Genomic DNA, 42,369 nt, shown 5'->3' on the forward strand with positions numbered 1-42,369 from the left:
GGGTCGATCCTTCCACGCCTCAGGCCGCGTGCGCAGAACGGCCGATCCCTTACCCGGCCGGGACCGCTCGAGCGGCCGGAGGAAGGGGTCCTCAGGCGGGACCGTGCGTGGAATTCCCATAGCCCCCACCCCGCCCCGGCCAGCGCCGTCAACCGGACACCCCGGGAGTGCCGACGGCCCGAGGGGTTCGCACCCCGCGGGCCGTCGGGTCGGGACCGCCAGGGACGTCTGCCCTGGCTCGCCGGGCGGTCATGCCGCGCGGATGATGCTCTCGCGGGCTGCTCGCTCAGCTCGTCGCTGCAGCAGCATCGCCCTCAGGCGGGTGACCTTCCGGAGCGCCTGTGCGCGCCGGACGTCGCGAAGCTGCTCGCGTCGATACTCGTTCTCTGCTGCATAGAACTGTGGTTCCATGACTCTTCCTTCCTCGTGGTGTGACATCCACTCTGTCGGTGAGGGCAGGGTCGGGGCTATGGGAATTCCACGCACGGTCCCGCCTGAGGACCCCTTACCCCCGGCCGCTCGGGCGGTCCCGGCCGGGTAAGGGATCGGCCGTTCTGCGCACGCGGCCTGAGGCGTGGAAGGATCGACCCATGACTCTTCCTCTTCGTCTTGGGTACAAGGCTTCTGCTGAGCAGTTCGGTCCGCGTGAGCTGGTGGAGCTGGCGGTGGCGGCCGAGGGTCACGGGTTCGAGTCGGCCACGGTCTCTGACCACTTCCAGCCGTGGCGGCACGAGGGCGGGCACGCCCCGTTCTCGCTGACCTGGATGGCGGCGGTCGGTGAGCGGACCAGCAGCATCCAGCTCGGAACCTCGGTGATGACGCCCACGTTCCGGTACAACCCCGCCGTGCTGGCGCAGGCGTTCGCCACGATGGGCGTGCTCTACCCGGGCCGGGTGTTCCTCGGCGTGGGGTCGGGTGAGGCGCTCAACGAGATCGCCTCCGGTTGGACCGGCCCGTGGCCGGAGTTCAAGGAGCGGTTCGCCCGGTTGCGTGAGTCGGTCGAGTTGATGCGCGCCTTGTGGACCCAGGACCGAGTCAGTTTCGAGGGTGAGTACTACCGCACCGTGGATGCCTCGATCTATGATCGGCCCGACGGCGCAATCCCGGTCTACGTCGCGGCCGGCGGTCCCATGGTGGCCAGGTATGCCGGCCGTGCCGGCGATGGGTTCATCTGCACCTCGGGCAAGGGTGCCGAGCTGTACGCCGAGAAACTGATCCCGGCTCTCGGTGAGGGCGCGGCCAAGGCAGGGCGTGACGTGCAGGGCATCGATCGGATGATCGAGATCAAGCTCTCCTACGACACCGACCCGGAGGCCGCGCTGGAGAACACTCGGTTCTGGGCGCCGCTGGCGTTGTCGAAGGAGCAGAAGCACGACATCACCGACCCGGTGGAGATGGAACGCGCCGCCGACGCGCTCCCGATCGAGCAGATCGCCTCCCGCTGGATCGTGGGCTCGGACCCCGACGAGGTCGTCGCCGGCATCCGCCAGTACATCGACTGGGGCCTGAACCACCTCGTGTTCCACTTCCCCGGCCACGACCAACGCCGCGCCATGGAACTCTTCGAGCGCGACCTCGCCCCCCGCCTCCGGGGCTGAGGCTTTCAACGCTCTTCCGGCACCAGGCAACCTTCAACGCTGATCCGGCAGAACACCACTTTCAGGCTCTCCTGACTGATCCGTGGGGCGTGGTTACGGACGCGGCGTTGCCGCGAGCGTCATCACGGATCCTCTCGGGCGCCCACGCGCGGGCTGAAGCGTGACTGGCGTGCCATGTCGGCACCTCTGTCACGCCGGTGGCCACCGTGGCGTGACGGGCGTGCCGACATGGCAGCTGAGTCACGCCGACGCGAGCCTGGGCGAGGCACAGCGTTGAGGAAATGACACCAACGGCACGTGGCCCCCGCTTGCGGGCGAAGGGCGTTGAGAAACTGACACCAACGGCACGCCAGCCCCGCAGGCGAGTGCCAACGGCCACCCAGTATCCGCTGACTGCGACCCACGGATCAGTCCGGAGAGCCCGCTTTCAACGCCGTTCCGTCAACGGTCCACATCTCGGACGCCCGGCGTCTCACTCTCGCCGGAACAGCGTTGAAAGCGGTGGGGTGCCGGAAGAGCGTTGAAAGCGGCGCGAGGGTCAGGCGGCGCGGCGCTCGGGGCGCCAGTAGGCGCAGAAGTCGATGCGGTCATTGCGCACGCCCGAGCGTTGGGCGACCTTGCGGACGTCGAGGGCCATCGAGCCTTCGCCCGCGGTGTAGACGTAGTCCGAACGCCCGATCCTGGCGGCCCTGATCCCGCGTAGCGCTGCCTGGCCCGGCAGCTCGTGGGAGTCCCCGCGCACGAGCCAGCGCAGATCCAGCCCTGCCTCGCTGGGCAAGGCGCGCACGTCGTCGTCGTGCGGGACCTCGAGCAGGCAGGTGACGGGCACCCGCCCGTTCACGGATGCGAGGACGCCCTCGACGCCGGGGAGCCCGGTCTCGTCGGCGACGATCCAGATGCGGCCGCCCTCGGCGGCGGCAGTCTCGGCGTCGGCCGGCGCGAACAGCATCCCCTGGTCGAGGAAGCCCACCCGGTCGCCGGCAGACGCCCTGAGCGCCCACGCCGCTGCCGGGCCGTCGACCTCGCCCGACGGGCCGGCGTGCACCACGAAGTCGACGTCGAGCTCCCAGCGCCCCTCATGCTGCCGTGCCTGCCGGACCGTGTAGTTGCGGCACAGCGACCGGCGCACCTCGGGAATCGCGAGCCAGCGCTTGTACCAGCCGTCACCGGTACCGGATGGCAGCTCGAGACCGCCCCGATCGTTCGGGAGGAACAGCCGGAACCACTGGTCGAACCCGACGTGGCGGAACGAGGCGTCGAAGTCCTCACCGCCTGCCAGCCTCACCCGCACGAATGAGCTGCTCACCCGCTCCGAGCCCACCACCTGCAGCTCGTGGACGTGGCCGTCGGTAGGTCGCTGCGGCTTGCTGTCATCGCGCGCCATCAGCTGGTCGCGTCCTCGATCAGGGGAACGATGTTGTCGATCGCGTAGAGGGTGGAGAGCGGCCCTCCCATGGAGTAGGAGCTGGACAGGTCGCCGTCGAGCACCACGAACCGGCCGTCCTGAACCGCCGGAATCTGTTGCCAGAGCGGGTCATCGGTGATCTCGGTCGTCTCGATGAAGATCGGGAACGCGACGATCAGGTCGGCGTCGAGCAGGTCGAGCTGCTCGCTGGAGAGGTCCACGGAGAAGCCGCTGGAACCGACCGGGAGCGCCGCGATCTCCGGCGACTGCACGAAGCCGAGGTTCTCCAGGAAGCCGACCCGCTCGCTCCCCTCGATGTAGGCGCCCCAGCCCTCGGAGGTCTTGGTCGCGGCGGCGATCGTCTGCCCCTCCCACTCCGGGTGGCCCTCGGCGGCGGCGGCGAACGCTTCAGACACCTGGCCCAGCAGCTCCTCGCCCTCGTCGGGAACGCCCAGCGCACTCGCGATCAGGCCGACCTGCTGCTCCATCGTGACGAGGTAGGACTCGCCGCCCTCGGGCACCCCGACCGTGGTGGCGATCTGGCTCAGCCGGTCGTAGCGCGCCTGGTCACCGGAGCTCTTGACATCGAGGATCAGGTCGGGCTCCAGTGCGCCGATCGCCTCGAACGAGGGCTCGAGGGTGGCGATGATCTCGGGCGCCTCGTCGTACAGCCCCTCGGCCCAGGGGCCCACGCCCTCGCCGCCGAAGCCGAGCCAGTCGGAGGCTCCGACCGGCTGGAACCCGAGCGCCAGCGCGATCTCGGCGTCGCCCCACCCGATCGCGACGATGCGTTCGGGCTGCTCCTCGACCGTGACGTCACCGAACGCCGTGGTGACCGTGACCGGGAAGGTGCCCTCCGCCGTCGTGACATCGCCACCGCCGCCGGTCGTGGTCGGGTCCTCGGCGGGACCGCCGGAGGAGCATGCCGCGAGGGCGAGCAGTACTGCGGTCGCAGCGAGGACGGCACGGAACGGCTTCATGTGGAGCTCCTGGCGGGGACGTCGTGATGGGACCACTGGTCGCGGATTCGCAGACCCAGACGTGGTCTCGATGCGAAAGGTTAGCCTAACCTTATTCCTCGTGACCACCCACGTGAGTGCCGCGGATGCCGACGCCGCGCTCGTTGCTGATCGGCGCCGCGACCGGCCGGTCTCGCTCCGTGTGGTCGCGCTGCTGCTCGCCCTGGCGGCGCTCGTCGCCGTCGTGATCGCGAGCATCCTCGTGGGGAGCCGCGATCTCGATGTCGCCACCGTGGTCCGGGTCCTCCTCGACCCCGACGCGGCGGACCCGGGCGGCGTGATCCGGCTGAGCCGCCTGCCACGCACAGCGATCGGACTCGTGACCGGCCTGGGCCTCGGCCTGGCAGGCGCGTTGATCCAGGCGGTCACCCGGAACCCGCTGGCCGACCCTGGCATCCTCGGCGTCACGGCAGGATCCGGTTTCGCGGTGGCGATCGCGGTCAGCGTGCTGGGCCTGACGCGCCCGTCGCAGTTCATCTGGTTCGCGTTTCTCGGCGCGCTGCTGACCACGGTCGCGGTCTATGCGGTCTCGGCGTCGAGCCGCGGGTCGACCTCGCCTGCGCGACTGGTACTGGCCGGGATGGCGCTCTCGGCCGTGCTCAGCGGCATCGTCACCGCGATGGTGCTCGCCGATCCTCGCGGCTTCAACGCGATGCGCGCCTGGGAGGCCGGGTCGCTGGAAGGCCGCTCCTGGACCGGGTTCGGAATCATCGCCACCTGCATCGGGGTCGGCGCGGTGCTGGCACTGGCCCTGGGACCCTCGCTCAACGCCGTGGCACTGGGCGACGACATGGCTGCCGCACTCGGTGCGCGGGTCGGCACGATCCGCACCTTCGCGATCATCGCGGTCACCTTGCTCGCCGGTGGTGCCACGGCACTCGCCGGCCCGATCGCATTCGTGGGCCTGATGATCCCGCACGTGGCGCGCTGGATCGCCGGTCCCGACCAACGCTGGATCCTCACCCTGACGGCGCTGCTCGCGCCGATCCTGCTGCTCGCCTCCGACATCGTGGGCCGCATCGCGCTCCCGCTCGACGAGCTCCCGGTCGGTATCGTCACGGCGTTCATCGGGGCACCGGTACTGATCGCGCTGGTCCGTCGGACCAAGGTGAGCGGGCTGTGAGCGCCACGACGACCGCCGCCCGGGTCTCGGGCGAGTCCAACCCGATCCGCCGACGGCGCACGGTCACCCTGGTGCTTCTCCTCGCCACGGTGATCCTCGCCCTGGTGGGACTGCGCTTCGGCGACGACCCGATGTCGCTCGGTGAGGTGCTGGCCGCGATCGCGGCGGGTCCTGACGGCGGCTACCAGTCGACCGTGGTGCTGCTGTGGCGCGCGCCTCGTGTGGTGGGCGCGATCTGTTTCGGCGCCGCCCTCGGCATCGCCGGAGCGCTGTTCCAGACCCTCACGCGTAACCCGCTCGGATCGCCGGACATCATCGGCTTCACCACCGGCGCGTACACCGGCGCCATCATCTCGGTCACGGTGGTCGGGACCGCCTTCATGTCGACGGCGACCGGTGCCCTTCTCGGTGGGTTCGCCACCGCCGTCGTGGTGTACCTGCTCGCCTACCGCGGTGGCCTGAGCGGGTTCCGCCTGATCATCGTGGGCATCGGCGTGACGGCGATGCTGTCCGCATTCAACACCTGGCTGCTGCTGCGCGCCCAGACCGAGGTGGCGATGACCGCCTCGATCTGGGGGGCGGGGTCCATCAACCTGGTGTCGTGGTCGGCGGCCGCGCCGGTGCTCATCACGCTCGCGGTGCTCGCGCCGGTGGTGATGCTGACTGCGCCGAGCCTGCGCCAGCTGGAGCTCGGCGACGACGCGGCCCGCGCGCACGGCGTGGCGGTCGAGCCCGTGCGACTGCTGGTCCTGGCCGTCGGGGTGGCCCTGACCGCCACGGTGACTGCGGCCGCCGGCCCGATCGCCTTCATCGCGCTGGTCGCCCCGCAGGTGGCACACCGGCTGACCCGGAGCGCCGGGCTTCCGCTGCTCGGCTCCGCCCTCGTGGGCGGCATGCTGCTGCTGCTCGCCGACCTGGCGGCGCAGTTCGTGGTGCCGATGCCGGTGCCGGTGGGCGCCGTCACCGTGGTCGTCGGCGGGCTGTACCTGATCGCACTGCTGGTCGTCGAGGCAAGGAGACGCCGTTCATGACCGCCGCTCCCACGGACAGGCCGCCGTCGCGGCTCTTCACCGACGCCGTCACACTCGCCTACGACCAGCGGGTCATCTCCACCGACCTGTCGGTCAGCGTGCCCGACGATGCCTTCACGGTCATCGTGGGTCCCAACGCGTGCGGCAAGTCGACGCTGCTGCGCTCACTGGCCAGGCTGCTGCGCCCCACCACCGGAACCGTGGTGCTCGATGGCCGGGCCATCTCGAGCTATCGCGCCAAGGAGGCCGCCCGCATGGTCGGCCTGCTCCCCCAGACCGCGATCGCACCCGATGGCATCACCGTGGCCGACCTCGTGGGTCGTGGCCGGTTCCCGCACCAAGGTCTCGTGCGGCAGTGGACGCCCGCCGACAGCGACGCCGTGCAACGTGCGATGGCGGCCACCGATGTGACCGCGCTCGCGCACCGGCACGTCGACGAGCTCTCGGGCGGGCAGCGGCAGCGCGTCGGGGCAGCCATGGCGCTCGCGCAAGAGACGCCGATCCTGCTGCTCGACGCGCCCACCACGTACCTCGACATCGCGCACCAGATCGAGCTGCTCGACCTGTTCGCGCGGCTGCACCGGCAGGGCACCAGCGTGGTGGCGGTGCTGCACGATCTCAACCACGCCGCCCGCTACGCGACCCACCTGATCGCCATGCGCGAGGGTGCGGTCGTGGCGGAAGGCCCGCCGTCGCAGGTGTGCACGGCCGAGATGGTCGAAGAGGTGTTCGGTCTGCCGTGCGTGGTGATCCCGGATCCGGTGACCGGCACGCCGCTCGTGGTGCCGCGGAGCAGCCCGGAGCGCTGATGCCTCACTCGTGCCTGAGCATCACCACGCGCCGCAACCCGAGCTGGGCCAGGACACCGAGCGCGGCGACGACCACGAACATCGGGATCGGGTAGAGGAGGCCGAGCGCCCCGCCGCTGTCCGCGAACTGGAAGCCCTGCGAACCGAGCAGTCGGATGACGACGCTCGGGGCGGTGAGGTTCTCCTGCGAGCTGTTGACCACGTAGGAGGGCAGCAGCGACTGCGCCTGCGTCACCAGAAGCACCGCAGCGGCACCGAGCGCTCCGGCGCCGACCACGCCCCGCATCGACTGCGGCGCGCGCTGGCGCATCCCCGCAAAGAGGAGAGCCAGAACCACCACGGCGCCGACCACGACCGCCGGGCTCGGGATCTGTCCCACCCACGAGTCGAGCAGACCCAGGTCTCGGGTCGCGGTGAAGTGCTGGAGCATCAGCGGTCCCGGCCCGACGAACAACCAGGGCGCCAGCGGCAGCAACAACCACAGGCTCGCGTTCCCTGCGGGCCGGCACCATCCGATCGCGAACGCACCGATCAGGGCCACGGCGACCTGGATCAGGGTGCCGAGCGCGGCGGGCAGCCATGTCGAGATGGTGACCTGCAGCGAGGAGACCGTGGGGTCGGGCGGCGAGCTGAGGCTGCCGAGCAGCACCGGTGCGTGCAGCACCAGCATCACGACCAGCACGATCGCTGCCGCGATGATGCCCACGATCCCAGCGGTACCGGTGGGTCGCGACGGGCCGCCCGGCGCTACCGGATCCGCCACCGCGCCACCCTCGCGCACTCCCAGGTGCATCCGGCCGAGCAGCAACGCCAGCATCGCGACCATGCCGAGCACGCCCGCGAGCAGCAGCAGCACCCCGCTGGTGGCTGAGCCGCGCCCCCAGTCCAGCATCACGAATCCCTGCTGGTACGCGAGGTAGAGCGGCGTCATCGTGCTGTTCTCGGGGCCGCCGCCGGTGAGCACGAGCGGCAGGTCGAGCAGTTGCGGGCCGAGCGCGAGCATGCCCGTGAACCCCACCGCGAGCACGATGGCGACGCCGCGGCCAGGCGTGTCGCCGCCCAGCACCGCAGCGAAGGCGGTGGCGAAGGCGGCCGTCAGCAGCGGCAGCGCCGCGAGCGTCACCGAGACGATGACCAGCATCTGTGCGTCAGCTGGGCTCCGGATCCCCTCGCTCGCGAGGTACCGCGCGAGGCCGATCCCGAGCGGGACGAACAGCGCGCCGGTGACGCCCACGAGGATGCGGATCGGGCGAGCCAGTCCCTGCTGGGGTGTCATCCCCGCACCGATCGCGAGCCCCAGCACGGCCGCTGCGACTGTCACCGGCAGCACGGCCAGCAGGCTGAATCCGAGCGCCGGCATCAGCTGCGGCATCACGTCGGCCCAGTTCTGCAGCCCGACCGACTCCCCGGAACCCATGAACGGGTTGCCGCTCGAGGTGCTGTCCACCATCGTGGCGATCGTGGGGATCAACAGCTGCCAGATCACCAGCGCGTAGAGCAGAGCGACCCCGATCCAGCCAACCGCTCGCACGTTCGACGGCGGAGCGCCGCCCGGGTACGCGGCCGCGCCACCCGAGGTGGAGGCGTAGGGCGAGTAGGACGGTTCGCTCGGCGTGCCTGCGTGCTCACCGCCCGGCGCCGTCCCGTACGGGCCCGGGCCGGGCCGATAGGTGCCGTCTACGGGCTGGTGAGCACCGCCGTCGGGCTCGTTCGAACCGGGACCGGTGGGTGGCGCGGACATGGGGGTCCTCTCCGTCAACAGGGCCACCAACCTACGCAGGTGGTCAAGAACCGGCCATGGACAATGCTGCCCATGCGCGAGGATGGGCCGATGACGTGGAGCGAGTCGCAACCCGATGTGCTCGGCGGCGAGTGGAGCGCGCGCACCCTCGAGCTCACCGACGAGAACGGTCCGGGCATCGCTACGCTCGTGCACCGTGCTGACGCCGGGAGCCGGCCGCGCGCGATGCTCTACGTGCACGGGTTCGTGGACTACTTCTTCCAGGATCACCACGCGCAGGAGTGGATCGACCACGGCTACGACGTGTACGCGCTGGACCTGCGCGACTACGGCCGGTCGATCCGCCCCGGCCGCACCCCGAACTGGATCACCGACCTGCGCGACTACGACACCGAGATCGACGCCGCGCTCGCCTTCGTCAGGTCGCAGGGGCACGAGGTCGTGGTGCTCGACGGCCACTCCACCGGCGGCCTGATCGCCGCCCTCTACGTGCACGATCACCCTGGGTCGGTGGACGCGCTCGTGCTCAACAGCCCGTGGTTCGACCTCAACGCCTCCTGGTTCGAGCGGGTCGTCGCGACCAGGGCGATCGATCGGCTCGGCCTCACGCACCCCACCCTGCAGGTCGCCTCCCTCGGTGAGCCGTACGGCCGGTCGATCCACGCGAGCTCCGGCGGCGAGTGGGACTTTCACCTGCCGTGGAAACCGCACGAGGGGTTCCCGGTGCTGGCCGGCTGGCTGCGGGCGGTCCGACGTGGCCACGCGCGCCTGGCACAGGGCCTCGCGATCGTGGTCCCGGTGCTGGTGGCGACCTCGGGCCGCAGCGGCGACCGCACCAGGCCCACCGAGCAGGACCTCGCCGGTAGCGACGTGGTGCTCAACGTGCAGCACATGTGGAAGCGTGCGCCGCTGCTCGGACCGCGTGTGCGCGTGCTCCGCGTTCCGGGTGGGCGACACGACCTCACGCTCTCCGAGCCCGCCGTCCGCGCCCGCTATTCCGCGTCGCTGTTCGACTGGTTGGAGCGGGTGCTGCCCTGAGTGCGGCTCCCCTACAGTGACGTGCGATGACGCAGACCGTCGCGGCACCACCCGAGCAGCAGTCGTGGTCACAGCTGCTGGGGCTCGGACTGCTGCGCACGAGCTGGCGGCTGTTCGCCGCCCACTGGTGGCAGCTGGTCGCGGTCGCCGCCTGCGCGTACGTGGCGCACGACCTCGTGATGCGGCTGGCGCTGCTGGCCTACCGCGCTGGCGCGCTGCCGGGACTGCTGGTGTTCTCGCTCGTGCCGCTGGTCCCTCTGGTGGCGATCGTGCTGATGCTGCTGGTGCTGCGTCAACGGCAGGGGACGCGCGGCGGGGTGGCCGCGTTCGTTGCCGCGATCGGCAGCGTGCTGGTGCCGTTCCTCGTGGTCTACGAGAGCCAGGGCGATTTCACTGACGATCTGAGCGAGTTCCTGTACGGCGGCTTCCAGGACGTCGCCGACGAGCAGATGGCGCTGGGGTTCGCCGGCGAGGAGACCGACCCGAACGCCTACGACCACCTGGCTATCGACACCAGCGCTCCGCTGGTCCTGGCCGTGGTGGTGCTCGCCTTCCTGCTGCGCGCGGTCGGTGCCCGACTCGCGGCCAAGGACACCCTGTGGGAGGGCAGCGGCGCCAAGCGCGGGTTGCGCACGACCTTGCACTCGCTGGTCGGGTACGCGGAGATCGTCTGGATCGTGGTCGGTGCCGCCGTCATCAACACGACGATCCGGGGCCTTCACGACTGGTGGCAGGGACGCCGCCTCGGGCGCGCTCTCGCGGACTGGTGGGAGTCCGTCACGATCTCGCTCCCGACCTTCGGGACGATCGGGGAATGGCTCGTCACCGCCGTCGGGACAGTGCTCGACGGCGTGGTGACCGGCTTGGTCACTCCGCTCGCCTGGTTGGCGATCGGGGTGGTGATCTACGGCCTGTCGGCCGCCGACAGCATCTCGGAGGACGAGGTGGTCGATGCGGTGCGGCGGCAGTCGCGCCTGCAGAAGGTGACGCAGCGGGTCGACCCTGCTGTGGTCACGCTCGCGTGGCGCAGGATCGCCGACACCGAAGGGCACTTCGGCGCGCTGCTCGGCGGTGTGGCGATGATCCTGCGGTCGCGGTTCGCGCCGGTGCTGGTGTTCTGCCTGCTGTACACGGCGTTGTCGACCTGGCTGCCGTACCTGCTGTGGGATCTCGCCCGGACCTTGCTGAGCCGGATCGACTACATCGACTGGCTGGCACTGTACGGACCGATCCAGGCCGTCTCGCAGATCGTCGTCCTGTGCGTGACGGCCCCACTGCTCGCGGCGTTCGCCGACGCCCTGCTCACCCGGTTCGGCGCCCGGTCGCAGCTGCGGCTGGCCGATCAGGGGATCGGGAGCTCGATGTAGTCGGGGTTCAGGCTCGATGCGATGACGTGCACGGAGACCGGTTCGGCATCAGCCGGCACCAGCACGAGCAGCGCCTGCTCGGGCGGGATCTCGTCCGAGGGTCCGGGCGCCGCGCAGGCGTACCTGAACTCGTACCCGTCCACGAAGTTGTCCACGAAGTAGTTGGCGTAGAACTGGCGCCCTTGCGCATCGACGAGCAGGGCGTCGCAACTCACGGCCCCCTCGTGGGTGGACTCGGTGGCGAGGACTACCCGCCAGGCGTGAAACCCTGCCGGGGGCTGCCAGTCGCTGCCCGGCAGGGATGGGCTGTCCCCCAGGTCGGTCGCTTCCACGAGCGAGACCGTGATGCCGTGCATGCTCGCTGCGCCGGACTGGTCCACGGCGGCGGGCTGGCTCGGCTGGTTGGTACGCCAGGTGGTGCGGGCGTAGTCGGTGGCGATCCAGGCGGTCGCGAGCAGCCCGACCACCAGCACGGCGACCTGCGCCGCCAGCCAGATCCTGGCCCGCCGCTGCTGGGGCGACCGCACCGGCGCCGGCGGCACGGCCTCGCCCCACACCTGCGGATCCGGCGCGTTGACCTCGGCGATCCCACGCGGCGGGGTGGCGATCTCCGCCTCGGGACGCGGCTCCTGCTGACTCATCGGTCCCCCACCGCCAGGGTCTCCTGCTCGGCGATCTCCAGCACGTCCACCACGTCGCCGGCCTCGAGGTCGAGCGGGATGCGCGCGTACTGGGTGGGCATCGGACCGTAGATCTGGATGCCGGGATCGAACACCAACGTGAGGTCTTCGAGCGCATCCGGTGCCACCTCGAACGCCAGGTCACCGCGGATCCACACGTCGGGTCCGGCGAGCCAGGTACTGGAGAACGTGCGGTTGGAGACCGGGAACTCGCGCCCGTCGCCGGATCGCAGCACGAGGCGGGAGCCGCTCGGGACGCGCGGCTTGTCGGTGGTGGCGTAGGAGAGGTGGACGACCACCCACACACCGTCGGTCTCGGTGGGAGGCGGCGGCTCGAAGCGGCAGCACTGGACCACGCTGGTAGCCGCGTCCACCCCACTGACGTGCAGCGTGAACGGGTGGGCGCTGACGTCCTCGCCGATCTGGCCGGTGTTCGCGGTCGGCCCGAACGGCAGCAGCCGCGCGTCGGCGATGTTCGTGAGGACGCCGAGGGCGACCGCGACCACCGCAAGCCCCGCGATGACCCAGCGGCGCCGCATCAGAACTCGTCCTCGGGTTCGAACAGCGGCGGCGGCAGCTGGGTGCGGGGCAGCTCCACGGTCCACACGTCACCGAGCGACATCCACCGGTTCTCGTTCGACATCGGGCCGAACGTCCACATCGACTCGGTCATCGTGGCTGTGAGCGTCTCGGGCACCGACTCGGCGTCGGCGATCGGCCACAGCAGCGCGACCTCGGTGCGCACGCTGGGCAGTGCGTTGCTTCCCATGGTGCCGTCGGCCACTCGGTAGGCGTCGGACGGCACCACGTCGGTCGCGGACAACAAGGCACCCTCGGCGAGCTGCGGAACGAGAGCGTCGCTGGCCGGGCCGGGGAACGTGAGCGAGATCGGGGAGTCCGTGGTGTTCTCGACCTCGACGATCACCCCCAGCCACGCGGTGGCACCGTCGATGAGCTCGAGGTCCGACCGGCTGGTCTCGTCGGAGACGAAGTACGCCTGCGGCCGGATGGTCATCGGCCCGAGGTCGATGTCCTCGCCGGGGGTGGCGTCGTAGCTGCGCGCCTCCGCCTCACCGAACCCCCCGAGCGCCGCCAGGATCACCGGGACCAGCAGCAGCCCACCCACGAGCAGCCGCCGCGGCCAGGTAGCGAGCAGCAGCGTGAGCACGGTCCGCGCCGTGATCGCCCCCGCTTCCATGCTCACGCCCGCAGACTACCCACGGGACCCCCCGCCCCTCCCGCGGAGCGGTGACCCTGGTCCCACCTTTCCCGCGGAGCGGTGACTCCAGTCCCACCGAGGCGGGCCGCGTGGGACCAGGTTCACCGCTGCGGCGTGACGAGTGGTGACCGCACGATGGGGAGTGTTGTCCGCAGCCTCGCGCAGACCTGACCCGCCGGGCGCCTATCATCGGCGCAGCACTCACACGATCCGAGAGGACCGCATGGCTACCAAGACCGTCACGCTGCTCGTCGACGACATCGATGGCGGTACCGCGGACCGTACGGTCGAGCTCGCACTCGACGGCGACCGCTTCGAGATCGACCTCTCCACAGCGCACCACCACGAGCTCGTGCGTGACCTCGCCCGGTACATGGCGGTGGCACGCCGTGTCGGCGGCGGCGCGGATGAGGGTGCTCCCACGCCGTACTACAGCACCACCAAGGCCGACCCCCGCGCCGTGCGCGAGTGGGCCCGTGCCAACGGCATCGACCTCCCGCAGGGCAAGCGTGTCCCGAAGGACGTCATCGAGCAGTTCCACGCCGCGGGGAACTAGCACCCACCTCACCGCCAGCCCGCCGAGATCACAGATCTCGGCAGCCTGGGTGGCTGAGCCGGCTATCGGGTCAGGCGTTCGGCGAGCCCGGATGCTCGTGGCACGTCCGTGCCGACGGCGGCTCTCACCGAGTCCTCGGTGCCCACCACGCGTACGCGGTGGGTCGCGCGGGTCACCGCCGTGTACAGCAGCTGGCGGGTGAGGAGCCGGGATGCGTCGTCAGGGAGCAGCACCGTGACATCGCGAACCTGACTGCCCTGGCTGCGGTGCACGGTCATCGCGTGGGCTGAGCGGACATCCGGGAGCCGGCCGATGGCCAGCCGCCGGGGCGCATCCGTGCCGCCCGAGGCCAGCACCGCCTCCAGCCGCATCTGGTCCTGGTCCTCGACCGCGACCACCACCGCGAGGTCGCCGTTGTACAGCCGCAGCCCGTAGTCGTTCTCGGCGACGATCACCGGGCGGCCCGCGTACCAGGTGCCCAGCGACCCGCGCTGCTCGGCATCGGCGAGGGCGCGCTCGATCCGGCGGTTCCAGTAGCCGGCGCCGAACGGCCCCTCACGGTGAGCGCACAGCAGGCGGTGCTCGTCGAGCAGCTGCAGCGCCCCTGCCGCGTCACCATCCAGGGCCGCCCGGCGCATTGCCACCGCGTGCGTGATCAGCTGCTCCTCGACATCCGCGGCGCGTTCCACGAGCTCGATGCTCGGGTCGCTGCCGCCACCACCCTGCTCGAGCAGCTCGAGCACACGGTCCGGTTGGTCATCACGGATCGCCGTGGCGAGGTCTCCGATGTCGCTGCCGAATCGGTGGCTGTGGGTCAGCGTGCGCACCTGGGCCGGGCCGTGCTCACCCAGACCGGCGACGAGATCGCCGAGCACGGCGCCGGCGTCCACCGAGGCGAGCTGATCGGCATCCCCCACCAGCACGAGCCGGGCATGAGGCCGCATCGCGTCGAGCAGCCGCGCCATCAGCGTGAGCGAGACCATCGAGGTCTCGTCGACCACCACCACGTCGTAGGGGAGCCGGTTCGCGCGGTGGTGCCGGAAGGTGCGCCGTGCCGGCATCCAGCCGAGCAGTCGGTGCACCGTGGATGCCGACAGCGCCGCCACCCGCTCCTTGACCTCGCCCGCGGGGAAGTCCGCGCGGGAGGTCGCCTGGGTGATCGCCTCCCCCCTCCGGGCTGCCGCGCGCCCGGTCGGGGCTGCGAGGGCTACGCGCAGGCCGGGCTCACGCTCGAGCAGCACGCCCAGCAGCCGCGCGATCGTGGTGGTCTTGCCGGTCCCGGGACCGCCCGTGACCACCGTGGTCCACGCGTGGCAGGCGGCCTCGGCGGCGGCACGCTGGTCGGCGTAACCATCGGTCTCGCCCTCGGCCGCCGCCGGGAAGTACCGGGCGAGCGTCTCCTCCACCCCGTGCGGCAGCGACGGCGCCGCCTCGCCCCTGGCCCGCAGATCCCGCACGACCTGGCCCTCCTCGGCCCAGTAGCGGTCGAGATAGAGCCGGTGCTCGTCGAGCACGAGCGGGGTCACGGCGTCGCTGGCCGCCTCGCGCACGAGCGGTGAAGCGAGCAGAGCCGCCCGCCACTGATCGGCCCCCCACGCGTGCTCCCCCAGCAGCTCGGCCACGCGCGGGCTGTCCAGGTCGAGACAGACCGACCCCTGTCGGACCGCCCGGACCGTCAGCGCCGCCGCCACGAGCACGCGCTCGTCCTCGCAGCCGCCGAGCGCCGCGAGCCGGCGTGCCACGTGCACGTCCGCTGCCGCGAGCCCGTCGGGGTGGTTGAGCTCGGCGAGCAACCCGCTCGCCGACCGCGCCATATCGCGCCCGAACGGATCGACCTGTTCGTTCGCACTCTCGTTCGCCGGAGCCGACGCCGTCATGCCACCGCCTCCACGCCGTCGAGCAGGTCCGAGATCTCCGTGACCAGACCGGCCGGGGGCCGCCACGAGAACACGCCGCACGGCTGCCCGTCCACGATCGGCGTCTCCGGGCCGCACATCCCGCGCACATACAGGTACAGCACGCCGCCGAGGTGCCGCTCCGGGTCGTATCCGGGCTGCCGCCAGCGCAGGAACCGATGCAGCACCACCGCGTACAGCAACGCCTGCAGCGGGTAGGAGGAGTGAGTCATCGCCTCGGCCAACCGCACCGGTGCGTAGGCGCTCGCGAGCAGCGGCTCGTCGAGCGGCCCCAGCCAGTTCGTCTTGTAGTCGACCACGAGGTAGCGCTCGCCCACCCGCAGCATCACATCGACCGACCCGGTGAGGTAGCCGCGCAGCCGCTGCCCCGCATAGGCCGGGTCGCTGACGACCTCGGCGTACGGCAGCAACGGATCGCCCGCCGGCAGGTGCCGTCGCAGCCGCGGGGCGAGGTCGGCGAGGGTGGGGTCGCCGCCTCCGGGCAGCTCGTCACCCCCGTGCAGGGGCAGCTCGAAGTCGAGCTCCGCCAGGCGGTCGGTGAGCCCGATCTCGCGCAGAGTGGTCCCGGCCAGCGGCCCGAGCGGGGTGTCGCACACGGCGACGAGCGCCTCCGCGAGCCGCTCGACATCGAGCCCGGCCACGGGCCAGCGCACCTGCGCCTCGGCGACCCGCGCGAGCATCTCGGCTCGCAGATCGCCGTCGTGACCCGACGCAGCCGGGTCGGGGTGATCGAGCGCAATGTGCACGAGCGACCCGAAGGTCGCCCCCGCCGGCAACCCCGCCATCGGGGACGGCAGATCTGCCTCGACGACGGCGGTGCTCGCCACCGCGATGTCGGGTTCGTCGTCGCGCGGGGTCTCCTCGGGCTCGCTGGCGATCAGCCTGCTGCCGATCTCCGCCTCGGCCGCCGCACTGAGCGACGTGTACGACGTGCGCCGCCACACCATGTCGATGAGCCGGCTCCAGTGCCGTGCCGTGAGCTCGAGCATCGACGATCCGCCGCCGATCTCGGCGGCCGCGACCGGGTCGGCGGTCTCCACACTGAGGGCACCGATGGCCTCCCACTTCTGGGCGTGCTCCCGGGTGGCGGCATCGTCGAGGATCGGCACCTCGTGCGGCACGTCGGCCGCGCCCGGGGTCCGCCCGAAGATCAGCCGGTGCAGCGGGGAACTGGGAGTGTTGCGACCGCTCGGCAGCCACCACGCCACGACCTGCGACTTCGCGCGGGTGAGCGCCACGTAGGCGAGCCGGAGGTCCTCGCCCAGGTCCTCGGACCGTGCGGCCGCGAGCGTGGACGTGGCGAACGGCGCTCCGCCGACGTCGAGGCAGCGGACGCCGGCCTCGTCGTGGAACAGCGGGAACGTCGGGTCGCCGATGAAGTTGTCGGCGAGGAACGGGAGATAGACGATGCCGAACTCCAGGCCCTTGCTGCCGTGGATCGTGAGCACCTGCACGGCGGCATCGTCGCTGTCGAGGCGCCGCGGCCGCTCGGCAGCAGCCGCTCCCGTGGCACCCTCGCGCATCTGCTCGCGCAGCCAGGTGCACAGCGCGATGACCCCCAGATCGTGCGTGTGGGCGTGCTCGTGCAGCACCTCCGCCACGTGCCGCAGGTCGGTGAGCAGCCGCTCGCCGCCGGTGGTCCCGAGCACGCGCTCGAGCATCCCCGCCCCCGCTGCTGCCTCGAGCACCGCGGCAACCCCGCGCTCGCGCAACAGGTCGCCCCATGCGCGCAGTCGCTCAGCCAGCTCGTTGGTGACGCCTTCGCCGTCGTCGGCTCCCAGTTGTGCCGCGGTCATCCCGAAGAACGCCGTGAGACCGGCGGCACGCACCCGCCCGGAGATCTGCGGCCTCTCGATCGCCTCGAGCAGGGCGAGCCACTGCCGGGCACCCTCGGTCGTGAACACACTGCCGCCGGAGGCGAGCACCACCGGGACGCCGGCCTCGGTGAGCGCTTCCGCCACGAACGCCGCCTGTCGGTGCTTCGGGCACAGCACGGCCACGTCACTGGCGCGCAGGTCACGCCCGCTGATCGTGGCGCCGGAGTTGAGCAGCTCGCGTACGTCGGCAGCCAGGTCCCGCGCCACGTGCTGGCGCAGCACGTCGACCTTCGGACCGTACCGGCCGCCACCGAACCGGGCGCGGTCGAGCACCCGGAGCCGGAACGGTGCCGGGTTCGGGGCGCCCTGCAGCCGGCCTTCCTGATGGTGGGCGTCCACGTCGCGGACCACGATCTCCGGATCGCCCAGCTCGGCCCCGGTCAGCAACGTCTGCAGCCGGTCGAGCAGTGGTGCGTCGGAGCGGTAGCTCGTGCCGAGGGTCGCGATCGTGCCGGCCGTGCGGCGGGCCTGCAGATAGGTGACCACGTCGCCGCCGCGGAAGGCGTAGATCGCCTGCTTCGGGTCGCCGATGAGGACCATGCGTGCGTGGCCGGTGAACGCACGGTCGAGCACCTGCCACTGCACCGGGTCGGTGTCCTGGAACTCGTCGACGAGCACCACCGACCACCGCTGCCGCATCCGCTGCCGCGCGGGCGAGTCCTGGCTCTCGAGCACCTGCGCGAGCTGGCTCAGCAGGTCGTCGTAGGACAGCACGCCCAGGCGCCGCTTGCGGACCTCCATCTCGTCCCGCACCGCGGTCGCGAACCCGAGCCGCCGCGCAGCCGGCGAGCCGGGCGTGGCGTCACGAGGTTCGAGCCGCGCCGACGGATCACCCACGGCCTTCCGCGCGATCTCCAGCGCCTCCTTGCGAGAGAACGCCGGGTCTCCCGCGCGTGCGAAGCCGCGCAGGTAGAGGTCGTCGACCACCTCGACCAGCAGCTCGTCGAGGTCCTCGACCAGGGTGGCCCCGGCGTCGGTGTCGCCGGCGACGCCCAGCCCCTTGAGGACCATCTGGCAGAACTGATGCGTGGTGGCGATGGTGGCGGCGTCGAACCGGCCGAGCGCCTCGCGCAGCCGGCGGGCGCGCACCTCGCGCACCTGGTCGTCGACGGCCAGCAGGTAGGCGGTCATCGCGTCGCCGGTAGGTTCCTCACCTCGCTCGAGCGCGGCGAACGCGCGCTCGACCTCGACCAGCCGTTCCCGCACCCGCTCCCGCAGCTCCTGCGAGGCCGCGCGCCCGAACGTGACCACGAGCATCTCCTCGAGCGGTGCCACCCCCTCGACGACCATGCGCGCCACGAGCGCGGCGATCGTCCAGGTCTTGCCGGTGCCGGCACTGGCCTCGAGCATCGTGGTGGTCGCCTCGGCGGGCAGGTCGCCGTAGACGCTGAACACATTCGGGGTTCCCGACGGCGCAGCCTCGTCGGTCCTCTCTTCTCGCCCTGGTCCGGGCGTCTGCTCGCTCATGCGGGCCCTGCCTGCTCGTGCTCCAAGAGCGGCTTCCACACGCGGACGGCGAACTGTCCGAGTCGCGTCGCCTGGGTGTTCCAGCGCTCGTCGTCGCGCGCGAAGTCCATGAGCAGACCGCGTTGCAGCTCGGCGGGGAGCTCGACGTCGGGGCGCAGCGGCAGCCCGGCGCCCCACACCAGCGCGTGGTACTGGTCGTCCTGCTCGCCCTCGAACTGGCCGCCGTGCCACGGCCGCCATGCGGCGTAGGCACGATCGTTGTCGGACCCGGGGGTCTCCGCCCAGGTGGCCGCGGTCTTGAGCGGCAACGGGATCGGCTCCACCATGCCGCGCGCGTAGACATCGACCAGCTCGCTGAGGAAGGCCCTCGCGTTGTCGGGGTCGACCGGTCCGAGCGTCGAGCGCTGCGGCCCTGGCTTGCCCCCGGCGCCGTACACCTCGGCGGTCCAGCGGCCGTCGGGGTGCGCCGCGGTCAGCGCCAGCAGGTCGAGCCACGCGGCGAGCCGGTGCCGTGGGCCGAGGCGGCTGTAGGAGACCCGCACGATCGTGCTGCCTCGTAGATCGGGGACCTGCCCCGTGACCCGCACGCCGTCCACGTCCACGGTGATGTCCGAGGTCTCGGCGGCACGGCTGCGCGCCGCCGCGCTCACCGCGACCAGCGCTTCCACCGTGTCGTGCACCTTGTCGAGCACGGGGGTGCCGAGCCGCAGCGGCGGGATGTCACCGCGGGCACGCTCAGCGACCTCGACGGCCGAGAGCTCGTCACCGGCTAGCACGCGGGCGAGCACGCGATCACCGATGGCCCAGGCCTGCAGGCTGTCGAGCTCTACCGGGATCGCGTCCGACGGCTCGTCCTCCTCCCACGGCAGGGCGACATCGAGACGTTGCCGCACGAACGCCCGCACGGGGTGGGAGAAGAACGACTGAAGGTCGGCGAGCAACACGTTCGCTCCGCCGTCGGACATGGGAAGTCCACCGGGCAACGGGCCGGTGAGGAACGGCGGCGGCAGCCGCCGCGAGCCGCGGGCGGCCAGCGCACCCTGCAGCGCTGCGCGGTCGAAACTGAAGGGCTGCTGGTCGTGGGTGAGGCGTCCGGCGGTGAAGTTGCGGGCATCGAACGGCTGGAGCGGGTGTCGGGTGAGGACGTGCTCGCGGACCCGCTCCGCGGCCGTGGCGTCGAGGGCGTCGAGCAGTTCACCGATCGGCACTGCCGGCGGGCGCACCTCGCCTTTGATCTCGTCGGCGCCGGTGTAGGTGAGGACGAGCCGATCGGTCGCGGCGAGCACGGCGTCGAGCAGGAGCTGCCGGTCCTCGGCGCGCACGTCCCGTTCGCCGGTGCGCGGCCGGCGCGCGAGCGCGTCGTCGCCATCGGTGCTCGCGAGCCGCGGGTAAGCGCCGTCGTCGAGCCCGACCAGTGCGATGACGCGGTGCGGGACCGACCGCATCGGGACCATCGTGGAGACCGTGAGCGCGCCGGTGCGGAAGTTGGCACGGGTGGCGCGGCCGGCGAGCCGCTGCTCCAGCAGCACGCGCACATCGGCGAGCCGCAGCGGCACATCGTGACCGCCTGCTGCCTCGGCGATGCCTGCGAGCTCGCGGTCGGCCTGCGCCCGCTGCCAGGCCTCGTCGGTCCCAACCGTGCCGAGCGCATCGATCGCGTCGGTCAGCGCGACGACCCACTCCGAGGCGCGTCGGGCGCTGCCGAGGGCACGCACGTTCGTCTCGAGCCGGTCGATCAGCTCGGCCAGTCGGCCGGCGAGATCGATGGCGGCGCTGCCCACGTCGTCGAGCGGGAGTGTGCCGCCGAACCGCCGCTGACCCCGCTCGGCCATGCCCACGCCGAGCAGCAGCCGGTCGAGCCCCAGGCGCCAGGTGTTGTGCGGGTAGCCCGCGAGCGCGAACGGTTCGCGCAGATCGGCTGCCAGCCCCCAACGGGTGCCGGATTCGGCCACCCACTGGGAGACCTGCTCCAGGTCGTCGTCGCTCAGTCCGAAGCGGCGGCGGACGGCGTCGGTGCTCACCAGGTCGAGGACCTCGCTCGCGGTGGCTCGACCGCCGGCGATCTCGACCACGCGGGCGGCGAGGTCGAGCAGCGGGTTGGTGCGCGCGAGCCCGCGGTCGGCAAGACGCACCCGCAGACCGTGTGCCGGGTGCCCGCCGCGGACCACCTCGGCGAGGCCGAAGCCGGCCTCGAACAGGGTGGCGTAGGACTCGATGTCCGGGCACATGACGAGGATGTCGCGGGGCTCGAGCGTGGGGTCGTCGGCGAGCATCCCCACGAGGACCTCACGGAGCACCTCCACCTGCCGTGCCGGGCCGTGGCACGCGTGCACCTGGACCGAGGCGTCATCGGGGCGCAGCGGTCGGGAGGCACGGGTGTCGGCATCGGGAACGGCGTCCAGACGCAGGTCGTGCTGGAGCCAGTGGAGCAGGGTGGTCCCGGCACGGTCCGGCGCGGCGTCCACGGCGGTATCGGTGGCGGGCTGCAGCGGCGCGAGCGTGCGTTGCAGCTCGCGAGCATCACGGCCCAGGCTCGCGAGCAACGGGTGCCGGACGGTGAGTGCGGTGTGGTCCCGTGTGCGCAGCACGGGGCCGTCGGCGATGTGCGGGGCGAGCCTGTCCCACAGCTCGCCCGAGGTCTGCGGCAGCCACAGGTGCACCTCGCGCACCTCCCCCACGGCCGCGAGCAGCTCCACCTCGGTCACCGGCAGCCGGGTATGACCGAACAGCGACAACCTGGTGGGCAGCGCGAGTGGTTCGCCTGCGCGGATGCGGGCGAGCACATCGGCGTGACGAACGTCCGGCGGGACCCCCTCGACCCGATCCTCCAGCCGCCGGTACAGCTCGGGCTGCCACCGCAGATCCTCATCGAGCGCATGCCCTTGCCCGTCGCTGTCCTCGCCGGCACGCCAGGCAGCGAGAATCGACGGCCGCTGCACCGCGTACCCCGAAAGCAGGCCGGCGAGCCGTCGCGCGAGCGAGTAACGCCGATCCTGACGGCCCTCCGCCCGGGCTGCGTCGCCGTCGTCGACCGCCCCGAGATGCCGCGCGAGCGTGAGCGCCCACGGCTCGGCGATCGAGTCATCGATCGTCGCGAGCAACGGCCAGACCAGCCGGTCCGGATCCCACGGATCGGTGCGCTCAGTCCCGGTGAGCAGGGCGACCAGCGACCGTGGCGAGACGAACCGCACCCCCGCACAGACGCCGTCGGCCCTCCCCTCGCTCGCCCCGAGCCGGTGCGAGAGCCGCTGCGTCAGCCAGCGCTCCACCCCACGCGCCGGCACCACCACGACCTCCTCCGCGAACGGGTCCGCCAGCGGGCTCGCCAGCAGCCCGGCCAGCTCGTCAGCGAGACGGTCAGTCCGGTGCGCGCGATGGATGTGCACTGCCACCTGGGCAGGCTATCGGCGGGCTCCGACATCGGCGTCGGCGGGCGCCTGACAGCGGTCCAGTCTCGCCGCGAAGTCGCCGAGGAACTCGGCGCGGCGGTCGCTCACCCAGCGGGCGCCCAGCCAGGGGCCGATCGCCATCTGCGGGTCGGGATCGTCGCTCCACCAGTGCGGGTGATCTGCCGAGATCTGTGCCGCCGCCTCCGGCGTCGGGAGCGTGGTGATCACCGATCCGGTCCTGCCGTCCAGCTCCGCATGCGAGCTCTGCAGCTGCAGCGTGATCTCGCGGCAGTGATACACGCTGAACCGGAACTCGAGGCGGCCGTCCACGAGCACGCCCGGAGCGAACGGTCCGCCACGACGACCGTCGACGACCAGGCGCGCAGAGTGGTCGCCGTCGCCATATCCCTCCGGCACCTCCAGAGCGATCTCGATCGGCGTGTTGACCTCCACCTCGACTGCCTGCGGAAGGTGCGCGAAACGCGAACCGCGGCCCGCCCACAGCGGCACGAAGCGGCCACCCCAGCTCGGCTCGGCAGGCTCACGCGGGCCCTCCAGCAGCCACGTCACCGTGGGGGTGTCGCCCATCTTCAGGTGTGGCAGCTGCGCGGCGAAGAAGTCGCCGAGCGCGCCGTGACCGGCGGCATGCTCCTGCACGAACACGGTGTTGTCCGGGCCGGTCAGTTCCGGCCCGCGCTCGAAGAACCCGCGATAGGTCGAGTTCGACTCGATCATCCGCAGGCGCGGGTGGCTCCGGAGGATGGACGAATAGGCGTTCACGCTCCACAGCGTGTTCGGCCCGCCGATGTAGTGGACCCTGATCGAGTCGACGATGTCCGGCGCGTCGTGCAGCGCCTGGGCCACGTCGTCGAGGCCTCCCCACACCGCGATCTCCAGGACCCGCTCCTCCGGGCGCCGCGCACACTCGACGATCCACTCCGACCCCTCGGTCGGGCCGGTGAGGCCGTCGTGACCGGCGACCTCGACGGAGCCCTGCTTCGCGATGCTGCGCAACGCACCCGGCAGCGGATACCGCTCGTCGTGGCCGACCAGGTTCGGGTAGTCGCGCTCGTAGCAGTCGATCACCCGGTGAACGTCGGAGACGCGGCCGGCGCCGTACGGTGAGGCGATCAGCCCCTCGAGGTCGAGCACGTCCGCGTAGAGCAGCAAGTGCACCATCGACTGGAAGTCGTCAGGGTCGGTCCCGCCGATGTCGGTGGAAACCAGGACACGGGGGCGTGGCTGCGTTGTCGGCACGGAGCCTCAGCGTACGCCGACCATCTTCCCGCTGATCCACCTGCTCAGCGCCGCCATCAGCACCGAGACACCGATCGAGATCAGCCCGATGACCAGGAAGTACGGCACCTCGTTGTTCGGGTCGTAGCCGGCGCTGGCGGCACCCGCGACCGAGGAGCCGATCGCGATCGACAGGAAGAACAGCGCGATCATCTGCGTGTGGAAGGCGCGCGGCGCGAGCTTCGTGGCCAGCGACTGACCCACCGGCGACAGGAACAGCTCCGCCATCGTGAAGAAGAACAGGATCATCACGATCCACAGCAGCGGCGTGGAGTTCGCGCCACCGCCCGCCATGGGGATGAACAGCAGGAACGCGACGCCCATGACGAAGGTACCGATCGCGAACTTCCACGGCGTGGTCGGCTGCCGTGGCCCCAGCTTGGTCCACATCGCCGCGAACACACCGGCGAACACGATGATGAAGATGGGGTTGATCGAGTTCACCGAGGCCGGGCTCATCTCGAACGAGCCGATGGTGCGGTCCAGCCGCTTGTCCGAGTACACCGCGAGCACCGTGAACTGCTGCTGGAACAGCGACCAGAACGTCGCGCTGGCGATGAACATCGGGATGAACGAGATCACTCGGGACCGTTCATCGGCGTCGATCTTCGAGGACGTGAGGATCACGGCGAACAGCGCGATCGCCGCCAGCACGGTGATGACGGCGACGATGGTCGCGAGCCGCTCGGGGGCGAGCAGCCCGGTCAGAGCGGCGATGACGATCAGCACCACGGCTGCGGCGGCCGGGACCGCGTACCGCAGCCACTCGCCCTGGCGCAGCGGGTTGGTGGGCCTGGCCCCGATCCCCCGGATCGTGTTGCGGCGCAGCAGCAGGTACTGCACCAGACCGAGGGCCATGCCGACCGCGGCGGCGCCGAAGCCCCAGTGGAAGCCCTTCATGCCCCAGAGCCATCCGGTCAGCAGCGGGCCGAGCAGGGCGCCGAGGTTCACGCCCATGTAGTAGATCGAGAAGCCCGCGTCGCGCCGATCGTCACCCTGGGCGTACATCTCGCCGAGCACCGAGGAGGTGGTGGCCTTCAGGGTCCCGGACCCGACCGCCACGCACACCAGACCCACCCCGACGCCCACGAACCCCGGCAGCACCGCGAGCGCGACGTGACCCACAAGGATCAACGTGGCCCCCGCCGTCAGGGTCTTCTCCGCGCCGAGCACCCGGTCGGCCACCCAGGCTCCGAGGATCGCAGAGAGGTAGACGAGCCCGCCGTACGCACCGACGATCGACGTCGCAGCCACCTCGTCGAGCCCCAGGCCACCTCGTGTGACCGAGTAGTACAGGTAGAACGCGAGGATTGCCTGCATCCCGTAGAAGCTGAACCGCTCCCACATCTCGACGCCGGCGAGGTTGCCGACCCCGAGCGGATGCCCGAAGAACCGTCGGTCGTTCCGAATGGTCTCGTCGACTTCTGGCTCAACAACCGGTGAGCTCGCCATGCGCCCAGCCTGGCACTGCTCTGCACCGCATGCGCGCGATCGGGCGGGGTGTCCTCAGATCGTCACAGGCCACGCGGTGGCCGTTTCCCTGCCCGCACGGTAGAAAGAGGCATGGCGACTCAGCCCGACCTCACGCCCGATCTGGCGAGGGCGGCGCGCGCTCTCACCCAGGTGTCGCTCACGCATCTCGCCGCGCGGGCGGGTGTCTCCAAGGAGACGCTCCGCGGTTTCGAACGCCACAGCGCCTCTCTCACCGACGACGAGAAGGAGCGGCTCGTCGACGCGTTGCTCTTCTTCGGGGTGGTGCTGTTTCCCGACGACGACCGGGGCGGCTACGGCGTCCGTCGCAAGTTCAGCGCCTCGAAGGTCAAGCGCCTCGAGGTCTGGGAGGGCGAAGGCGGCCCGGTGGCCGAAGACGACATCTGAGTCGACTCACTCGGCAGGGAGCCGATGCCCGATCAGGGCGAGGCACTGCATCGTGGCGAGGCTGCCCTGGGCGGCGTCGTTGGTCCAGAGCGTGGGGGCGTCGTCGACCGGCGACATCACCGCAGGCGGCTCGATCCGCTCCCACGTGATCTCGCCCTGCATCCGCTCGCCGCCCACGAAGAACGCCTGCCAGGCGCGGTCGGCGAGGTCGTCACGGCCGAGCCGGTTCGCGGCGTACGCCAGGATCCGGGAGTGCGCCTGCTCGAACGGGGCGCCGTCGTGCTCCCGCCCCAGCTCGGCGACCTGCTCCTCGGGCGTGCCGAGGTACAGCCGGCAGTACTGCAGCCACGCATCCCGAAAGCCCGGCGCCTGCTCGTCGGACACGAGATCCACCAGCTCGCTGCAGATCTCCACCAGCCCGAACATGATCGACAGGTGCGAGGCACCCACCCGGTCTCGGGTGGCGTCGAACCGGCCGGTATCCAGGTTGTACAGCCCCTCGCCGGTGAAGAACCCGTGCGGCATCGCGCCGATGTCGGACATCGTGCCCAGCAGCCGGACCCGCGACCGTTCGTTGCCGGTGATCTCCCAGTCCGCGAGCCACGTGGCAGCGAGCGCGCTCCAGTCGGTGCCGAGCCCCACGCCCAACGCCCCACGCTCGGGCCGATAGGTCGCGGCGTCCGGGCGCACCTTGCGCACCGGATCGAGCGCCAGGAACGTCTGATCGGAGTCGCGTAGCTCGAGCATGAGGTCGCGCGAGTGCTCGTCGGCGGTCAGCAGGTAGTGGTGGCGGCGATAGGCGGGCGAGCTGATCCGCAGCTGCTTGGCGCTGCAGCCCCAGTGCTGCACGTTGTGCCGCGTGCCCAGGCCCTTCCACTGCCCCGCGTGATACACGTCCACGTCGCCGGTGTGTCGCGTGAGCCGCTCAGCGAGCCGGAACACGTCCGCCCGCCCGGTCCGGCAGAACGCCGTCCACAGCCACAGGTCCGGCGAGAGCTCGGAGTTGTCCCACGCGTACCCGCCCACGTCGTAGCGCCACGTGTGCCGGTCCGCGTCGTAGGCGTGCATGAGGTCGCCGTAGTTCCAGAACCCGTACCAGGACCGCTGGTCCACCTGCCCCACATAGAAGTCGAGCAGCCCGGCGAGCCGCCGTTCGAGCCGCGCCCGCGCCGGCGTCGAGTGGTCCGGCAGGTCCCAGTCACCCAGCACCCGAGCAGCGTGCAGCGCCTCGGGCGTCACCGCGAGCCGCGGCGGCTGCACCACGTGCGCCACGTCCGCTGCCAACCCCTCGAGCGAGGGCGTGCCCGGGTAGGCGATCACCTCGAGCTCATGGGTGCGGGCGATGCCGTGCGCGTCACCGAAGCCCGGCTCGTAGTCCTCGTAGGTGATGTCGAGGGCGTCCAGCTGGTCTGCGTAGGTGTCCTGCCCCAGCCCGTCGTGGTAGAACCGCAGGTCCATCGGCTCGGCGTCCGGCGACCACAGCCACAGCGTGAGCCGGGCCGCCGCACCTGTTGCCCGGTCGATATCGATGCCGGTGGGGTGCGACTGCCAGAACCCGGTCAGCCCGAGACCCAGCCCGCCGCCCGGATCGCCGACGTATCCGACGCCGTCGGACCGGGTCCCCTCGGTCACGCCGATCCACGGCCGCGTGGCGTCGGTGCGCTTGTGCACGGTGAAGCCATTCGCGGCATGCTGCCGCAATCGCCATGCCTCCCACGTGGGGATCCATCGCGAGAGCCTCGCCACGTCCTGCTGCCAGGTCGACGGCGGAGCGGTCGCCTCGCCGCGTAGCTGCGCCTGCCGTACGGACTCGCCCGGGTCTCGCCGTAGCCCCGTGAGGCCGCGGACCGCCTCGCGCAGCAGGCCGCCGCCGGCGCCGGCGAGGCGCACGTGCCGGTCGTGCGCCTCCGCACGCAGCGGCACCTCGAAGCTGAGGCCGAGCGAGGACAGGAAGTCCTTCTCGACGTCACCATCCCACGTGAAGGAATGCACCACACGGAGATGGGTCGAACCCGCGGTGGCCACCAGGCGGATGGTGAACGGGAGCCAGGTCTTCCCGGACTCGGTGCGGTGACGGCCTTCAACTCGCACGACGGCGCGCACGGGCCCGGTCTGCTCGACCGTGACCGACTCGACCTCCCCCGTTCCCACGTCCCGGCTCGCGTGGTTCGGCTCGGGGCACTGCTGCACGCTCGAGATCAGACGCCCGTCGGTACCGACCACCACACCGGCGATCGCGATCTCGCTCACCACCGCGGACCCGCTCGTGGGCACGGTCACGCGCATGGCGCCGGTGTCGAGCAGCACAGCCTCAGCACGCTCCTCGACACGGACCGCGGCGTCGCCACCGGGCACCGAGCCGACCGGTCGGTCCACGAGCCGGTACCCGGCTGCCGGATCCACGGCTGCCCCGAGCCCGATGCCGGTCCACTTGACACTGCCGTCGGGCCACGTGGCCAACGGCCAGAGCTGGGCCTGGACACGGTCGCCTGCCTCGTCGACCACGGCCAGCGCACTCAGATCTGTCACGACGCCGCGCGGCAGCGGCGCCCCTAACGTGGCGCCTGCGGGCAGGTAGGCGGGGGTCTCGTCGTCGATCCAGCGGAGCGGGACGTCGATCGGGTTCATGCGGGGTCCTCGCGGAGTTGTTCGGGGGAGCGCAGCGGAGGAGAAGAACTCCGTGGGGTGCAGGGTCATGAGAGCGGGGTCACCTCGAGGTTGCGGTAGTGGGCGATCAGGGGAGACATCTGTCGGAAGCCGATGCGGCCGGCGCCGAGCGGCGCGCCGGCGCTGCCGTCGTCGTGCCACCGGAACAGCTCGAGGTCGTCGATGGCGAAGGACACATCGGCGCCACGCTTGGTCACACGGATCCGGTAGTGGCCATCGACGTCCGCGACCGGTGGCAGCGGGTCGGCACCCTGCGCGACCAGGTGGAACCCCGGACTCTTGCGCAGGTTGCAGGTGTGGAAGCGGCGTTCGGTGGGCCACTTGCGCCGGTAGTAGGACACGTGAAGGGTCCGGACATCGCCCGAGTGGTACTGCGGGTAGTAGCCGGTACGCGGCGCCAGGGAAGGATCGAACAGGCCGCGGTCGTCGGTTCCCGATGCCGCGAAGAACAGCATGGCCAGCCCCTCGCCCGCGAGCGGCCGGAAGTCCCACGCGATCTCGATGTCCGGGCCGAACACCTCCGGGCACCAGAGCGTCCAGTGCGCGTGGTCGCCACGCCCGCCCGCGGTCAATGCAGCCTCGTCCGCGGTGCTGAACAGCCGCATGCCGCCGTCGACGTGCTCAACGCCGACCGGTCCTTCAGCTATCCAGCCGTCGAGGTCAGCGGCGCGCGCCAGGGGGTTGCTGTACGTCACGGTCGCGCGAACCAGGCGCCGAGCGGTTCCGCGTGGTCGTCCAAGCCGCGGATGACGCGGAGCTGTTGCGCCACGAACGCCGCCACGGTCCTCGCGCCATGCGCGCCGAAGTGGGTGTTGTCGGGCGCCCCGGTGTCCGGGTTGGCGTGCCCGAACAGCCGCCAGGACTCCTCCTGGCCCAACCACGTATAGAGCCAGCGGGTGAAGCCCGTCAGCTCGATGACCGGCACGTCCAGCTCGGCGCCCAACGCACGCACGGCGGCCGGGTACGGGCCGTGCGAGAGCCGCAGCGCGCCGTCGTCAGCGAACAGGCGGCGCTCCACGCTGGTGCCGACCACCGGGACCCCACCCGCGCGGCGCGCTTCCGCGACGAACGCACGCAGGTTCACGGAGTACCCGCCGGTCGCTGCCAGGGTCTCGGGCTCATTCTGGTCGTTGTGCCCGAACTGGATGACCACGAGCTCATCGGGCTCGATCACGTCGATCACACGCTGCCAGCGACCTTCCTCACGGAAGGACGCCGTGGTGGCGCCGCCGATCGCCTCGTTGTGCACCTCGTCGTCCACGAACAGGTGCAGCGCCGCGCCCCACCCGGCCACACCCGAGCCGTCGAGCGGGCCGGGCGCCACGGTGGAATCGCCGGCCAGGTGGATCGTCATGCGCTATCCCTTCACGCTTCCGATGAGCATGCCCTTGGCGAAGTGCTTCTGCAGGAACGGGTAGGCCAGCAGCACCGGGATGGTCGCCACGATGACGACGGCGAACTTGATGCCTTGCGCCGGTGGCGGCACGTCGGAGTTCATGTCGTCGGCGGTCAGCGTGGCCGAGGCGGTCACCTGGCGCAGGATCATCTGCAGGGTCCACTTCTCCTGGTCGCCCAGGTACAGCAGTGGCGACATGTAGTCGTTCCACAGCCCGACCGCGTAGAACAACGCGAACGTCGCCAGCACCGGCTTGCTGAGCGGCGCCACGATGCTGCGCAGGATCCGCATCTCGTTCGCGCCGTCGATGCGCGCCGACTCCTCCAGCTCCTTGGGCAGCTCCTGGAAGAAGTTCTTGATGATGATCAAGCTGAAGGGGTTGATCGCCATCGGCAGGATCAGCGCCCAGTAGGAGTTGAGCAGGCCGAGCTCCTTCACGATCAGGAACGTCGGGATCATGCCCGCCGAGAACACCATGCAGAAGACGATCAGGCTCATCATCGTGCGCCGACCCGGTAGGTCGATCTTCGACAGCGGGTATGCCATCAACGCCGTGAGCGAGAGCTGCACCAAGGTGCCCACCGTGGTCACCAGCACTGTGGTGACGAACGCACGCACGAAGACGCTCGAGCTCAGGATGGACTCGTACGACGCCGTCGTGATCTCGTTCGGCCACAGGAAGAACGGGCGGGTGGTGATCTCCAGCTCGGTCGCGAACGATCCGGCGAGCACGTACAGGAACGGCAGCAGCGCGAGCAGACCGATGCCGATCAGAACCGCGGCGTTGATGACGTCGAAGACGCGGCCGGGGCCGGTGTTGAAGCGTTGGTAGGTGCGCTTGTCCATCAGAAGATCCCCGGCTGCTTCATCTTCTTGGCCAGGGCGTTGGTCCCGAAGATCAGGATCAGACCCACGATCGCCTTGGCCAGCCCGACCGCCGTCGAGTAGGAGTAGGCACCCTGCTGGATGCCCGTGAAGTAGACATACGTGTCGAACACATCCGCCACGGACCGGTTGAGCGCGTTCGACATCAGATAGATCTGCTCGAACCCGGTGTCCAGCACGTTTCCGGTCTGCAGGATCAGCAGCACCACGATCGTGGAACGGATCGCCGGCAGCGTCACGTGCCAGACTCGCTGCCAACGGCCCGCACCATCGATGATCGCCGCCTCGTACTGCTCCTGGTCCACGCTTGCCAGGGCGGCGAGGAAGATGATGGTTCCCCACCCGGTGCTCTTCCACACTGTTTGCAGCAGGATCAACGGCCGGAACCAGTCCGGGTCTGCCAGGAAGTTCGTGTTGGTGCTAAGCAGGTCGTTGATCGCCGTCCACAACGGGCCGTTGCCCACCGCGAACAGCAGCCCGGTGAGCGAGACCACCACGGTCCAGGACAGGAAGTGCGGGATGTAGACCAGCGTCTGCACCGTGCGCTTGAGGATCTGCAGACGCACCTCGTTCAGCAGCAGCGCCAGCACGATCGTCAGCGGGAACGCGATGAACAACCCCAGCGCCGCCAGGATCAGCGTGTTCCCCAGGATTCTCGGGAAGTCCGGATTCGAGAAGAAGCTCTCGAAGTGCGCCCACCCCACCCACTCGCTGCCCTCGATGCCCAGGAACGGGATGTAGTTGCGGAACGCGATCTGCGCCCCGTACATCGGCCAGAACCGGAACAGCACGAAGTACAGCACGCCCGGCGCCAGCAGCAGGAACAGCCACCGGTAGCGCACCAGGTTGCCCACCAGATTGCGGCGGTTCGGCGGCGGCTCCGGCCGCACCAGAGCACCGTCCTCGACGGCTTCGACGTCAGCGGTGGCTGAGGTCACGATCCCTCCTTCACGTGCAGGTTGAGGCAGCAGGGCAGCAACCGTGCGGGGCCCGGGAGGAGCCGGGCCCCGCAGGGGGTCACTCAGCCGAGCTGGCTGTACAGCTCGTTGATCTCCGTGGTCACCTGGTCGCCGCCGGTGGTCCGCCACCGCTCGACGGCCTCGTCCAGCCCCGCCTCGTCGATCTGGCCCGCGAGATACTGGATGCGGGCGTCACCGATGATGTTGTCGAGCTGGGTGCCGGTGGTCGTGTAGGTGTCCGAGACCAGCCCGGCCGCGGGGTTGAACACGGCGTTCGCCAGATCCTCGTCCTGCAGCTGCAGGCGCAGGTCGCCGAGCTCGCCGAGGAACTCGGTCCGCGGCTGGATCGGGTAGGCGTTGTAGCCGGCGACGTTCATGCCGAGCTGCGCCCAGGCGCCCGTGACCTGATCGGTGAAGTCCTGCCGCTCCGGGTTGAAGACGGCGTAGCCGTCCTCGACCGTGAAGTTGTCGCCCTCGATGCCGTGGTTCATGAGGTTCTGCGCCTCGGTGGTGTTGAGGTCGTTGAGCATCTGCAGCACCTGCTCGAGCTGCTCCTCGGTCTGGATCGACGACCGCGGGATCGCGAGGAATCCGGCGTACCCGGTGGTGGGGAGCGCGAACGTGCCGTTCGGGCCGCTCAGCTGGCCGGCGAGCGCGACCTTGTCGGCGGCACTGCCCTCCTCCTGCTGCTCGAACAGATCGGCGAGCTGAGTGGCTCGGGACTGGACGTCGAGGATGATCCCGCCGTCGCCGTTCAGGAACGGCTCGTTCCAGGTGGCGGGGTCCATCGTGGCGTAGTCAGGGTTGACGTAACCGTTCTGCACGAGGTCGCGCTCGAACTCCACGGCCTCGCGCCACTCCGGCGTGGTGAAGGCCGGGATCAGCTCGCCGCCGTCGTCGCGCCACATGTTGCCGGAGCCGTACCAGACGTCGATGGTGTCGTACGGGCTGTTGGAGCCGATGCCGCCCGGCCACTGCGGCGCGATCATGCCGTAGGTGTCGTCCTCGCCGTTGCCATCCGGGTCGTCCTCGGTGAAGGCTCGAGCGATCTCATACAGGTCGTCGGTTGTCTCGGGCAGCTCCAGGCCCAGGTTGTCGAGCCAGTCCTGCCGGAGGATCACGCTGGCGCGGATCACGTCACGCGCCCGGTAGACACCGAAGATCTGGCCGTTGACGCCCGAGGCGAGCTCGACATCGGGGTTCTCGGAGACCAGGTTGGGGTAGTCACCGGACTGCAGGTACTCCGTGAGGTCCCAGAAGCCGCCGGCGAGTGCGGTGGACACAAATCCCTGGTCCTTGCCGGTGATCACCATGACGTCGGGGATGTCGTCACCGGCCAGCACGGTGTTGATGCGCTCGCCGTAGGCCGAGTTCGGCACCCACTGGATCTCGAGCGGCACCCCGGCGACCTCGCTCAGCGCGGTGCCGACCGGGTCGTCGCTCTCAGGTGGCACCTCGGCGAAGTACGGCGCCATGATCGTGAGGCTCTCGAGTGCGGCACCGTCGCCACCTCCGTTGCCTCCGTCGCCGTCACCGTCGCCACCGCCGCTGCACGCGGTGAGCACCAGCGCACCGGCCACAGCAGCGGCGATCGGAGCGATCCGTCGCATTCTCATAGGTGTTCCTTTCGTGGTGAGTGAAGGTCACTCGGGGGAAGTGGTGGCGCCCGCCTCGACCAGGCGGTCGTTGCGCGCATAGCACGAGACGCAGATCGCTGTCACGGCGTGGATCCACGCCGCGATCGTCAGTACCGGCAGCAGGCCGGGAACGAAGCGGGTGGCAAGGACTGCGAGCACCGTGACCACGGCGACGAGCGCGGCGGCCGGCAGGTCGTGCAGCAGATAGCGCACTGCCGTGCGCGCGTACCGGCGCACGGGCAGGTCGTAGTGCGTGTACATCGTCATCGCGAACGTGGCAGCCAGGCCGACCACCGCGAGCGCGACCCAGAGCAGCACCACCAGCACACCGCCGCCCGGGCCGAAGGCGTAGAGGTTGGCGCCGAGCAGGAGCGCGATCACGGCGAACGGGGCCAGTACGGCGTTGGCCCGCCACAGCTCACGCCGCCACACCGCGGCGAACGTGCGCAGCAGCGGCTGCGCATCGCCGCGCACGCGCGCCCGCGACACGCTCGCCGCCGCCACCAGCGCCGGTGCGAGCCCGATCACTACTCCGCCCGCGATCGTGAACGCGACGATCAGCAGATTCAGCCCGGCGAGCCAGCCGAGCAGCTCGGCGGCGTCGTAGAGCCGGCCGCCGGGCAGCCGAGCGCCGTTGGCAACCGCTTTCCGCGGCATGGTGTCTGTACTCACCCCGGGGCGCTCCCTCGCATCGTCGTCGACATGTGTCGCGCATCGCTGCCGGCAGTGGCAACGATTCATTGAATGGATTCACGACCGTACATCCGCCAGCGGCCGGCGTCAAGCGCCGTGACGCGCGCTGCGATTCGAGGTGATCCGAGATCATGGCGGGACCGGCACAGCCGGGCCAGAGGTCAGCGGGTCTGGACCACCAGCGGATCCGCCAGCAGCGCCGCGAACGCGGCCTCCGCTGCTCCGATCAGCAGCCGGTCCTCCCCGAGTGCTGCCACCCGTACCTCGAGATCGTCGGCGACGCCAGGCATCGCCTGCTCGACGACGGCGCTCACCAGGCCGTCCAGGTCGCGTTCGGCGAGGGTCGCCAGGAAGCCACCGAGGATCGCCACCGAGGGGTTGAGCACGTTGACGGCGTTGGCGAGGGCGGTGGCGAGGATGCGTCGTTGGCGGTCGACCTCGGCATCCACCACATGATCGGATGCCGCGGCGATGGCGGCGGCAAGCCTGGGCTCGTCCGCCGCCTGCAGGCCGACCGCCTCGAGCAGCCGGGCCCGGCTCACCTCGTCCTCGAGCACCCCGGCGCCAGACCCGCCGCGGCGATCAGCAGCGTGGGTGATTCCCGGCCGGTTCTGACCGAACTCACCTGCGTAACCGCCTGCGCCGGTCACCGCGTGGCCGGCCACCACCAGCCCGCCGCCGATGCCGCTCGCGCCGCCGTTGAGGTAGACGAGGTCGTCGACACCGCGCCCCGCTCCGAACCGGTGCTCAGCGACAGCGCCGAGGCTCGCGTCGTTGCCGATCACCACCGGCAGGCCGGTCGCCGACTGCACCAGATCTCGCACCGGCGCATCGCGCCACTCCAGGTGCGGCGCCAGCCGCACGAGACCGTCGGCCGCCCGGACCAGCCCGGGCACGGCGAGACCGATGCCCACCGGTGGGACGCCGTCGAGCTCGTGATCGTGCCAGCGTGAGATGACCGACCGGGTGAGTTCCGCCGTCTGCTCGGGCCCGACCACCGAGTCCAGCTCCACCCGCTCGCGGGTCACGACCTGCCCGCCCAGACCGACGGCGGCACTCGTGACGGCGTCGACCTCCGGGTTGACCGCCACCGCGGTCACGCCGGGGTGCACCGACACCACCGGCGACGGGCGCCCCACCCGGTTCGTCTCGACCGGTGCCCGCTCCTGCGCGAGCCCGAGCTCCACGAGCTCGCCCGCGAGCGCGGCAACAGTCGACCGGTTCAGTCCGGTCCGCGACGTGAGCTGGGAACGCGACTGCGGGCCCTCCAGGTGGATCAGCCGCAGCACGGTGGACAGGTTGCGCTGCCGCACGCCGTCGGCCGCTCGCTCCACCACACCCGAACCCTAGTCGCGTCCCGAATCTCCCTTGCTGCGCCGGAGCCGCGAGCCGGAGCAGCTGGCCCGCCGTTCGGTGCCGCCGTCGACGATGTCATTACTCGGGCTGGTGCGACATCTCGCCGCCCGAGCGCGGCTGGTTCGCCCCGAGCGGCGCGAACCGCGGCTCGAGCGCGAGCAGCGGACCACGGATGCACTGCTGCTCGAGCACGTCGACCTCGGCTCCCGGGTGGGCGAGGACCAGGTCGCGATGCACGAGATCTAGGCCCACCGCATCGAGGAGTACGCGCGCCACTGCGGCCACGCCTATCTGCTCCGCGAGTGCATCGACGGGCGCGTCGGACAAGGGGCCGCCGCCCTGACCCGAGGAAACCTAGGATGCCGGTATGCAAGGGGGCTGGCAGGACACCAGAGGCGCGGTCGCCGCTACGGCCCACCTCGCCACCGCCGCCCGCAGTACCGCGGGCGCTGCCGTCCGCCGGATCCGCCGTGAGGTCGACTGGCAACGGCGCAGATCAGCGCTTCAGCTGAGAGTCGAGGCGCCGGAGCTGTTCGAGCATCTCGTCGCCCAGCACGCCAGTCCCACCCGCCGTGTGCTCGCCGGTGTCGATGCTGCGCTGCAGGTCTCCAAGGAGACGAATCTTGCGCTCGCGGCCGACCGTCTCGACGGCCGCGTGCTGCGGCCCGGTCAGCGGCTCTCGTTCTGGTTCCAGGTCGGGCGGCCGACGGCGAGGCGCGGCTACCTGCCCGGGGTCGTGCTCAGTCAGGGCCGGGTCATCTCAGGCGTCGGTGGCGGGCTGTGTCAACTCACCAACCTTCTGTACTGGATGACTCTGCACACCCCGCTGACGGTGGTGGAGCGGTGGCGTCACTCCTACGACGTATTCCCCGACTCCGGTCGCACGCTCCCGTTCGCCAGCGGTGCGACGTGCGCGTGGCCGTCCCTGGACCTGCAGATCGAGAACCGCACCGCTCACGCCTTCCGGCTCTCGGTGGCGGTGGTCGATCAGGAGCTGCGGGGCTCCTGGTCCAGCGATGCTGCCCCGCTCCACCGGTACCGGGTCTATGAGGCTGCGCACCGGATCGCGAACGACTCCCCCGGCGTGCACACCCGCCACAACGTGCTGCGCCGCACGGTGCTCGACCTCGACGGCCTCGAGATCGCCGATGAGCTCGTGGCCGAGAACCACGCCCTCATGATGTACGAGCCGTTCCTCGGCGCCGGGCCGGTGCGCCTGCCGCTCGACCCGGTCTGACCCCCGCTAGGGATCGGCGAGATCGAACCGGACGCCGAGCAGCCGGACGGGCCGGTCGAGCTCGAACCGGCCGAGCACCACCTCGGCTCGCTCCCGCAATGCAGCGAGGTCCGTCGTCGGTTCCGAGATTCTCGCGGTCTTCGTCCGCGTGAAGAAGGTCGCGGTCCGCACGGTCACGCCCACGTGGGTCGCGATGCGCCCCTCGTCGAGAAGCAGGGAGTGGACGTCGGCAACCAGGGCGAGCACCGCCGTCGTGATCTCCTCACGGGTGACGAGGTCGGCAGGGTAGGTGACCTGCTTGCTGAGCGACTTGCGCACCCAGGGCTCAGTGGTGATCTCTCGGCTTGCGCCGCCGCGGGCGAGCTGCCGCAGACCCGGCCCGATCGTGGGGCCGAACCAGCCGGCGAGCGCCTCCGGATCGGCGTGGCCGAGATCGGCGATGGTGGCGATCCCGTGCTCGCTGAGCTTGGCGGCTGTGCGCGCGCCGATCCCCCAGAGGTCGCGCGCCGGCCGCGCCCCCATCAGCTCCCACCAGTTCTCGCGCGAGAGCCGGAACACGCCGCCGGGCTTGCCGAACGACGTCGCCATCTTCGCCCGTTCCTTCGTGTCCCCGATCCCGACGGCGCAGCTCAGCCCGGTCTCCCGGCTCACCCGGGCGCGGATCTCGCCCGCGAGAGCGAATGGGTCCTCGACCTCGGCACCGAGAAACGCCTCGTCCCAGCCCCACACCTCGACCGGGTGGCCGAAGGATCGCAGCACCTCCATCACCTCGAGCGAGGCTGCCTCGTAGGTGGGGTGGTCGCTGGGCAGGAACACCGCGTCGGGCGCCTTCCGCAGCGCTGCCCGCAGCGGCATCCCGCTGTGCACGCCGAGCGCACGAGCCTCGTAGGTGGCTGTGGCGACGACCTGCCTCGGTCGGGTGGGGTCGCCGTCGCCGCCGACCACCACGGCCTTGCCCGCGAGCGCCGGGTTCCGCCGGATCTCGACCGCCGCGAGGAACTGGTCGAGGTCGACGTGGAACAGCCACCACGCCACCATGTCGCCAGGCTACGTCGAGACGATGTATCGCAGGTCCTGATAGGCCCGCGCGAGCAGCACGCGTCAGCCCGCGATGTCGGCCACCACGGCGTCAAGCCCGCGCACGAGGTCGTCGACCTCGACGAACACGCTGTACCCGTGCGCCCCCGCACCCATCGAGACGCGGCGACCGGTCAACGAGGAGTCCACGTACACCGGCAGCGGCTGCACGCTGCCGAGCGGCGTGATGGTGCCGCGCTCGTACCCGACGGCGGCGAACACCTCGTCCGCTGAGGGGAACTTGAGCTTGTTGACACCGAGCAGTGCGCGCACCTTCGCGAACAAGACCGAGGCGTCCCCGGGCACGATCGCGAACAGGTACTGGTCGCTTCCGGCGCGCATGACGATCGACTTCGCGATCTCCCGCGGCTCGATCCCCAGGATCGCGGCGGCTTCCTCGAGCGATCTGGCGGCCGGGCGCTCCCGGATCTCGATCGGGATGCCCCGCGCCTGCGCGTCGGCACGGACCCGACTCAGGCCATCGGTGTCGCTCACCTCAGCGAGCCTACGCGGCACAGCCTGCCCGCAAAGCCCGTGACAGTGCGTGGCCGCACGCTCAGACTCGGGCCATGAGCATCGCCATTAGGCCCGAATGCCCGAACGACCCCGCCGAGGTCGCCGCGATCGCCGCCGTCAACGCCGCCGCGTTCGATCGCCCCAGCCACGGCGACCTTCCCGCCGCCCTGCGTGCGACGACCCACTACCGACCGGCGTGGTGCTTCGTCGCGGTCGACGGCGAGGACGTGGTCGGGCACGTCATGATCGGCACGGCACTCCTCGAGCAGCCGGACGAGACCGTGGTCGAGATCCCGAGCCTCAGCCCGCTGGCGGTCGCACCAGACCGGCAACGCCAAGGGATCGGCCGCGCCTTGGTCGAGGCCGCCGTCGCGGCCGTTGACGCCGACGGCGAACCGTTCGTCGTGCTGGAGGGCTCGCCCGCGTATTACTCACGGCTGGGATTCGAGGATGCCCGCGAGCACGGCGTGACGCTCCCGCTGCCCGACTGGGCGCCACGCGAGGCGGGCCGGCTCCACCCGCTCACTCACTACCGGCGGATCCCGGGTGCGGTCACCTACCCGGCTGCGGTCCAGGCTGCCTTCGACGCCACCGAGACATCTCAGTAGTAGCCGGGCTCCGTGGGCATCTGCGGGATGTACTGGTCGTGCTGCTCCTGCCAGTCATCCGGGTCCTGCATCTGCACCTCGTCATCGTTCCCGAGCGTGATGTCCACGATCTGCTGCAGCGCCTGCCCCGGGTCACCCGACGACGGACCGTACGGCTGGTCGTTCTCATCGAGGAAGTGATGCTCGAGGCCGTGGGCGTCGATGCTGTTGCCGGTGGTGTCGGGGACCTCGTACCAGTGGGCTCCGAAGTCAGGGTCGCGAGGCAGGTGGGGGTGCTCCCAGGAGAGGTTCCCCACGTCCACCACCATGTCGTCCGGCGGAGTGGCCGCCCAGACCTGGTCGGCGTTCATCTGGCCGGCGTCCTCGACGATCACGCCCGGCGAGTTGATCGCGATGACGTCATCGACCTGGTAGTCGCCCTGACTGACCGCGAGCGTGCCGGTGGTGCTGCCGTAGGAGTGCAGCAGCAGGTTGAGGTGCGTGTCACTCGAGACCGTCCCGTTGTACCCGCCCAGTGTGTTCTCCAGCGCGGTGGCACCAGCCTCGGCGTGGTCGTTGCCGAACACCGTGAGGTATCCGGGCGTCTCGTAACCGATCCAGGCGACCACGGCGACGTTCCCGCCCTCCGGCCCGAGCTGGTTCTGCTGCGCCAGGGCCAGTGCATCGGCGTTGTTCACCAGCCCCTCCATGCCGTTCTCGACGGTGGTGTTCATGCCCGGCACGACGAACGTGGCGTAGTCGGCGTCGTCGAGGTTGCCGGAGGAGATCGCCGCGAGCGGCGGGTGCGCCTCCAGGTTGAGCTCGATGAGCTGATAGCTGCCCATGTCGTACGTGGGGCCGCCGTTCTTGAGCGCGTCGGCAATCGCCCGTAGCGCGCGCCAGCGCTCCCAGGCCTCCATCTCCTCGCTGGAGCGGATGTTCGGCGTGACGCCGGCTGGCGGGTTCATCATCACCTCGTACGCCTCGGCGATCTCGATGTCGAGCGCCATCACGTTGGCGTCGCTGCGGCCCCAGTACGGCACACCGTTGAGGTTCCCGATCACTGAAGGCATCGCGGTGATCAGCGCCAGCTGAAGCGCGTTCGGATCGTTGGTGCCGTCGTCGCCGGCGACCGGGTCACCGAGGGTCAGCCACCACGCGTTGACCTCCTCCGCCGGTGGCGGACTGGCGGCGAGGGCATCGGCGAACTCCGGGTGCGCGGCCAGCCAGGCGGCAGCATCCTCCGGCGTCATCTGCGCGAGTTGCTCGAGCTGGTCCAGCACGCTGTCGCCAACCGCGGCGTCGAGCGCCGTCACGTACGAGGTGCCTGAGGCGGCGACGGTGCGGCTGACTCCCGTGGCGAACCCTCCCCGGATGGCTGCCAGCGCATCGGCGCACGTCTCCTCGGCGATCTCGACGCGGCCGGCGAACGAGGAGATGTCGCCGCGGAGCGTCTCGATCTCCGTGAGGATCATCGAGCGCTCCCACGAGTCCGGCTCGGTCTCCCAGTACCGCGACCGCACGGAGGTGATGCGGCTCGTGAGGTCCTGGTGGTCGAACCTGAACGCACCGACGGCGATCGCGAACTCCCGGAGTGCGTCACCCGCCGTGGTCAGCGCCGTCGCCATGCTGTCGCCCCGGGTCACCAGAGGTTGGAGCTGGGAGTAGAGCGGCTCGGTACCGCTCGCCGTGTACACAGCAGGCAGGGTGTCCCAGGTGCCACCGGTCTCCTCGGCCCTTGAGCGCAGTCCGCCACCCGCAGCCGCCATCAGCTCAGCCGCCTCGAGCAGCGCGGCCGCATCGGTGTCGACCGCCGGGAGGTCGGCCAGCGACGGCAGCACACCGCCACCACCGCCGTCGGTGATCATCATGGAACTCACAACCATCGGTCGCCTCCTGTGTGGGTCAAGGGCGCGGGCACGGTGGCCCGGTCGTGAAGGTCGGTGTCGGCATGCCGAGGTCCTGCGGTCCTGGGGTCGGGATGCCGGTGCATCGCGGCCAGTCGTTCCAGGTCTGTGTGCCGAGGTAGGTCGGCTGCTCACCTGAGCCGTACGCCTGCGGGATGCCAGTGCAGCGGTCGACGTCGATCACCGTTCGTGGCGCCTCGCTGAGCGTCAGCGCCGTGTCGTCTCGTGCCTGATCTGCCCGAGGGATTCCCGTGCACCGTTCCCATAGCTGCGGACTCAGCGAGACCGGGTCCGGTCGGCGGTAGGGAAGCGCCGCGCGACCGGAAGCCTGCAGCGCAGAGACGCACGCCTCCTCCGCGGCCGTGACCCGCCTGGCGAAGGCCGCCACATCACACCGGAGCGCGTCGACCTGCGGACCCGCCGGATCCACGTCGAGTCCGCCCGCCTGCGCGATCAGGATCCGTTGCTCGAGCGCCGCGCGCTCGGTCTGGAGCACGCGCACCTCCGCCGCGAACTCCGCCAGCGCCTGACCCGCTACCGCCATCGCGGTGGCAGTCTCGTGGCTGCTTGCCGCCACGGGTCGCAGCTGGGAGTGCAGCGGTTCCGCCCACGGGGCCACGAGCAGGTCACGGAACCTGTCCCATGTACCCGAGGTGCCCTCGGTAGCAGACTGCACCCGCCGCCCCACGCGCCGCAACGCGTCGGCGTGCTCCAGCAGCAGTGCCGCATCGGTGTCGACCGCAGGCAGATCAGCGAGGCCAGGAAGCACACCCAGCCCACCGCCGTCGAGCATCGCCGCACCCATCACCATGGGGTCACACCCGGCGGCATGCCCACGTACGACCAGCCGTCGGCGGTGCGGACACGGCCGGCGCGGAGCTCCTCGGCCATGTCCTCGTTCCCGATGCTGAGCGCGGCGACCGACCCGACGGCGGCGCCCACGGCGTTGTCGACGACCGTCACGAGCTCGGCGGGCGCGTCGCGTCGCGTCGCCGCAAAGGTCCTGAAGGCAGCGGCGACCGGACCCTGCAAGGCGCCCGAGACGCCGTCGAACGCCTCTTCGGCGTCATCGACTGCGCTGCGCAGGTCACTGACGTTGGTCTCCAGCGTCCCGAGCCACGTGCGGACTCCCGGGGCGTCGACGCTCCAACCGGTCACTGCGATCTCCTCACCCTCGGTCCCCTGACAGACCACAGGATCGCGCGTGAGGATGCCCGCAGTCGATGGGCAACGCTTCCGCGCACAACCGCGAAAAGCGCGGTTACGGGCACGCGCAGGACGCGGCATCCTGGAAGGTCGGCAACGCTGGCGTCAGCTCTCGTCCTTCTCCTTCGCCACCCGGTCGGCACGTGGACCGCGGATCACCGCCACGTCGATCGCCATCCGGCCGGTGTCGTTGAGCCGCTCGCCGTCGTACCAGATCTCGGCGGGGCCATCGATCTCGGGAACCTCGTCGGTGTACATCTCGGCCGTCTTCTCCACCCACCGGCGCTGGCCGGTCCGGTCCAGGTACGTCACCGTGAATCTGACCTGGCAGCGTCCCTTGCCGTCATCCTCCCCGGCGCGCACGTGCGACACGTGACCGCTGACATGGATCCCGTTCCGCAGCACCTCCTCCGTGCGCTCCTGCGAGTGGATCCGGCGCACGATGAGCGACGCGCTCATCACCGTCGTCACGATCGCCACCGCGCCGGCGAGCGCGGGCAACCACACGGGCGCCCAGTAGGCGAGCCACTCGAGCAGGCCCCAGTCACGCGCCTGCGTCCCGAAGTACTCGGTGCGTGTGCCCACCACCTGCGGTGGTGTCCATCGAGACGCGAACGCCACCAGCCCGATGCTGAGCCCCACGGCCGCGGTCGCGAATCGCAGCGCCGACGCCGCCGCTTCCGAGGTCACACGCGTGGCCGCGCCGTGCACGCCCGCGCCGGCGATCAGAGCCAGCACCACGAGTACGAGGAACGGCCACCCGGCCAACAGCTCGAATGCGCCCTCGCGCTCACCTGTCTCGATCACCAGCGACCGCACCACGTCGAGCGTCGCGCC

Annotated in this window: 36 protein-coding genes and 1 pseudogene; 11 read left to right on the top strand and 26 right to left on the bottom strand. The window is 70.7% G+C overall.

Features of this window, described 5'->3' with window-relative positions; translation table 11 throughout:
• Nucleotides 1-249: 249 nt before the first annotated feature.
• Complete coding sequence (locus ACOJSN_RS12085; protein ID WP_420112748.1) at nt 250-411, bottom strand: hypothetical protein; 162 nt, start codon at nt 409-411, stop codon at nt 250-252.
• Between the two features lie 179 nt (nt 412-590).
• Here ACOJSN_RS12085 and fgd point away from each other — a divergent pair, with 179 nt between their 5' ends.
• Nucleotides 591-1,598, top strand: coding sequence for a glucose-6-phosphate dehydrogenase (coenzyme-F420) (gene fgd, locus ACOJSN_RS12090; RefSeq protein WP_420112749.1), 1,008 nt, complete (start codon nt 591-593; stop codon nt 1,596-1,598).
• 538 nt (nt 1,599-2,136) lie between these two features.
• Here fgd and ACOJSN_RS12095 read toward each other — a convergent pair.
• Nucleotides 2,137-2,982, bottom strand: a complete 846-nt coding sequence (locus ACOJSN_RS12095) for a siderophore-interacting protein (protein ID WP_420112750.1) — start codon at nt 2,980-2,982, stop codon at nt 2,137-2,139.
• A complete protein-coding gene (locus tag ACOJSN_RS12100) occupies nt 2,982-3,983 on the bottom strand; it encodes an iron-siderophore ABC transporter substrate-binding protein (protein WP_420112751.1) in 1,002 nt (333 codons plus the stop codon). Before ACOJSN_RS12100 ends, ACOJSN_RS12095 begins: the two co-directional genes overlap by 1 nt.
• 100 nt (nt 3,984-4,083) lie before the next feature.
• On the opposite strand from ACOJSN_RS12100, the gene ACOJSN_RS12105 reads away from it, so the two are divergent.
• The 3 genes from ACOJSN_RS12105 to ACOJSN_RS12115 are packed head-to-tail and all read left to right on the top strand — an operon-like array spanning nt 4,084 to nt 6,985.
• Nucleotides 4,084-5,145, top strand: coding sequence for a FecCD family ABC transporter permease (locus tag ACOJSN_RS12105; RefSeq protein WP_420112752.1), 1,062 nt, complete (start codon nt 4,084-4,086; stop codon nt 5,143-5,145).
• Nucleotides 5,142-6,176 (top strand): FecCD family ABC transporter permease, encoded by a 1,035-nt coding sequence (locus tag ACOJSN_RS12110; protein ID WP_420112753.1) that lies wholly within the window; start codon nt 5,142-5,144, stop codon nt 6,174-6,176. Before ACOJSN_RS12105 ends, ACOJSN_RS12110 begins: the two co-directional genes overlap by 4 nt.
• Nucleotides 6,173-6,985 carry an ABC transporter ATP-binding protein gene (locus ACOJSN_RS12115; protein ID WP_420112754.1) on the top strand — a complete coding sequence of 271 codons (813 nt, stop codon included), beginning with the start codon at nt 6,173-6,175 and terminating at the stop codon, nt 6,983-6,985. Before ACOJSN_RS12110 ends, ACOJSN_RS12115 begins: the two co-directional genes overlap by 4 nt.
• Before the next feature lie 4 nt (nt 6,986-6,989).
• Here ACOJSN_RS12115 and ACOJSN_RS12120 read toward each other — a convergent pair whose 3' ends face one another.
• Nucleotides 6,990-8,726 (bottom strand): hypothetical protein, encoded by a 1,737-nt coding sequence (locus ACOJSN_RS12120; RefSeq protein ID WP_420112755.1) that lies wholly within the window; start codon nt 8,724-8,726, stop codon nt 6,990-6,992.
• A 72-nt stretch (nt 8,727-8,798) separates the two neighbouring features.
• Between ACOJSN_RS12120 and ACOJSN_RS12125 the strand changes: the two genes are divergently transcribed.
• Nucleotides 8,799-9,764 carry an alpha/beta hydrolase gene (locus ACOJSN_RS12125; RefSeq protein WP_420112756.1) on the top strand — a complete coding sequence of 322 codons (966 nt, stop codon included), beginning with the start codon at nt 8,799-8,801 and terminating at the stop codon, nt 9,762-9,764.
• A 26-nt stretch (nt 9,765-9,790) separates the two neighbouring features.
• Nucleotides 9,791-11,131, top strand: a complete 1,341-nt coding sequence (locus ACOJSN_RS12130) for a hypothetical protein (RefSeq protein ID WP_420112757.1) — start codon at nt 9,791-9,793, stop codon at nt 11,129-11,131.
• On the opposite strand, the gene ACOJSN_RS12135 is transcribed toward ACOJSN_RS12130, so the two are convergent.
• From ACOJSN_RS12135 to ACOJSN_RS12145, 3 genes are read right to left on the bottom strand one after another with little or no spacing between them, the layout of a single operon-like run.
• On the bottom strand, nt 11,107-11,772 hold the full coding sequence (locus ACOJSN_RS12135; RefSeq protein ID WP_420112758.1) for a hypothetical protein: 666 nt from the start codon (nt 11,770-11,772) through the stop codon (nt 11,107-11,109). The genes ACOJSN_RS12130 and ACOJSN_RS12135 overlap by 25 nt on opposite strands.
• The gene (locus tag ACOJSN_RS12140) at nt 11,769-12,350 is read right to left on the bottom strand and encodes a hypothetical protein (protein WP_420112759.1); all 582 of its coding nucleotides are present in this window, start codon (nt 12,348-12,350) and stop codon (nt 11,769-11,771) included. The genes ACOJSN_RS12135 and ACOJSN_RS12140 overlap by 4 nt, the downstream gene beginning before the upstream one ends.
• Nucleotides 12,350-13,015, bottom strand: coding sequence for a hypothetical protein (locus tag ACOJSN_RS12145; protein ID WP_420112760.1), 666 nt, complete (start codon nt 13,013-13,015; stop codon nt 12,350-12,352). The genes ACOJSN_RS12140 and ACOJSN_RS12145 overlap by 1 nt, the downstream gene beginning before the upstream one ends.
• Nucleotides 13,016-13,253: 238 nt before the next feature.
• On the opposite strand from ACOJSN_RS12145, the gene ACOJSN_RS12150 reads away from it, so the two are divergent.
• Nucleotides 13,254-13,586 (top strand): histone-like nucleoid-structuring protein Lsr2, encoded by a 333-nt coding sequence (locus ACOJSN_RS12150; protein ID WP_420112761.1) that lies wholly within the window; start codon nt 13,254-13,256, stop codon nt 13,584-13,586.
• Between the two features lie 62 nt (nt 13,587-13,648).
• Here ACOJSN_RS12150 and recD read toward each other — a convergent pair whose 3' ends face one another.
• Genes recD through ACOJSN_RS12175 form a run of 5 tightly spaced genes read right to left on the bottom strand, consistent with a single transcriptional unit; the run spans nt 13,649 to nt 24,983 of the window.
• Nucleotides 13,649-15,463: an exodeoxyribonuclease V subunit alpha gene (recD, locus tag ACOJSN_RS12155; RefSeq protein ID WP_420112762.1), complete on the bottom strand. Its 1,815-nt coding sequence runs from the start codon at nt 15,461-15,463 to the stop codon at nt 13,649-13,651.
• Nucleotides 15,460-18,846, bottom strand: a complete 3,387-nt coding sequence (locus ACOJSN_RS12160; RefSeq protein WP_420112763.1) for a UvrD-helicase domain-containing protein — start codon at nt 18,844-18,846, stop codon at nt 15,460-15,462. Before ACOJSN_RS12160 ends, recD begins: the two co-directional genes overlap by 4 nt.
• The gene (gene recC / locus ACOJSN_RS12165; protein ID WP_420112764.1) at nt 18,843-22,238 is read right to left on the bottom strand and encodes an exodeoxyribonuclease V subunit gamma; all 3,396 of its coding nucleotides are present in this window, start codon (nt 22,236-22,238) and stop codon (nt 18,843-18,845) included. The genes ACOJSN_RS12160 and recC overlap by 4 nt, the downstream gene beginning before the upstream one ends.
• Nucleotides 22,239-22,247: 9 nt before the next feature.
• Nucleotides 22,248-23,492 carry a DUF1593 domain-containing protein gene (locus tag ACOJSN_RS12170; protein ID WP_420112765.1) on the bottom strand — a complete coding sequence of 415 codons (1,245 nt, stop codon included), beginning with the start codon at nt 23,490-23,492 and terminating at the stop codon, nt 22,248-22,250.
• Between the two features lie 6 nt (nt 23,493-23,498).
• Entirely contained in the window at nt 23,499-24,983 is a 1,485-nt protein-coding gene (locus ACOJSN_RS12175; RefSeq protein WP_420112766.1) for a peptide MFS transporter, read from the bottom strand.
• A 111-nt stretch (nt 24,984-25,094) separates the two neighbouring features.
• Between ACOJSN_RS12175 and ACOJSN_RS12180 the strand changes: the two genes are divergently transcribed.
• Nucleotides 25,095-25,409: a hypothetical protein gene (locus tag ACOJSN_RS12180; protein WP_420112767.1), complete on the top strand. Its 315-nt coding sequence runs from the start codon at nt 25,095-25,097 to the stop codon at nt 25,407-25,409.
• A 6-nt stretch (nt 25,410-25,415) separates the two neighbouring features.
• Here the strand turns inward: ACOJSN_RS12180 and ACOJSN_RS12185 are convergent, their stop codons facing one another.
• The 8 genes from ACOJSN_RS12185 to ACOJSN_RS12220 all read right to left on the bottom strand — a co-directional run bounded on the left by ACOJSN_RS12185 (nt 25,416) and on the right by ACOJSN_RS12220 (nt 34,983).
• A complete protein-coding gene (locus ACOJSN_RS12185; protein ID WP_420112768.1) occupies nt 25,416-28,037 on the bottom strand; it encodes a Tat pathway signal sequence domain protein in 2,622 nt (873 codons plus the stop codon).
• Between the two features lie 65 nt (nt 28,038-28,102).
• Nucleotides 28,103-28,771 (bottom strand): DUF1961 family protein, encoded by a 669-nt coding sequence (locus ACOJSN_RS12190; RefSeq protein ID WP_420112769.1) that lies wholly within the window; start codon nt 28,769-28,771, stop codon nt 28,103-28,105.
• The gene (locus ACOJSN_RS12195) at nt 28,768-29,430 is read right to left on the bottom strand and encodes a rhamnogalacturonan acetylesterase (RefSeq protein ID WP_420112770.1); all 663 of its coding nucleotides are present in this window, start codon (nt 29,428-29,430) and stop codon (nt 28,768-28,770) included. Before ACOJSN_RS12195 ends, ACOJSN_RS12190 begins: the two co-directional genes overlap by 4 nt.
• 3 nt (nt 29,431-29,433) lie before the next feature.
• Nucleotides 29,434-30,318, bottom strand: a complete 885-nt coding sequence (locus tag ACOJSN_RS12200; protein WP_420112771.1) for a carbohydrate ABC transporter permease — start codon at nt 30,316-30,318, stop codon at nt 29,434-29,436.
• A complete protein-coding gene (locus ACOJSN_RS12205; RefSeq protein WP_420112772.1) occupies nt 30,318-31,295 on the bottom strand; it encodes an ABC transporter permease in 978 nt (325 codons plus the stop codon). The genes ACOJSN_RS12200 and ACOJSN_RS12205 overlap by 1 nt, the downstream gene beginning before the upstream one ends.
• Before the next feature lie 83 nt (nt 31,296-31,378).
• A complete protein-coding gene (locus ACOJSN_RS12210; protein WP_420112773.1) occupies nt 31,379-32,932 on the bottom strand; it encodes an extracellular solute-binding protein in 1,554 nt (517 codons plus the stop codon).
• Nucleotides 32,933-32,959: 27 nt separating this feature from the next.
• Nucleotides 32,960-33,625, bottom strand: coding sequence for a YesL family protein (locus ACOJSN_RS12215; RefSeq protein WP_420112774.1), 666 nt, complete (start codon nt 33,623-33,625; stop codon nt 32,960-32,962).
• A gap of 182 nt (nt 33,626-33,807) precedes the next feature.
• On the bottom strand, nt 33,808-34,983 hold the full coding sequence (locus tag ACOJSN_RS12220) for an ROK family protein (protein ID WP_420112775.1): 1,176 nt from the start codon (nt 34,981-34,983) through the stop codon (nt 33,808-33,810).
• 49 nt (nt 34,984-35,032) lie between these two features.
• On the opposite strand from ACOJSN_RS12220, the pseudogene ACOJSN_RS12225 reads away from it, so the two are divergent.
• Both ACOJSN_RS12225 and ACOJSN_RS12230 read left to right on the top strand, forming a co-directional pair.
• Nucleotides 35,033-35,476, top strand: a pseudogene (locus tag ACOJSN_RS12225) (DUF664 domain-containing protein); the annotation flags it as partial.
• Nucleotides 35,370-36,239, top strand: a complete 870-nt coding sequence (locus tag ACOJSN_RS12230) for a VanW family protein (protein WP_420112776.1) — start codon at nt 35,370-35,372, stop codon at nt 36,237-36,239. The pseudogene ACOJSN_RS12225 and the gene ACOJSN_RS12230, both read left to right, overlap by 107 nt.
• A gap of 6 nt (nt 36,240-36,245) precedes the next feature.
• Here the strand turns inward: ACOJSN_RS12230 and ACOJSN_RS12235 are convergent, their stop codons facing one another.
• Nucleotides 36,246-37,277, bottom strand: a complete 1,032-nt coding sequence (locus ACOJSN_RS12235) for a DNA polymerase IV (protein ID WP_420112777.1) — start codon at nt 37,275-37,277, stop codon at nt 36,246-36,248.
• Nucleotides 37,278-37,340: 63 nt separating this feature from the next.
• Nucleotides 37,341-37,811, bottom strand: a complete 471-nt coding sequence (locus ACOJSN_RS12240) for an aminoacyl-tRNA deacylase (RefSeq protein ID WP_420112778.1) — start codon at nt 37,809-37,811, stop codon at nt 37,341-37,343.
• A gap of 74 nt (nt 37,812-37,885) precedes the next feature.
• On the opposite strand from ACOJSN_RS12240, the gene ACOJSN_RS12245 reads away from it, so the two are divergent.
• Nucleotides 37,886-38,440: a GNAT family N-acetyltransferase gene (locus tag ACOJSN_RS12245; protein WP_420112779.1), complete on the top strand. Its 555-nt coding sequence runs from the start codon at nt 37,886-37,888 to the stop codon at nt 38,438-38,440.
• Here the strand turns inward: ACOJSN_RS12245 and ACOJSN_RS12250 are convergent.
• From ACOJSN_RS12250 to ACOJSN_RS12265, 4 genes are all read right to left on the bottom strand, one after another.
• Nucleotides 38,434-40,305 (bottom strand): alpha/beta hydrolase, encoded by a 1,872-nt coding sequence (locus tag ACOJSN_RS12250; protein WP_420112780.1) that lies wholly within the window; start codon nt 40,303-40,305, stop codon nt 38,434-38,436. The genes ACOJSN_RS12245 and ACOJSN_RS12250 overlap by 7 nt on opposite strands.
• Before the next feature lie 19 nt (nt 40,306-40,324).
• Complete coding sequence (locus ACOJSN_RS12255; RefSeq protein ID WP_420112781.1) at nt 40,325-41,137, bottom strand: hypothetical protein; 813 nt, start codon at nt 41,135-41,137, stop codon at nt 40,325-40,327.
• Nucleotides 41,131-41,484 (bottom strand): DUF6507 family protein, encoded by a 354-nt coding sequence (locus tag ACOJSN_RS12260; protein WP_420112782.1) that lies wholly within the window; start codon nt 41,482-41,484, stop codon nt 41,131-41,133. Before ACOJSN_RS12260 ends, ACOJSN_RS12255 begins: the two co-directional genes overlap by 7 nt.
• Nucleotides 41,485-41,637: 153 nt before the next feature.
• Nucleotides 41,638-42,369, bottom strand: a 732-nt coding sequence (locus ACOJSN_RS12265) for a hypothetical protein (RefSeq protein WP_420112783.1), incomplete at its 5' end; no start/stop codon positions are given.

Origin of the sequence: Pseudactinotalea sp., assembly GCF_048594945.1 — a bacterium.
In the GTDB taxonomy this organism is placed as follows: Bacteria; Actinomycetota; Actinomycetes; order Actinomycetales; family Beutenbergiaceae; genus Pseudactinotalea.

Bases quoted from the DNA above. Each gene is read 5' to 3' on its own strand.
- ACOJSN_RS12085 (WP_420112748.1), bottom strand. From the start codon at position 411: ATGGAACCACAGTTCTATGCAGCAGAGAACGAGTATCGACGCGAGCAG.
- fgd (WP_420112749.1), top strand. From the start codon at position 591: ATGACTCTTCCTCTTCGTCTTGGGTACAAGGCTTCTGCTGAGCAGTTC.
- ACOJSN_RS12095 (WP_420112750.1), bottom strand. From the start codon at position 2,982: ATGGCGCGCGATGACAGCAAGCCGCAGCGACCTACCGACGGCCACGTC.
- ACOJSN_RS12100 (WP_420112751.1), bottom strand. From the start codon at position 3,983: ATGAAGCCGTTCCGTGCCGTCCTCGCTGCGACCGCAGTACTGCTCGCC.
- ACOJSN_RS12115 (WP_420112754.1), top strand. From the start codon at position 6,173: ATGACCGCCGCTCCCACGGACAGGCCGCCGTCGCGGCTCTTCACCGAC.
- ACOJSN_RS12120 (WP_420112755.1), bottom strand. From the start codon at position 8,726: ATGTCCGCGCCACCCACCGGTCCCGGTTCGAACGAGCCCGACGGCGGT.
- ACOJSN_RS12125 (WP_420112756.1), top strand. From the start codon at position 8,799: ATGCGCGAGGATGGGCCGATGACGTGGAGCGAGTCGCAACCCGATGTG.
- ACOJSN_RS12130 (WP_420112757.1), top strand. From the start codon at position 9,791: ATGACGCAGACCGTCGCGGCACCACCCGAGCAGCAGTCGTGGTCACAG.
- ACOJSN_RS12135 (WP_420112758.1), bottom strand. From the start codon at position 11,772: ATGAGTCAGCAGGAGCCGCGTCCCGAGGCGGAGATCGCCACCCCGCCG.
- ACOJSN_RS12140 (WP_420112759.1), bottom strand. From the start codon at position 12,350: ATGCGGCGCCGCTGGGTCATCGCGGGGCTTGCGGTGGTCGCGGTCGCC.
- ACOJSN_RS12150 (WP_420112761.1), top strand. From the start codon at position 13,254: ATGGCTACCAAGACCGTCACGCTGCTCGTCGACGACATCGATGGCGGT.
- recD (WP_420112762.1), bottom strand. From the start codon at position 15,463: ATGACGGCGTCGGCTCCGGCGAACGAGAGTGCGAACGAACAGGTCGAT.
- ACOJSN_RS12160 (WP_420112763.1), bottom strand. From the start codon at position 18,846: ATGAGCGAGCAGACGCCCGGACCAGGGCGAGAAGAGAGGACCGACGAG.
- ACOJSN_RS12175 (WP_420112766.1), bottom strand. From the start codon at position 24,983: ATGGCGAGCTCACCGGTTGTTGAGCCAGAAGTCGACGAGACCATTCGG.
- ACOJSN_RS12180 (WP_420112767.1), top strand. From the start codon at position 25,095: ATGGCGACTCAGCCCGACCTCACGCCCGATCTGGCGAGGGCGGCGCGC.
- ACOJSN_RS12185 (WP_420112768.1), bottom strand. From the start codon at position 28,037: ATGAACCCGATCGACGTCCCGCTCCGCTGGATCGACGACGAGACCCCC.
- ACOJSN_RS12195 (WP_420112770.1), bottom strand. From the start codon at position 29,430: ATGACGATCCACCTGGCCGGCGATTCCACCGTGGCGCCCGGCCCGCTC.
- ACOJSN_RS12200 (WP_420112771.1), bottom strand. From the start codon at position 30,318: ATGGACAAGCGCACCTACCAACGCTTCAACACCGGCCCCGGCCGCGTC.
- ACOJSN_RS12210 (WP_420112773.1), bottom strand. From the start codon at position 32,932: ATGAGAATGCGACGGATCGCTCCGATCGCCGCTGCTGTGGCCGGTGCG.
- ACOJSN_RS12230 (WP_420112776.1), top strand. From the start codon at position 35,370: ATGCAAGGGGGCTGGCAGGACACCAGAGGCGCGGTCGCCGCTACGGCC.
- ACOJSN_RS12235 (WP_420112777.1), bottom strand. From the start codon at position 37,277: ATGGTGGCGTGGTGGCTGTTCCACGTCGACCTCGACCAGTTCCTCGCG.
- ACOJSN_RS12245 (WP_420112779.1), top strand. From the start codon at position 37,886: ATGAGCATCGCCATTAGGCCCGAATGCCCGAACGACCCCGCCGAGGTC.
- ACOJSN_RS12250 (WP_420112780.1), bottom strand. From the start codon at position 40,305: ATGGTTGTGAGTTCCATGATGATCACCGACGGCGGTGGTGGCGGTGTG.
- ACOJSN_RS12255 (WP_420112781.1), bottom strand. From the start codon at position 41,137: ATGGTGATGGGTGCGGCGATGCTCGACGGCGGTGGGCTGGGTGTGCTT.